This is a genomic window from Thermoanaerobacter brockii subsp. finnii Ako-1 (genome assembly GCF_000175295.2).
GTDB lineage: Bacteria > Bacillota > Thermoanaerobacteria > Thermoanaerobacterales > Thermoanaerobacteraceae > Thermoanaerobacter > Thermoanaerobacter pseudethanolicus.
On sequence record NC_014964.1, the window covers coordinates 956,544 to 1,014,214 of the forward strand.

38 protein-coding genes and 3 pseudogenes are annotated in these 57,671 nt (G+C 30.4%); 37 read left to right on the forward strand and 4 right to left on the reverse strand.

Features of this window, described 5'->3' with window-relative positions; all coding sequences use genetic code 11:
• Positions 1-10 precede the first annotated feature (10 nt).
• The gene (locus THEBR_RS04675) at positions 11-1,231 is read right to left on the reverse strand and encodes an IS110 family RNA-guided transposase (protein ID WP_003869923.1); all 1,221 of its coding nucleotides are present in this window, start codon (positions 1,229-1,231) and stop codon (positions 11-13) included.
• Between the two features lie 940 nt (positions 1,232-2,171).
• Between THEBR_RS04675 and THEBR_RS04680 the strand changes: the two genes are divergently transcribed.
• From THEBR_RS04680 to THEBR_RS04785, 22 genes are all read left to right on the forward strand, one after another.
• Positions 2,172-2,528, forward strand: coding sequence for a hypothetical protein (locus THEBR_RS04680; RefSeq protein ID WP_012269223.1), 357 nt, complete (start codon positions 2,172-2,174; stop codon positions 2,526-2,528).
• 306 nt (positions 2,529-2,834) lie between these two features.
• Positions 2,835-3,245 carry a CRISPR-associated protein Csx20 gene (csx20, locus tag THEBR_RS04685; protein ID WP_012269224.1) on the forward strand — a complete coding sequence of 137 codons (411 nt, stop codon included), beginning with the start codon at positions 2,835-2,837 and terminating at the stop codon, positions 3,243-3,245.
• Positions 3,246-3,247: 2 nt separating this feature from the next.
• A complete protein-coding gene (csx2, locus tag THEBR_RS04690; protein ID WP_012269225.1) occupies positions 3,248-4,537 on the forward strand; it encodes a TIGR02221 family CRISPR-associated protein in 1,290 nt (429 codons plus the stop codon).
• Positions 4,538-4,590: 53 nt separating this feature from the next.
• Complete coding sequence (locus THEBR_RS04695; RefSeq protein ID WP_012269226.1) at positions 4,591-5,904, forward strand: PDDEXK family nuclease; 1,314 nt, start codon at positions 4,591-4,593, stop codon at positions 5,902-5,904.
• Positions 5,901-7,433 (forward strand): Cas10/Cmr2 second palm domain-containing protein, encoded by a 1,533-nt coding sequence (locus tag THEBR_RS04700; RefSeq protein ID WP_012269227.1) that lies wholly within the window; start codon positions 5,901-5,903, stop codon positions 7,431-7,433. The genes THEBR_RS04695 and THEBR_RS04700 overlap by 4 nt, the downstream gene beginning before the upstream one ends.
• Positions 7,430-9,613, forward strand: a complete 2,184-nt coding sequence (locus tag THEBR_RS04705) for an RAMP superfamily CRISPR-associated protein (RefSeq protein ID WP_012269228.1) — start codon at positions 7,430-7,432, stop codon at positions 9,611-9,613. Before THEBR_RS04700 ends, THEBR_RS04705 begins: the two co-directional genes overlap by 4 nt.
• Positions 9,610-11,019 (forward strand): RAMP superfamily CRISPR-associated protein, encoded by a 1,410-nt coding sequence (locus THEBR_RS04710; protein WP_012269229.1) that lies wholly within the window; start codon positions 9,610-9,612, stop codon positions 11,017-11,019. The genes THEBR_RS04705 and THEBR_RS04710 overlap by 4 nt, the downstream gene beginning before the upstream one ends.
• Positions 11,009-11,593, forward strand: coding sequence for a type III-D CRISPR-associated protein Csx19 (gene csx19, locus THEBR_RS04715; protein WP_012269230.1), 585 nt, complete (start codon positions 11,009-11,011; stop codon positions 11,591-11,593). Before THEBR_RS04710 ends, csx19 begins: the two co-directional genes overlap by 11 nt.
• Before the next feature lie 18 nt (positions 11,594-11,611).
• Positions 11,612-13,786, forward strand: a complete 2,175-nt coding sequence (locus THEBR_RS04720) for a TIGR03986 family type III CRISPR-associated RAMP protein (RefSeq protein WP_012269231.1) — start codon at positions 11,612-11,614, stop codon at positions 13,784-13,786.
• Between the two features lie 346 nt (positions 13,787-14,132).
• Positions 14,133-17,390, forward strand: a complete 3,258-nt coding sequence (locus tag THEBR_RS04725) for a DEAD/DEAH box helicase (protein ID WP_012269232.1) — start codon at positions 14,133-14,135, stop codon at positions 17,388-17,390.
• Between the two features lie 162 nt (positions 17,391-17,552).
• A complete protein-coding gene (gene brxF / locus THEBR_RS04730) occupies positions 17,553-18,029 on the forward strand; it encodes a BREX-3 system P-loop-containing protein BrxF (RefSeq protein WP_003868387.1) in 477 nt (158 codons plus the stop codon).
• A gap of 1 nt (position 18,030) precedes the next feature.
• On the forward strand, positions 18,031-21,714 hold the full coding sequence (locus tag THEBR_RS04735) for a DUF6079 family protein (protein WP_012269233.1): 3,684 nt from the start codon (positions 18,031-18,033) through the stop codon (positions 21,712-21,714).
• A 15-nt stretch (positions 21,715-21,729) separates the two neighbouring features.
• Positions 21,730-24,267 carry a DNA methyltransferase gene (locus THEBR_RS04740; RefSeq protein ID WP_012269234.1) on the forward strand — a complete coding sequence of 846 codons (2,538 nt, stop codon included), beginning with the start codon at positions 21,730-21,732 and terminating at the stop codon, positions 24,265-24,267.
• Positions 24,260-26,953 carry a DEAD/DEAH box helicase gene (locus THEBR_RS04745; RefSeq protein ID WP_244261806.1) on the forward strand — a complete coding sequence of 898 codons (2,694 nt, stop codon included), beginning with the start codon at positions 24,260-24,262 and terminating at the stop codon, positions 26,951-26,953. Before THEBR_RS04740 ends, THEBR_RS04745 begins: the two co-directional genes overlap by 8 nt.
• A 6-nt stretch (positions 26,954-26,959) precedes the next feature.
• Positions 26,960-28,882 (forward strand): BREX-3 system phosphatase PglZ, encoded by a 1,923-nt coding sequence (gene pglZ, locus THEBR_RS04750; protein WP_012269236.1) that lies wholly within the window; start codon positions 26,960-26,962, stop codon positions 28,880-28,882.
• 18 nt (positions 28,883-28,900) lie between these two features.
• Positions 28,901-29,608 carry a hypothetical protein gene (locus THEBR_RS04755; RefSeq protein WP_012269237.1) on the forward strand — a complete coding sequence of 236 codons (708 nt, stop codon included), beginning with the start codon at positions 28,901-28,903 and terminating at the stop codon, positions 29,606-29,608.
• A gap of 17 nt (positions 29,609-29,625) precedes the next feature.
• Positions 29,626-30,996 (forward strand): McrB family protein, encoded by a 1,371-nt coding sequence (locus THEBR_RS04760; protein ID WP_012269238.1) that lies wholly within the window; start codon positions 29,626-29,628, stop codon positions 30,994-30,996.
• A gap of 74 nt (positions 30,997-31,070) precedes the next feature.
• A complete protein-coding gene (locus tag THEBR_RS04765; RefSeq protein WP_011025138.1) occupies positions 31,071-32,114 on the forward strand; it encodes an IS30 family transposase in 1,044 nt (347 codons plus the stop codon).
• A gap of 228 nt (positions 32,115-32,342) precedes the next feature.
• On the forward strand, positions 32,343-32,681 hold the full coding sequence (locus THEBR_RS04770) for a hypothetical protein (protein WP_012269239.1): 339 nt from the start codon (positions 32,343-32,345) through the stop codon (positions 32,679-32,681).
• Positions 32,656-33,378 carry a DUF2357 domain-containing protein gene (locus THEBR_RS04775; RefSeq protein WP_012269240.1) on the forward strand — a complete coding sequence of 241 codons (723 nt, stop codon included), beginning with the start codon at positions 32,656-32,658 and terminating at the stop codon, positions 33,376-33,378. The genes THEBR_RS04770 and THEBR_RS04775 overlap by 26 nt, the downstream gene beginning before the upstream one ends.
• Positions 33,379-33,489: 111 nt before the next feature.
• Positions 33,490-34,845, forward strand: a complete 1,356-nt coding sequence (locus THEBR_RS04780) for an IS1380-like element ISTps2 family transposase (protein WP_003867561.1) — start codon at positions 33,490-33,492, stop codon at positions 34,843-34,845.
• Between the two features lie 260 nt (positions 34,846-35,105).
• Positions 35,106-36,836, forward strand: coding sequence for an ABC transporter ATP-binding protein (locus THEBR_RS04785; RefSeq protein WP_012269241.1), 1,731 nt, complete (start codon positions 35,106-35,108; stop codon positions 36,834-36,836).
• A gap of 206 nt (positions 36,837-37,042) precedes the next feature.
• Here the strand turns inward: THEBR_RS04785 and THEBR_RS04790 are convergent, their stop codons facing one another.
• Positions 37,043-38,008 (reverse strand): helix-turn-helix domain-containing protein, encoded by a 966-nt coding sequence (locus tag THEBR_RS04790; RefSeq protein ID WP_012269242.1) that lies wholly within the window; start codon positions 38,006-38,008, stop codon positions 37,043-37,045.
• Between the two features lie 482 nt (positions 38,009-38,490).
• On the opposite strand from THEBR_RS04790, the gene THEBR_RS04795 reads away from it, so the two are divergent.
• The 5 genes from THEBR_RS04795 (at position 38,491) to THEBR_RS04820 (ending at position 42,343) form a co-directional block, all read left to right on the forward strand.
• Positions 38,491-38,928, forward strand: a complete 438-nt coding sequence (locus THEBR_RS04795; RefSeq protein WP_013570802.1) for a hypothetical protein — start codon at positions 38,491-38,493, stop codon at positions 38,926-38,928.
• Between the two features lie 130 nt (positions 38,929-39,058).
• The gene (locus THEBR_RS04800) at positions 39,059-40,123 is read left to right on the forward strand and encodes an ABC transporter permease family protein (protein ID WP_012269244.1); all 1,065 of its coding nucleotides are present in this window, start codon (positions 39,059-39,061) and stop codon (positions 40,121-40,123) included.
• Positions 40,107-41,234, forward strand: coding sequence for a hypothetical protein (locus THEBR_RS04805; protein ID WP_012269245.1), 1,128 nt, complete (start codon positions 40,107-40,109; stop codon positions 41,232-41,234). The genes THEBR_RS04800 and THEBR_RS04805 overlap by 17 nt, the downstream gene beginning before the upstream one ends.
• Positions 41,235-41,236: 2 nt before the next feature.
• Complete coding sequence (locus THEBR_RS04810; protein WP_012269246.1) at positions 41,237-41,914, forward strand: ABC transporter ATP-binding protein; 678 nt, start codon at positions 41,237-41,239, stop codon at positions 41,912-41,914.
• Positions 41,915-42,139: 225 nt separating this feature from the next.
• Positions 42,140-42,343, forward strand: a complete 204-nt coding sequence (locus THEBR_RS04820; protein ID WP_009052252.1) for a hypothetical protein — start codon at positions 42,140-42,142, stop codon at positions 42,341-42,343.
• A 96-nt stretch (positions 42,344-42,439) separates the two neighbouring features.
• Here THEBR_RS04820 and THEBR_RS04825 read toward each other — a convergent pair.
• Positions 42,440-42,628 (reverse strand): annotated as a pseudogene (locus tag THEBR_RS04825) (helix-turn-helix domain-containing protein); the annotation flags it as partial.
• A 101-nt stretch (positions 42,629-42,729) separates the two neighbouring features.
• Here THEBR_RS04825 and THEBR_RS12220 point away from each other — a divergent pair.
• From THEBR_RS12220 to THEBR_RS12380, 4 genes and pseudogenes are all read left to right on the forward strand, one after another.
• The gene (locus THEBR_RS12220; protein ID WP_013570803.1) at positions 42,730-42,879 is read left to right on the forward strand and encodes a hypothetical protein; all 150 of its coding nucleotides are present in this window, start codon (positions 42,730-42,732) and stop codon (positions 42,877-42,879) included.
• Between the two features lie 787 nt (positions 42,880-43,666).
• Positions 43,667-45,049, forward strand: coding sequence for a radical SAM/SPASM domain-containing protein (locus THEBR_RS04830; protein ID WP_012269247.1), 1,383 nt, complete (start codon positions 43,667-43,669; stop codon positions 45,047-45,049).
• A 19-nt stretch (positions 45,050-45,068) separates the two neighbouring features.
• Entirely contained in the window at positions 45,069-46,802 is a 1,734-nt protein-coding gene (locus THEBR_RS04835; protein ID WP_009052257.1) for an ABC transporter ATP-binding protein, read from the forward strand.
• A 33-nt stretch (positions 46,803-46,835) separates the two neighbouring features.
• Positions 46,836-47,654: pseudogene (locus THEBR_RS12380) on the forward strand (ABC transporter transmembrane domain-containing protein).
• A 478-nt stretch (positions 47,655-48,132) separates the two neighbouring features.
• Here THEBR_RS12380 and THEBR_RS04850 read toward each other — a convergent pair.
• Positions 48,133-49,489 (reverse strand): annotated as a pseudogene (locus THEBR_RS04850) (IS1380-like element ISTps2 family transposase).
• 770 nt (positions 49,490-50,259) lie between these two features.
• Between THEBR_RS04850 and THEBR_RS04855 the strand changes: the two are divergent.
• From THEBR_RS04855 to pcp, 6 genes are all read left to right on the forward strand, one after another.
• Positions 50,260-51,624 (forward strand): radical SAM/SPASM domain-containing protein, encoded by a 1,365-nt coding sequence (locus THEBR_RS04855; RefSeq protein ID WP_009052259.1) that lies wholly within the window; start codon positions 50,260-50,262, stop codon positions 51,622-51,624.
• Positions 51,625-51,640: 16 nt separating this feature from the next.
• Complete coding sequence (locus THEBR_RS04860; RefSeq protein ID WP_009052260.1) at positions 51,641-53,248, forward strand: ABC transporter ATP-binding protein; 1,608 nt, start codon at positions 51,641-51,643, stop codon at positions 53,246-53,248.
• Entirely contained in the window at positions 53,245-54,843 is a 1,599-nt protein-coding gene (locus tag THEBR_RS04865) for an ATP-binding cassette domain-containing protein (RefSeq protein WP_009052261.1), read from the forward strand. The genes THEBR_RS04860 and THEBR_RS04865 overlap by 4 nt, the downstream gene beginning before the upstream one ends.
• Before the next feature lie 329 nt (positions 54,844-55,172).
• On the forward strand, positions 55,173-55,865 hold the full coding sequence (locus tag THEBR_RS04870; protein WP_012269248.1) for a DUF969 domain-containing protein: 693 nt from the start codon (positions 55,173-55,175) through the stop codon (positions 55,863-55,865).
• Positions 55,866-55,890: 25 nt separating this feature from the next.
• A complete protein-coding gene (locus THEBR_RS04875; protein WP_012269249.1) occupies positions 55,891-56,847 on the forward strand; it encodes a DUF979 domain-containing protein in 957 nt (318 codons plus the stop codon).
• 26 nt (positions 56,848-56,873) lie between these two features.
• Positions 56,874-57,485 carry a pyroglutamyl-peptidase I gene (gene pcp / locus THEBR_RS04880; RefSeq protein WP_012268696.1) on the forward strand — a complete coding sequence of 204 codons (612 nt, stop codon included), beginning with the start codon at positions 56,874-56,876 and terminating at the stop codon, positions 57,483-57,485.
• Positions 57,486-57,671 lie beyond the last annotated feature (186 nt).

Genomic DNA, 57,671 nt, shown 5'->3' on the forward strand with positions numbered 1-57,671 from the left:
AAATTAAAAGTTAAGACACTGCAGATTCGACCGTGACCTTAAGGCCTAAAGACTCTAGCTTTTTTAAAGATTGACGAATAATCATATTACGCTTTTTCTCTTCATAATAAGTAGGACCTAATTCAATATATGGTTGCTTTTGCTTGAGAATATGATAAACTATAATTAAAATGCTATGTGCCACTGCAACTGCTGCACGGTTTGCTCCTCTTCGAGCAGCGATGCGGTGGTACTGACTTGAGAGATAAGTATCTTTTGCCCTTGAGGCAGCTCTGGCAGCTTCAATAAGAGAGCTTCGCAATTTTTGGTTACCTTTTCGAGTTCTTGCAGACTTTTGTTTACCAGCACTTTCATTATGACCTGGACACAACCCTGCCCAAGAACACAAATGGGCAGCAGAGGGGAACTGTTCCATATTCGTGCCGATTTCGGCTATTATTTGTTCTGCAGTTCTTCTTCCGACTCCAGGGATTGTATCCAGCAGTGCCAGGTCTTTTTCAAAAGGGAGCATTCGATTTTTAATTTCTTCGTCTAATTTTGCTATTTCTTCATCAAGGTAATCAATATGTCTAAGCTGTATTTCCAGAAGCATCCTTTGGTGATGATTGATCAAGCCTTTTAAAGCGCGTTTTAGTTCATCCATTTTATTTTTTAGCTTGCCTTGAGAAAGCTCAGCCAGGGTTTCGGGATTTTCTTCACCATTTATAATAGCCTCAAGTATAGAACGACTGGATGCCCCGTTGATATCAGAGACTACCGAAGACAGTTTGATATTAGCTCCTTCTAAAACCTTTTGTATGCGATTAAGTTCTCTTGATTTTTCTTCAATGAGGCTTTTTCTATAGCGTACAAGCTCGCGAAGTTCTCTTTGTTCACGATCTGGCACAAAGCTGCCTTGCAAAAGGCCATGTTGTAAGAGACTTGCTATCCACTCAGCATCTTTTACATCGGTTTTTCTACCAGGGACATTTTTAATATGCTTAGCATTGACGAGTAGGATTTTAATGCTCTCAAGCTCAAGTAGATTGTAAATAGGTTTCCAATAAGAGCCGGTACTTTCCATAGCAACAACAGAACAACCTTTAGCTTTAATAAATTCTTTTAATGCAATAAGGTCATCGGTCATAGTTGAAAAAGTGCGGATTTCTTTACCTTCTGGTGTTATTATACAAGCTACGACATTCTTTTTATGGACATCTAATCCGCAAACATGAGAATAAACTAAATCCATGAAAGAACCAACTCCTTTTTTAAAATTTGAACGATAGCGACTGTAAAATTGAAGAGCTGGTGCAACAACCATAAGGGGTTATTCTATCCTGCGTGCTTCCCGTAAAGGGAGCAACAATCTGTGGTGCACCTGGTCGTTGGAGTCTGTCTATGAGTCGGGCTCAAAGCACCAAGGTAAGAACGACCTTTCTTCACCAGCCGCTGTACTGATTATATCATCAAAAAAGGACATTTTCATCCTCTGCTGGTGCCGCATTTGCGGCATGGGAGTCTATAAGGAATTGAAACAGTTTAGACAAAGGTTTAACAGAAGACGAACTACTGGGTTTTTAGCCTACCTATAAGGAATTAAAGCCTATAATTAAGATATGAAGGTTATAGTATTTACTTAGACCTGTTTATAGGAAATAGGGAAAGAGGAAAAGGCACTGAAGCAATTTCAAAAGATTTATGTGGAGGACAGTTATTTTTGGGATATAGCTGAAATTTTCAATGATATGGAATTATAGAACTTTAAATATGGGTAAAAGGGAAATAGTTTAAAAATGTTTATGAATTTAAAAGACTAAGTGTGTTAGTAAGAAAATATATGGGTGTGTATAATGCCTTTAAATTAACAACGAAAAGCATTTAGAAGACAAATAAAAGAGTATGAAAAAGAAAAAAGATCAAAAGGTATAGAAGAACCATTAAGTTATGTCAATGAAAATTCTCGTCCTTGGAAATATGTCAAGACTTTATCTCTTGCAAGTATAATACCAATACTTATATTATTATGGAATACGTATGCACTTTCCACATGGATAAAGCCAGTACTATGGAAGTTAGGCTTTCCACAGGGGAATGTAAGGCCGGTAGGAAATACTTTTTCTATAAATACAAAGTCTAAACAAGCTCTGGTTAGTGAATATATCCAGAATTACGATAAAATACTTAATGAATTGATAGCTCTTCTTAATTTATGTAATTTTGAAACTCCAATTCAATCATTAGAAGAAATAAAAAATAATATAGAATTATTAGAAGAAAATGTTAATGATGCAAATTATGAAATTGTAAAACAATTACAAGAATTTGTAAATGGACAAATTGACCTTGGTGAAAAAATAGTTGATGCTTATATTGCTTTTAAAGAAAATAGGAATAATGCAAATGCACAAAGAATAAATGAGTTAATAAATCAATTTAATGAAAAAACCGCAAAAAAAAATAATATTATTGTAGAGATACTTAAGAAAGCAAATATGCCTTATACAATTGATGATAATGGAACGATACATTATCAATACATTCCTTAAAATATCTAATTTTAACTTTAATACCATAATCATTTAAATTTGTTTAAAACAGATTGGGCTACTAATGTTATTGCCCATCTGTTTTTTTGTTTTAGGAAATTTTAAAAAATTATACTATCGTTGAATTTTTCCTTATTTTATTATGGCATTCAACGACATTTTTCTATAAAAAATACAATTTTTTAGAAGGATTTTGAAAAGTTATATAGAATATTGATATATGAGAAAATATTTTACAATTAAAGCATAAAAATTGACACGAAAAATAAAATTTTTATAACTTTTAATAAAAAGAAGGTCGTGAAGATGAAACAAATAGATTTAAAAAAGATGTTTTTGGTATTTTCTCATCAACTTACAGATTTTCAAAAAGAAGATGCACGCTTAAATTTAGGTGTAAATGAGTTTATATATTTGCCAGATAATTTAAAGATTCAATGGTTAGATATTTCTCCATATGATGATAGCTTAACTTTTCATTTGCAAGATTTAATTAATTGGTTAAAGATTAATGCAAGAAAAGGCGATTATGTACTTGTACAAGGAGATTTTGGAGCTACTTTTTTAATTGTTGATTTTTGTTTGAAAAATGATTTGATTCCCGTTTATTCAACTACAAAAAGAGAAATTATTAGTGAGATTAAAAATGGTGAAAACATAAAAGTAAGTAGATTATTTACCCATGTAAGATTTAGAAAATATGAGAGGTGGATATAGAAATGGCTATTAAGTTTTTTTCATTTCTTGGCACAGGAGCTTATACTAAATGTAAATATAAATTTGATAATATTGAAAGTGACAGTAGTTGCTATGTACAGGAAGCTCTTATTGATAATCTATTAAAAAAAGGTGTTAACTTAGAAAGCGTATTTATATTTAAAACTGAAGAGGCTACTATTGCAAATTGGTCTAAAAATAAGAAATATCCAAGTGATCCTGGTTTAAAGCAGGTTTTAGACAAATATAATGGCAAACCAAGTATTAATTATGTTGATATACCCTCAGGACAAAATGAAAATGAACTTTGGGAAATATTTGATAAAGTTTTAGAACAAATAGATAAAGGAGATGAAATAATATTTGATATTACACATTCATTTCGGTCAATTCCAATGCTGGCACTAATTATCTTAAATTATGCTAAATTTATTAAAAAATGCGAAATAAGAGGTATATATTATGGAGCAATAGAAGCAGTTGGTAAAGAAATAAAAGATATTGAAGAATCAGATATAGCTCCTATATTTGACCTAACACCTTTTGTAAGACTACTTGATTGGACCGTAGGAATTGATCGGTTTATAGAAACAGGTGATGCTAGGTACATAAATTATTTAATGAAATTAGGCACTAAAGAGTTACACCTTAAAGGTATGAAAGATGAAAGAAATATATTAAGTAACTTTGCTCAAAAGTTAGAAAACTACACAAGAAATGTTGCTACATGTAGAGGCAAAGAAATTTCTAAGGGTGGATTAGAACTGAAGAATATACTTGGAGATGCTGTAAGCATAGCAGATAAGACATATATTAAGCCGATGAAACCAGTAATAGATAGGTTAAACGATAGATTTATAAACTTTAGTAATGATGAAAATAAAAACATGATTGAAATAGTCAAATGGTGCAGTGAACATAATCTTATACAGCAGGGCTTTACTATACTTGAAGAGGGAATTGTAAACTTTTTTTGTGAAAAATTTGGATTTGATAAAAATAATATAAAAGAACGCGAAATAATTGAAAATGCTACATATATTAAACATTATTCTTTACCAAAAGATAGATGGAAAAAAACAGCATTTGAAAACGAAGCTGTAATTTATAACCTTTTAAGTAAGCTTAATGAAGAAAATTATAAAAATTTGATTAAAGTATTATATGAAGAAATTAAACCTTTGCGTAATGATATTAACCATGCTGGGTATAAGGAAAATGATATGAAAGCTGAAAAGTTTGAAGATAAATTAAATGAATTAATAGATAAGGTAGAAAAATATATAGTTTAAATTTGAAGTTCTAAAAATTAAGATAATATTTTTGTTTAAGGGGGATTAAAACTATGAATGAGAAAGTCTTGGTATTAATTGTAGGGACAAATCCATTGCCTAATTATGTTGTGGGAAGTCATTTAAAAGAAAAGTATGATAAATTTGTATTAATTTACTCAGAAAAAAACGATAAAATTAATCAAAATAGTACATATGATTATGCTAAAAAATTAAAAGAACATTTAAATTTAAATGATAAATGTATTTTTCTTCCTCTTTCCGATGTATCTAATTCAGAAAAGATAATAAATGACTTAAGAGAGAAATTTCCAAGTGAAGACTTTGTTGAAGTTCATTTAAATTATACAGGTGGCACAAAAACAATGGTAGTGCATATTTATAATTTTTTAAAAGAAAAGTTTAAAAACAATAAAATCAAATTTGAGGGGTCTTATTTAGATGCAAGAGATTATAAACTTGTATATGATTATAGCGAAGAAGCTATAAGTCTAAAAGATACCATAAAAATAGATATAAATACACTTTTATCAATTCATTTATATGAAGATATTCATTTTGAATTTTATGATACATACAGTTATAAACAAAAATTCGTAGATAGCTTTGATAAAATATCACAGGAAATAGAAAAGGCTATTAAAGATGATAAAGGTGAAGATTTTGTAAAATGGTTGGAGGATCCTTTTAGAAAAATTTTCAAAGGGGAGAACAAACTTTTAGAAAAAACTGCAAAATTTAAAAAACATATAGAGAAACTCTTAAAAGATAATGATTCATCGCCGATAGTTAAATTCAATGAAAAAACTCCTCAATTCATATGGGATATTTTAAACGCTTTTCCTGAAGGGAAAAAATTAAATGATGGACAAAAATTATGGATACCAGATGATAAAATTACTAATGATAATTTATCTTCTCGAGTAAAAGATACTGTAGAATTTTTAAATGGAAAATGGTTTGAATGGTATGTATATAGTCAAATAAAAAGTGAATTATTGGATAGAAAATTAAAAGAAGGAGAACATTTCGGTATATCATTAAAAGCACAAAAGAAAGATTCACCTTATTTTGAGTTGGACATTTTCCTAATCAATGGGTATCAATTAATAGGAATATCACTAACTACTTCAAGTACGAGGGAACTTTGCAAATTAAAAGGGTTTGAAGTAATTCATAGAGTTAGACAGATTGGCGGTGATGAAAGTAAAGCAATTCTTATAACAGGTATGGATAAATCTAAAACAGAGGATTTACAGAAGGATTTAGCTTATGAAACTGGCTCTACACAAAAAAGGTTTGTTGTTTTTGGAATAGATGATTGGGCAGATATTGGTAGTAAAATTTGTGAGGAGGTATTTAAATGACATTAAGTGCAGTGTTAATTGATACAGTATCAATACAGGAATATATTTTTTTAAGCAATAAGCTAAAAGAAAATATTGGTGCATCGTATATAGTAAAAAAGATATATGAAGACGTTTTAGAAGAAACATTAAAAATAGCGTTTAAAGGGAGCAATGTTGATATAAAAGCATGGGAAAAAGAGACGAAAAAAATAAAAATAAATGATCCAAAAGAAAAATTTGAAATTGGATATATAGGGGGAGGAAATGCATTAATCTTATTTAAAGATAAGCATGAAGCAACAAAATTCATACAAAATTATACAAAGCTTCTTTTAAAGAAAACTCCTGGACTAAAAACTGCTTTTGGAATAATACATGACTTTAATTTAGGTGATTTTAAAAATTCTATGCAAAGATTACATGAAAGCTTAAGAGAGAACAAAAATAAATATTTCCCTAATGTAACATTACCTAAATATGGTTTTACACTTGATTGCCCAAGAACTAATGAAAGTGCAGAGCACTTTAAAGACGATGATGAAAAATTTATATCATCAGTAGCTTGGGCTAAATTAAAATTTTCAGACAAAGCAAGAGATGAAATGGTGGTAATTTTAGGTGATATATTGAAGGATAACTATACTTTAACAAATGATATTGAAAAATTAGGTCAAACAGAAGGTAAAGACTATATAGCAATTGTACATATAGACGGTAATAAAATGGGTGAGAAATTTGCAAAATGCACTAATCTCACAGAATATAGAAACTTGTCGATTAGTGTAAGGAATGCTACAGAAACAGCTTTTAAGAAAATGATTGAAATTCTAATTGAGAAGATTGAAAATGATAAAATTTTTGATTCAAAAAATGAAGAGTTTAAATTAAGAAAAGAAGAAGATAAAATTATATTACCTATAAGACCTATTATTTTAGGTGGAGATGACATAACTTTTATTTCTGATGGTAGGTTAGGAGTTTGGTTAGCAGAAACATTTATTAAAGAATTTATAAAACAAAGCATAAATAGTGAATCATTGTCTGCATGTGGAGGAGTAAGTATTGTAAAGACAAAATATCCTTTTTATAGAGCTTATATAGTAGCAGAAGATTTAACTGACAGAGCTAAACAGATATCAAGAAAAGAAAATGGTTCGTATATTGACTTTTTTATCTCTTCATCTGGTTGGAGTGGCAGTTTAGAAGATATTTTCAATAAACACTTATCTACTGTAAATGGCAAGCTCCATTTTGGACCCTATAGAATTGATTCAATAAATGATGAAAAAACAATAGAAAATTTGAAGAATATTATTAAAGAGTTTAAAAATATTCCTAAAAATAAAGTGATGAAATTAAGAGAAATACTATTCAAAGTTACAGATAAAGATAATGGAAAAATTTTTGTAGAAGAATTAAAAGTTAAAGGAATAAATCTACCACAGATAAAAGGAATGTATTATCATGAACAGATATGGCAAAACAGGGAGACACCATATTTTGATGCTATAGAGCTTATAGATTTTTATCCGGAGGGATTATTATGAAGATTAAAATAGACTTATTATCATATACGTTAACAGGTTCTGGGGAAGGTGCAGGAATAATTGATAGCGATGTAGTATTAGATGATTTTGGATTTCCCTATATTCCTTCAAGACGCATAAAAGGAGTATTGAGAGAGAGTGCTCAAGAAGTTTGTGATATTTTAGGTATAAATGATTATAAAATTGTTAACAGCATATTTGGGAAAGATGGTTTTACAGAAGGTAAGTTGCATATAGGTAATTTGTACATAAATGATTATAAGGAGATAAAAGAAGAAATTGAAAACTTAAAAAATGATAATGACAGTCTATATAAAAATTTTGTTAATTCGTTAAAAATTACATCTTATTATACAACTATAAGACAGCAAACTTCTATAGAAGAAGACAATGGAATTGCAAAGAAAGGCTCACTTAGGACATTTAGAGTTTTAAAACCTGGTCTCAAATTTGAAGGTGAACTATATGAAATAAACCCTTTAACTAAAAAAGAAAAAGCTATATTATACTTAGCAGTAATTAATCTAAAGAGAATTGGGACATCAAGAAATCGTGGTTTTGGGGAGATAAGATGCTCAATTGAAGGTATTGAATTTGACAACTTGGATAAAGCTATTCAAGATTTAAAAAATGGTATAGACAAAACAGAGGAGATTAAATACTCTGATTTAAAATTTCAAGGGAATAAAAGTAAAAATATAAAAATATTACCTTATAAGATAACTGCACTATCACCAATTTTAATAGCAAAAGAAATAGGTGAGCAAAACACTATATATACAGAAAAATATATACCTTCGACAACAATTAGAGGTTTATTTGCAAATAAATTTATAAATGAACTTGGTTTAGGTAAAATTGCACATAAGAATAACGATTTTTATAACATGTTCTTAAGAGGTGATATTATAGTAACTCCTGCTTATCCACTTAAAAATCATAGAATTTATTATCCAGCTCTATATTTGCATAAAGAAAAAGGAAAAGATTCCAATCCAGTATACAATATTTTAGAAGAAGTTCCTAACGATATAAAAACAAAACCATTGAATAGAATGATTTATTATATTGATGATAAAATATATACTTATGACATATCAACAACATTTTATTTTCACAATACAAGAGACAGAGTGAAAGGACATAGTACAGGAGAAGATATCTTTTATTATGAAGCAATAAATGAAGGAGAAGAATTTAAAGGATTTATTATAGGAGACGAGGGATATCTTGAAGGAATAAAAAATTTATTTAAAGAGAAATTTAATTCTTTTATTGGTAGGTCAAAAAGTGCCCAATATGGTTTAGTAAAAATAGAATTTGGCGATTTAAAAGATACAGATATGTTAGAAATTGAGGATAAAGAATTTATCATAGTAGCAATTTCTCCTATTATTTTACATAACGATTGGGGTTTTAGTGAGGTCTCTGAAAAGACATTAAAAAATTATCTAAAGAAACATTTTAATGATTGTGATATTATTGTAGAAAAAATTATTGCAAGAACTGAATATGTTGAAAACTTCGTAGGTATTTGGGGAATGAAAAATACTCGTGAATTAGCTTATTCACCCGGATCAGCTTTTAAAATTATAGTTAAAGGCTGTGATAACTTAGAAGAAAAACTAAATAATCTTTTAATATACGGATTTGGAGAGAAAACCGATTTAGGTTTTGGTAGAGTAAAAATATATTGGGATTTAAATGAAGAATATGACATGGATGGCGAAAAAGAAAAATTTAGGCATATATATCCTCAAAAGTCATATTTAATTATAAGTGATATTGTAAATAGAGAAATAAAGGAGTTTATAAAATATAAAGGCTTTGAAAGAGCAGGGAAGTTCAAAGATCAGAAAAAGATCTCTAACAATCTTATAGGGCGTATTGAAGGAATATTGTCAGAAACAAGTAATTTTGATGATTGGAGAAGAAAATTAAGCAAATTAGATAAAAAGCCTGCTGGTGAAACTTTAAAAGATACAAATTTATGGGATGATTTGTACGAATTAGATGTTTTTAATAATAAATCAAATAAAATTATATTTGATAATAGATTATCAGAGGTTATAAAAGATTTATCTCTGGATTTAGACCATTTTGAACTATCAAAAACATACTGGGTTAGTTTTTTAAGATATTTAAGACTGTTTAAAAAAACAGGAGGAGAAGAAAAATGATTGATAATTCTAAGCTTATAAGTACTATAATCATAAAAGGTGTTTTAGAAAATACTTCACCTTTTGTTATAGGAACAGGTAAAGGAGATATTATTGATATAGAAATTATAAAAGATGAGATTGGTAACCCTTATATTCCTGCGACTTCTTTTGTGGGGGCACTAAGACACCATATTTCGAAAAATTTTAAAGAAGAAGATAAAGAAATATGGGAGTATTTTTGGGGTTCTAAAAATAGAAATCAAGAGAATACTTTTGATGTTCAGAGCCATTTCATGGTTAGTGATTTAAAAATTATGGACAACCCCAAAGAGGACTTAATAACTGTCAGGGATGGTGTAGCAATAGATGAAAAAAAGGGAATTGCAAAAGAAAAAGCAAAATATGATTATGAAATAGTTAATAAAGATTTAGAATTTGAATTTAAAGCTGAAATTAAAATAAGAGAAAATTTTAAAGATAAGGAAATTGAGATTCTAAAAATATTAAAAACTATACTTACTGAGTTGGAAGCCGGGAAGGCTCAGTTTGGTGCATTTACCACTAAAGGATTTGGCAGGTTTAATTTAAAAAATGTTCGGATATTAAAATTTGATTTTCCAAAAGATGGAGTAAATTATTTGAAATTCTTGCAGCACGAGTATTTGCCAGAAGATAAACTTGATTTAAGCAAGATAGATATACTTCCTAAAAAAGATAATACTGATTGTATTATTAATGCGTATTTTTCCATAAAAAGCTCACTTATCATAAGTTCATATACAACAGATCCCGATGAGCCGGATAAAGTACATATAAAATACAATGGAAAAGAAGTTTTAACTGGAACTTCACTAAAAGGTGCGATAAGATCGAGAGCTTTTAAGATTGTAAACACATTATGTAAGAATAATCAAGAAGAAAATGATGATTTAAAAAAATTATTTGGCTGGGCTGATACAGAAAATAAAGAAAAGACTAAATACAAAAGTAGAATAATTATTGATGAAAGCAAAGTCAAGAATGTGATTGAAAAAGAGCAGACGAGAATAAAGATTGATAGATTTACAGGGGGGACAATATCTGGAGCTTTATTTCAATCTAAACCTCTTTGGCATAACGATGAAAATGTACAATTAAAAATAAAAATTAAAGATGCAAAAGACTGGGAAATTGGGCTTTTACTTTTAGTATTGAAAGACTTATGGAATGAAGATTTGCCTATTGGCGGAGAAAAAAATATAGGAAGAGGAATCTTAAAAGGTAAAAATATAGAAATTGAGTATAAAGGGAAAAAACATATTATTGGAAAATCTACCAATGATGACGAGACAAATAAAATAGTAGTTAATGATAGCGATAAACAGATATTAGAAGGTTTTGTCGAGGAATTTTCTAAAAAAGTGAGGGATTGGGATGTTAGATGATATATATAAAATTGAAGTAACATTCTCAAAAGTTAAAGCAAGGGATATGGATAATAATGATTTAAACTATGATGCATTTATTAAGGAAATAGGAGAAATACAAAATGGTTATGTTGTATGCTGGCTTGATTATGCAGTATTATTTGGAATAATACGAAATGGGGAAATAAAATTTTATAATAACGAATCACCTGATTTTAACAGATATCTTCAAAAATTGAGGATATTTAATGAAAATGAAGAACTATATATTTGGAGGTCAGGAAATAAATTTAAATTTAGATATAGAGAAGATCTAGATAGTAATAAAAATGGAGAGATGGTAGAATATATTGATGCAGATCAGGTAATGTATGGATCTAAATTTGAAATTAAAGATGAATTTATTGAAGTTTATGAAAAAAGAGGAATTAGATATATAGTACCGAAGGAATTTATAGGAAATAACTTAATTGATGATATAAACAATAATAAGAAAAGATTAGTTTTACATACGAGAAATTATATAGGATATAATGAAATTGGACAGGCTGGTTTTGTTGACAGTAGGTTTTTAAAAATATCAATTATTTAATATTTGGAGGTTATTATTATGGAAAAAGCTAAAATAAGTATACAGAAAACTAAAAAAGGGTATGATTATATATTAACTTTTGATGATGGAAAACCTTTAAAAGTGCATGGATTTAATTTGCCGCAAGATATTAATGGAAAAGAATGTGAAGTTGAAAGAATAAATGGATTACCCTCAAAAATTATAATTGATGGAATAGAATATACTAAAACAACTACTCAAAGTAATATACAAGAAAATAAGCAGACTGCTCAACAAAAAATAAAAAACGAGCCTAAACACAATAGTCAAATTAAGCTTTTTGCTAAAGCTCCTTATAATTTTATTCCATTAAATGAATGCGTAGTAAAAGCACAAGATATTCCAGAGTTTAATAAATATCATAAAGATAGATATTCAGGATATATAGATCTTTTCCTTACTACAAAAACGCCTATATATATAAGACGAGATAAAGAAGAAAGTGATTTTTTTTCTATAAAAAATGGGCTACCAATAATTCCTGGAAGTTCTTTGAGAGGAATGGTTAGAAATTTAGTAGAGATAGTTTCTTTTGGGAAATTCGAATTTTTTGATAAAGATAAAAGGTTATATTATAGAGACGTTGCTGGTAAGAAGTCTAATCTAAAAGATATATATTCTTCTAAAATTAGTAAAGACAGAATAAAAGCTGGCTATCTTATATATGACCAAAGAAAATATAAGATTATTCCGTCTGAATATGATAGATTTCAAGATACGTCTAAAGAATTTATGATAGAAAAATATAATAATGATTATAAAGTTTGGTCTGGGCGAATGCAGAAAAAAAGAAAAAATTGGATTATGAAATCTATCAGTAATTCAGGTGATTTTATAGAATTAACCGAAAATGACATAAAAGATTATAAAAGCGATATAAATAGAAATATACCAGAATACTATGATATTTTAAAAATGGCTAAAGATAAAAAAGTCACGTTGCCAAATAAAATAGTAGAATTACCTAATGGAGTTCCTGTATTTTATGTTGAGTATAACGATAAAAAAGGAAATAAAAAAATAGCATTTGGTCATACAGGATTCTTTAGATTACCATATGAATTAACTATAGGTGATCATGTACCTGAAAACTTGAAGTCAGATGATATAACAGATTTTGCTGAAGCAATATTTGGGAAAGAGAGTAAATGGGCAAGTAGAGTATTTTTTGAAGATGCTGTTTTAGATAAAGGTCAAGGTGATATATTTGTGGAAGAGGCCTCGCCTAAGATTCTTGCATCACCAAAACCTACAGCTTTTCAGCTTTACTTAGAGCAGCCTGATGGAGAAAATACTAAATTAACGGATATAAAACATTGGGACAATGAAGATACACTTATTAGAGGTTACAAACTTTACTGGCATAGGAATACACCAGATGGTGACAGTAAATATTCTTGGAAAGCATCCAAAATAGAAATAAATTATGATGATTTTATAAAGTTTTTAAAAAAGGCTAATATTAGCCTTGATAAATCGGTTATTTTAAATTCTAAAAATATAGTAAAAGATAACAAAAAGATAATTATAAATTGTTTATACGAAAAGTTAACTATTGAAGAAAAAAAAGAATTAAAAGAATATTTGTTATGGGAAAAAACTAAAGCACAATACACTATTATAAAACCTATCAAGAGAAATATCAAATTCAAATCTCGTATACGATTTGAAAATCTTACAAAGGAAGAATTAGGTGCATTACTATTTGTATTGGATTTACCAGAAAACCATTATCATAAGATCGGTATGGGTAAACCATTGGGTTTGGGAAGTATAGAAATAAAACCGAGTTTGTTTATAGTAGATAGAAAAAAGAGATATACATCATTATTTAATAATGATACATGGAACTTAGGAGATGAAGATAAAACAGGTGAAATAAATGACTTTAAAGAAGTATTTGAAAAATATATTTTAAGAAACATTTCTTATAATGATAAAGGCAATGCAAGTTCCCTTTGGGAAACTCCAAGGCTGAAACAGTTAAAAATAATGCTAAACTGGAATAATACTGAGATTACTGATTGGCTTAAGAAAACAAGATATTTAATGATAGAATGTCCACATAAAGATATAGATTATGACTGTATTTGTTCTGATTCAAATAAAGATGTGTGTAATGAATACAGAGACAGACCTGTTTTACCAAAACCGGAAAAGATGATACAATAAATATTACACAAAGTCTGGAAAAAAAGTTTTTATTAATTCTTATATAAAAAAAGGCTATACTTATGAATCTGCCATGAAAAAGTAAACTCATGTTTTTTACAATGAATTTCGAAGGGATATCAAATTTCCTGCAGAATTTGAATTTACTCAAAATATACCAAAAGTTCAGGAAGCAGGCTATTTTATAAATGTAGGCAGTAAAATTTCAAACTTTGAAGTAATTAGTTTGAATAAATATCAGCTAATTAAGGGTAAATTTGAAAAGATTGATTAGTTTTGTATAAAAAATATAATTGATTTAGTATGGTATCCATTTTTATATTTTAAATATTGAGAGGGTGCAATTATGGATATAACTAATATTGTTTTTGAAAAGTTATGTTCAGTTCTTGATAAATTGAAAAGAGAAAATAATAAAACTATAGTTTTTCTAAAAGGATTTCCAGCATTATATTATAAATTACTGAGAATGAATGGATATGAAGCTTTAGGAAGTAATAAATGGTTAAATGAAGAAGGCTATATAGATGTAAGGCAATTAGAAGCTGATAAAAACAATCTTTTAATTAAATTTTTGACTAAAGAATCTAATTTTCTTTGGGGTTTTTATGAAGAATTTATTGCCTTGTCAAATATGATAAACGATATTAAAACTCAATATAAAGGAACCATTATAATACTAGAAAATAATCTTTTTGATAAATATTATCCTTTGGATATAGAAAATGACATAATATCAAAATTAAGTAGCTATTTTAATAATGAAAGTTCAGATATTACTGATGATATTTTGGTGTATACAAATTATTATAGTAGTGTAGAGTTTTACCCAGAAGGTCAAGTAGGGCTAGCTTATATTAATAGGCATGAAGACGAAGACATAAAATCAATTTCTTTTTATGAGACCGAAGCTGATTTAAATGTTAATGAAAAATTTATGAGTAGCTATAAAATTACAGCTAGAGATCCGTATATATTTTGCTTAAAAAATTATTTACAAAGAGGAATACCAATAGGAAATATACAAATAATTATTGATGGCAAAATTGACGAAAAAGCTATTATGCCTTTTGTAAATCTTTTAACACTTACAAAAACCCAATTCCGTATTTGCCGAAATGAAAGATTTAAAGAATTAACAAAAGAAGACGGTGACAAATATACTAATATTTTACATAAATATTGGGAAAAAGGTAGTTCGTTTAGGAATTTGCTATTTTATAAAAATCCGGATATTTCAAATGAATTAGTAGAGATATCACAAGGGCATATTATAAGTGACATTATAAGTCAATGTGAGATTGCAATAAGTGGGTCAAATGGATATAGTGATATATTTATAACTTCTCCAACTGGCTCAGGCAAATCGCTTTTATTTCAAATTCCGGCTATTTATCTTTCTGAGAAATACAAAGCGGTAACAATTGTTATAACTCCATTAATTGCATTAATGGTAGATCAAGTAACTCAACTTACTGACTTAGGTCTTGAAAATGTGACCTTTGTAAATTCAGATATACCGTTTGACGAGAAAGAAAGAAGATTAAAGAAAATCAAAGAAGGAGAATATTCAATTGTATATCTGTCACCAGAATTATTTTTAGCAAACTCAATAGAAAGTCTTATAGGGGAGCGTAGGATAGGACTTTTAGTTATTGATGAGGCTCATCTTGTTACTACTTGGGGCAGAGATTTCCGTGCGGATTATTGGTATCTTGGTGAATATATTGAGAAGTTAAGAAAATTGAATCATGATAAATTTAATTTTCCTGTACTCTGCTTAACAGCTACAGCAGTTTATATGGGTACCGAGGATACTGTTAATGATACTATAGTAAGTCTTAGTTTGCGAAATCCCAAAATTTATTTAGGAAATGTAAAGAGAAATAATATACATTTTGAAATTAATAAAATTGATACAAAATCTATAACTGGAAGTTTGGAAAATTTCAAAATTGAGAAAACAAAAGAAAATATTATAAAATGCATTGATAATAACATTAAATGTATAGTTTATTGTCCATATACAACACAAGTTGAAGATGTATTTAACAGTCTCAACGAAAAATACAAAAAGCGTGTAGGGAAATATTATGGTTCTTTTGATAAATATGAGAAATCAGAAGCGCAATATAAATTTAAATATGGTGATTATACAGTAATGATATCTACAAAAGCTTTTGGCATGGGGGTCGATATTAAAGATATCGAAAAAGTTTATCATTTGGCACCTACAGGCAATCTCGCAGACTACGTTCAAGAGATAGGGAGAGCAGCACGGAATCAAGAAATAAAAGGAATTGCTGCAACTGATTTTACTTCAAATGATTTAAAATATGTGAGAATGCTTTATGGATTGTCTGGGATGAAACAATATCAATTAAAAGAAATGATAAGAAAGTTATATAATATATACAAAGAGAAGAAAAGTAGGAATTTACTTATATCGCCAGAAGCATTTTCGTATTTATTTGATGAGAACGATCTAGAAAATAAGGTTAAAAGTGGATTGTTATTATTATCAAAGGATTTTGAGAACAAATATGGATTTCCGGTTTTAGTGGTAAGGCCTAAAAGTTTATTTACAAAAAATTTTGTGAATGTCCCTTTTGCAATAGAAAAAGAATTTTTAAAAGAGTATGGAAGATATGCAAGATTAATTGAAGATGATTCAGTTCGGATAATCCCTTCTTTCAATTCTAATTTTGGAGATACTTATATTTATAATACTGGGCATATTTACGAAATTAATATGTCCGAATTATGGGAAAAGCATTTTAATTATTTAACATTTGCACAATTCAAGAAAAAATTTTTTGAAGGTGAATTATTTAAATTCAATAGCGACGAAAAATTGTCACCAAGATTAAATTTAAAAATAACTTATCATGAAGACTTTGAAATTGCTTGGGAAAAGCTAAAAAAATATAGTGAGAATTTGGTTAACTTATTCTCTGAGTTAAAATCAAAAAGGCAAGTATTTACTAAAAATAAATTCAAGGAAAAATTTAAAGAATATTTTGGTAATATAAAAAATAATGAAATACCTGGCATAGTCCTTGATATGTTTGTTGCTGATATTTCTCAAAATATAGGATTTAATCAAAATGCTGATAAATTTAAATTTATTCAGCAAAGAAGAGAAATGAATCAAGATGAAATTGTTTATAGAATAATGAATTCCAGCTATGTAATGCTGAAAAATTATTTATCAAGATTAATTTCTTCATGCAAACCGCAAGATAATTCAGATACATTTTCTACTTATATAGCAATTACTAATAACAGTAAAAGACCAGATTTAATATATTTGGCAGTATTATTAGAGCTATTTGGACTTGCTAGTTATGAAGTAATTGGTGGTAAAAATACAGAGATATTTGTAAGGATAAATGACCCTGTTAAATTAAGACGTTTTGCAAGCCAAAATTACTCTAATTCAATTTTAACTGAGATTGAAAGGAAAAGAAGAAGAAGCCAAGAAGTGCTGATAGGATTTATGAGTAGCGATTTATCTGATGAAGAAAGATGGAATGTAATTGAAAATTACTTTTTAGGAAGAGATGATGAAGTATCTCGACTCCTAAAATTAAAAGAGTCATAAAGTTAAAATTTATATTTTTCTTTCTTAATATATTTAAATTAAAGTATCCACTTCATAAGAGTTTGCCACAAAGACTGCAAACTCTTATGTTTTTCTTGACTTGCAGGAATTTGTAAACTTTTATCGAAATAAATATATATGTCCAAAGGGGGAAAGGGTAATATGTCCATTTATAAAGATATACAGGATGCTTTTATTTTGCTACCGTATAAATATTACAAGTTAATTTTATTAGTAGGACCAATTGGGAGTGGAAAAACGCAAATTCTCAAGAAAATTTCTTCTGATTATAACTATGATTACATAAACTTAAATTTGAAGCTGTCAGAAAAATTAATTAATATACCTTTTGAAGAACGTTGCTACTATGTAGATGATTTTATGGAAGAAATTTTGTTTCAAAGTAAAACAGATGTTACAATATTAGATAACATAGAGATTTTATTTTCTAATCATTTAAAGATAGACCCTTTAAAATTGCTTAAAAATATAAGCAGATACAGAAAAATAATTGCTTCATGGGGAGGTATTTATGTAAATGGTATATTGACATATGCTGAAATAGGGCATTCAGAGCATAGAAAATATAAAAAGAATGATTTGGATGTTATTGTTATAAGTATAGAAGGAGGAAGGTAGGATGAGGTATGGTGAGCTTATTCAGTATGAACCGATTGAAACTGTTATAAAACTTAAGGATGCAGACAAGATCGATGAGGCAAAAAGACTTGTCAAATCCTTTGTAGTATCAGAAGGGATGGCAGATAGTATTATTAATATTTGTATACCCCAATTACAGTTTGATGAAACAATTGACAATAAGGGTATATTTATAGTTGGCAATTATGGCACTGGTAAATCCCATTTAATGTCTGTAATTTCAGCAGTAGCAGAAAATAAGGAAATGTTAGATTATATTTCACATGAAGAGCTAAAAAAAGAGATGGGAAAGATTGCAGGGAAATTTAAAGTTTTAAGATTTGATATTGGGGCTGTAAATACACCTTTAAGAAATATAATTACGAAAGAGATAGAAAAAGACCTTGCCAGATATGGGATAGAGTTTTATTTTCCACCGATTGATAAGGTTACAAATAACAAAGAAGCTTTTATGGAAATGATGAGTAAATTTGAAGACAAATTTCCGGACAAAGGCTATCTCATAGTGGTTGATGAATTGTTAGATTTTCTAAAAGCAAGGAAAGAACAGGAATTGATTCGCGATTTAACTTTTTTAAGAGAAATAGGAGAAATAACAAAGTCTACAAGATTGAGATTTATGACGGGAGTACAGGAGACCCTGTTTGATAATCCGGCATTTAATGCTGTTGCACAAACTGTATTAAAGATGAAGGACAGATTTGAACAGTTAATAATTAAAAGGGAAGATATTTCCTACGTAGTATCTCAAAGATTATTAAAAAAGAATGACAGACAAAAAGCATGGATAAGGAGCCATTTAGAGAAATTCAGTCCGTTGTATAAAAGTATTTCCAGCAGAATCGAAGAATTTGTGGAATTATATCCTATACATCCTATGTTTATAGAAGTATTTGAAAAAATGTTTATTGTAGAGAAAAGAGAAGTTTTAAAAACAATATCACATCTTATGAGAGAACTGTTAGACAAAGATGTACCTGAAGATGAGCCTGGAATTATTTCTTATGATTCTTATTGGAAGTTTTTAAGAGACAATCCTTCATTAAGGGCAGAGCCAGATATAAAGAGAGTAGTTGATAAAAGCGTTGTTGTAGAAGATTTAATTGAACATTCCTTTACAAGACCTCAATATAAAGATGCTGCATTAAGAATTGTACATGCATTAAGTGTTCATAGGTTTACTACAGGAGATATACATACATCTGTTGGTATAACAGTTGAAAATATTAAAGATGATTTGTGTTTATATATAAAAATGCCAGAGATAGAAGAGGACTTTTTAATAACGACTATAGAAACAATAATGAAGGAAATAATGAAAACATTGAGCTGGCAATATATTTCATACAATCCAGACAATCAGCAGTATTATCTTGACATGGTAAGAGAAGGTATAAATTATGATGCAAAAATCCAGGAAAAGGCAGAATTATTATCAGATGATACTTTTAACAGATACTATTTTGATTTGCTTATAAAGGTTCTTGATTGGAATGCTACTTTAAAACAAAAAAATATGAGAATATGGGAATACAGTCTTATTTGGAATGAGAAAAATGTTAAAAGATATGGCTATCTTTTCATGGGATATCCCGATGAAAGGAGTACAGCTCAGCCTCCAAGAGATTTTTATATTTACTTTTTGCCTCCTTTTGTTGAAGCTAATTATAATAAAAAATATATTTTAAATGGAAAAGAAGATGAAGTGTTTTTTGAATTTATTAATGCAGATGAAGAAATAATAGAGAAAATTAAAAAATACGCTGCCGCTATGGAATTAAGTGAATTATCCTCCAGTGACCAGAAAAAAATTTATGAAGATAAAGCTAATGGTTTTCAAAAGGATATTACTAAATGGATAAGAGATAATGTGTCAAAATGTTTTAATGTTTCTTATAAAGGAGAAACACAAAGTATAATCTATTGGCTTAAAGGAAAAACAGCTAATTATGATACTATTAAAAGTTATATTGATGAGGCGGCTTCTTCTTGCTTATCATTGTATTTCAGTGAAAAATACAGTGAATATCCTACATTTTACACAAAAATCACAGAGGCAAATTTAAACGAAGTTTTTAAAAGTGCAATGAATTATTTAGCTGGCAAGAAGACAGAAACAGGCAAGAAAGTATTGCAGTCTTTTGATTTAATTTTAGGGGATGATATTGTACCCGAAAATTCAAAATATGCTAATTATTTTTTAAATGAATTATATAAACTTCCACCAGGGAAAGTTTTAAATAGAGAAGATATTATAGAGAATGTAAACGGTGAGGATATTGATAAAAGATTCAAATTAGAAGTGCAGTGGGTGGTCCTTTTGCTCTGTGCACTTGTGTACAGCGGAGATATAATCTTGAGGATAAAAAATAAAGTTTATGATGCAACTACAATTGATTCTCTTGCTAATATGAATGTCGGGGAGCTTGTAGATTTTGATAGTTTTGAGAGGCCCAGAGATATACCTGTCAGAGAATTAAAAACTCTATTTACTTTGTTAGGCTTGCCATCAGGGTTAGTAAATGCAAGTCTTAGCAAACCAGAAGAAGCTATAAGGCAAATGGTTTCAAGGAGTGAAGAACTGGCTAAAAAAGTTGTAACTGTTAATCAATTTGTTGTTTCAAATAAAACTATATGGAGCAAACCTGTATTTGATGAGTTTGAAATAAAAAATTATAAAGATTTGCTCAATAATTTTAGAGATTTTCTTGACAGTTTAAAAGCCTTTAATACCCCTGGGAAATTAAGAAACTTTAAGTATGCTGAAGAGGAGTTAAAGGAAAAATTCAAGACACTGGAGACAGTAAAGAAGATAGAAAAAATAATTGATTTTAAAAATGAAGTAGAAGAGCTTGTCAAATACTTGTCCTCTGCCGAACAGCAATTACCCGAAGAAATTGAATTAAAGCAGAATATAAATGCAATGAAAAATGAAGTAGAAAGATTTACAAAGGAAATTGATAATAAAGAAAGTGAAGATATAAAAAGGCTGACAAGGGAATTAGAAGAATTGAAAATAGAGTACATTGATTTGTACCTTGAGTATCATAAGAAACACAGGCTTGATTATAATGGAGATGAGCGTAAAAAGAAAATAATGGCAAGTGATCTGTTTAATAATCTTAAGAAGCTTAAAGATGTAGGAATATTTCCTGTTAACAAATTTGATGAGATTGAAAAGGTATTGGCTTCATTAAAAACCTGTTATAATTTTGGAAAAGAAAATATAAAAACAGAAGTGCTATGTCCTAATTGTGGATACAGTATAAAAAGTGGCGAAGTTCCTGTGTTTGGAAAATTGGATGAAATTGAAGACAAAATAGAAAATTTGTATAAGGAATGGACTAAAATTTTATTAGATAATATTGAAGATCCAATGATTCAAGAAAGAATGGAAATTTTGAATAAAGACCAACAAAAAGTTATACGTGACTTTTTGAATAAAAAAGAATTGCCGGAGAAAGTGGATAATCTGTTTGTATCAGCAGTAAAAGACTTAATTGCTGGTCTTGAAAAAGTAGAGATTGAAATAAATGAGTTTATTTCTGCGATAACCTATGATGGACCTGTAACAGTAGATGAGTTTAAAAAGAGATTTTTAGAAAATGTCGATTTTCTTATAAAAGGCAAAGATAAGGACAAAGTAAGAATTATTATAAAATAAACGGGGGAATGACTGGTGAAATTAACAAAAGAAATGCTTGATAAAGTAAGAGATATAGAGGGATTTCCTATTGGGAAAGATGAAGATATAATAGAACTTTCTGATCCGCCTTATTATACTGCATGCCCAAATCCTTTTATAAGTGAATTCATTGAAAAATACGGGAAACCTTATGTTGAAGAAAAGGATGATTACAATTGTGAACCCTATACGGCAGATGTATCTGAAGGGAAAAATGATCCTATATACAATGCCCATTCGTATCACACAAAGGTGCCTCACAAAGCGATCATGAGATATATACTTCATTATACAAAACCGGGAGATATCGTGTTTGATGGGTTTTGTGGAACTGGTATGACAGGGGTTGCTGCACAGATGTGTGGCAACCCTGACCCTGAGTTTAAGGCTAAAGTGGAAAATGAGTTTAAAAAAGAGGGTAAAAAGGTAGAATGGGGAGCAAGAAGAGCCATTCTTGGGGATTTATCTCCTGCTGCTACTTTTATAGCTTACAATTACAATACTCCTGTTGATGTAGAAGAATTTAAAAAAGAGGCAGAGAGAATACTGAAGGAAGTAGAAAAAGAATGTGGGTGGATGTATAAAACCATACATACTGTAGAAGGTGTACCACAACGGGATGTGGAAGGTAATGTTATAAAAGGAAAAATAAATTATACTGTGTGGTCAGATGTGTTTATATGTCCTAACTGCAGCAATGAAATAGTTTTTTGGGATGCTGCGGTAGACAAAGAGGATGGAAAAGTTCTGGATGAATTTAAATGTCCTCACTGTGGTGCAAAATTAACCAAAACAAGTCTTGAGAGGGCGTGGAGGACTGTTTATGATAAGGCTATTGGTGAAACAATAAAACAGGCAAAACAAGTACCTGTTCTTATTAATTATACAGTAGGTAAGCAGAGGTATGAAAAAGAGCCTGACAAATTTGATTTGGAACTTATACAGAAAATTGAAGAGATGGATATACCCTATTGGTATCCAACAGATAGAATGCCTGAAGGGGAGGAATCGAGAAGGAACGATAAAATTGGCATAACACATGTACATCATTTTTATACTAAGAGGAATTTATGGGTTTTGAGTGCGTTATATAATTACAAAATTATGCCTAAATTTTATTGGATTATAAATAGTGTACAAAATTATATTAACAAAAAGCAATCTTTTAAAGGAGGTGGCGGTGGTGTAACTGGTACTCTATACATACCATCTTTAGTAGAAGAAAAAAATGTATTAAATGTTTTGAAGAGAAAATTAGATAAAATTGGCTTAATACGTGGTATACTTGCTAATTTTAAAAATGTAAATTATATTACAACACAATCAACAGTTTCATTAAAACAGTTTAGTGATAATTCGATTGACTACATTTTCACAGACCCGCCTTTTGGTGATAATCTCATGTACAGTGAACTTAATTTTTTATGGGAGGCATGGCTTAAAGTATTTACAAACAATAAAACAGAAGCTATTATAAATAAAGTTCAGAGAAAAGGGCTTCATGAATATCAAGAGCTTATGGAGAAAGCTTTTTCAGAGATGTACAGGATATTAAAGCCGGGAAGATGGATGACTGTGGAATTTCACAATTCCAAAAATGCTGTATGGAATGCAATACAGGAGGCAATTTTAAAAGCTGGATTTGTCATAGCAAATGTTAGAACTTTAGATAAAAAGCAAGGAAGTTTTAAGCAAGTTACTACGACAACTGCTGTAAAACAAGACCTTATAATATCAGCTTACAAGCCTAAAGAAGGGTTTATAAAAAGGTTTTTGAAAGAAGCTGGAACGGAAGAGGGAGTATGGGATTTTATAAGACAGCATTTAGAAAAACTGCCTGTTGTTATAGAGACAAATGGAAAACTTGATATAATACCAGAAAGACAGGAATATTTACTTTATGATAGTATGATTGCATTTCATATACAAAAAGGAGCTTCTATTCCAATGAGCGCTGCTGAGTTTTATGAGGGGTTGAAAAAGAGGTTTATAGAGAGGGATGGAATGTACTTTTTACCGGATCAGGCGGCTATTTATGATACGAAAAGGCTCAAATTAGAACTTAATGAGCAGCTTGCCTTTATAATACAGGATGAAAAAACAGCAATACAGTGGTTGAAATATAAGCTTTTAAATAAACCTATGACATATCAGGAAATACAGCCTATGTTTTTAGAGGAGTTAAAGCAGCTAAGATATGAAAAATTGCCAGAGCTTTTGGATTTACTACAGGAAAACTTTTTGCAAGATGAGGCAGGCAGATGGTATGTGCCAGATGCAAATAAGCAGGCAGACCTTGAAAAACTGAGGGAAAAAAGATTACTTAAAGAATTTGAGGAATATAAAAATGTTACGGGGCGTCTTAAAGTTTTTAGGACAGAAGCTATAAGAGCTGGTTTCAAAAATTGCTGGAAAAACAAAGATTATGAAACGATTGTAAAAATAGGCGAAAAGCTACCTGAAAATGTGCTGCAAGAGGACCAAACTTTACTCATGTATTATGATAATGCAGTGACAAGGTTAGGTGGTTGATTTGTTCAAAGTTGGAGATTGGGTTTTTGATATTGATAAAAAAAGAGCAATGAAAATAATTGATGTATTTGAGCTGTGGGGTTATGTGTCTTACAGCATATATGACCCGATTGAAAAGGTGACCTATACTGTGTCAGATAAAAGGCTTGTAAGTACAGAAAAGAAAAATGACTTTGACTTAAATTATTTCAAATATGTAATCATAGCTTCGCGCATTTCAAATGAACTGGCTCAGGGTTTTTTGTCTTCGATAGGCGGCAGTATTATACCACTGCCGCATCAAATGTATGCGCTAAACAGGGCACTGTCAAAGAGTACAGTAAGATATCTTTTGGCGGATGAAGTTGGTTTGGGAAAAACAATTGAGGCAGGACTTATCATAAAAGAGCTTAAAGCAAGAGGGCTTGTGAAAAGAATTTTGATTATAAGTCCTAAAGGGCTTATAACTCAATGGCATGATGAGTTAGAATTAAAGTTTAATGAAGATTTTAAAATTATACTTCCTCAGGATTTTGAAGTTTTGAAGAGAATTTATGGAGAGGGAAATATATGGGATAAGTTTCCACAAGTTATAACTTCATTGGATTCAGTAAAACCTGTTGAAAAGAGACAGGGGTGGACGAAAGAGCGCATTAAAGAATTTAATAAAGAAAGAATGGAAAACCTCGTTATGGCTGGATGGGATATAATCGTTGTAGATGAAGCTCACCGCTTGGCAGGTTCGAGCAGCGATGTAGCAAGGCACAAACTTGGAATTGAGTTGTCGAAAGCGAGTCCTTATCTCTTATTATTGACAGCAACACCTCATCAAGGGAAAACAGATTCGTTTTTGAGGCTTATGAGACTTATTGATAAAGAAGCATTTCCTAATGAGAAAGCTATTGTAAGAGAGCAAGTTGCTCCATATATTATTCGTACGGAAAAAAGAGAAGCTGTTGATAGAGATGGCAATCCGCTTTTTAAGAAAAGGATAACGAAAACGGTGAATATATCATGGGAAATAAAGCATAGTTTACAAAGGGAACTTTATGAGAAAGTTACGAAGTATGTAGCTGAGGGATATAACAGAGCTAAAAAGGAAAAAAGATATTATATTGGGTTTTTGATGGTTCTTATGCAAAGGTTAGTCACAAGCAGTACCCATGCTATAAAAGTTAATTTAGAAAATAGGCTTGAGTTTTTAAAAAATGAGGTCGTAGGAGTAGAATCTATTGAAGAAGATATGTTTTTTGAATATGACGCACAAAAGGTATTAGATGAATTGCTAAAAATAAAATCTCTTGATATAAAAAAAGAAATAGATGAGTTAGAGGAACTTTTAAGATTGGCGAAGCAAGCTGAAAGTCAATATATTGATGCAAAAGCAGAGGTGCTTATAGATTTTATTGATCAGCTTTCAATGGAGTATAAAAATAGTCAAAAATTTATTGTTTTTACAGAATTTTTAGCTACACAGCAATATTTGAAGGATTTTCTTGAAAGTAAAGGATATAAAGTAGCTATATTAAATGGTTCTATGTCTATGGAAGAAAGAGATGCTTCATTGAAAGAGTTTAAAAATTACAAAGATGTTTTGATTTCGACTGATGCTGGTGGAGAGGGTTTAAATCTACAATTTTGCAATATTGTTATAAATTATGACTTGCCATGGAATCCTATGAAAATAGAACAGAGGATAGGTAGGGTTGATAGAATAGGGCAGGAACGAGATGTATTGGTTTTAAATTTTATGCTGAAGGATACGGTTGAGTTTAGAGTGAGGGAAGTTTTGGAAGAAAAATTAAGAGTGATTTATGAGCAGTTTGGTGTTGATAAGATGGGTGATATACTTGACTCTGTACAGTCAGAGATGGATTTTACGGAGCTTTATATGAGAAGCATTGAGATGCCTGAAGATATAGAGTATAACGTAAGTATTATGGAAGATAAAATAAAGGAAAAGGCAGAGCAAATAAATAGGATAAAAGGATTGTTGAGAGAAGAGAAGGAACTTGATTTAAATGTAGTAAGTAAAATTAGTGGGTTACCGATTAATGAGTGGATTAGGGATATGTATATAAATAAAATGGCTGCTGAAGGGGTAGAAATTTCTATTGATATGTTGGATGAAAATTTGATTTCGTTGAATAATGAAGAAATTAAAAATATGATAAAAAATTTGCCTGTATATATAAAAAGTAGCAAGATACCGATTTTATATTTAAAAGATGTTTCAAATGAAGAAGGATATTGGTCTTTATGGGAAATTAGCATTAATGGAGATTCTGAGAAGTTTAGACATGTCTTTCCCGTTTTTTTAAACAAGGATAAAAAAGTAAGAATTGCTTCTGCAAATCTGATGTGGGATATTTTTTTGAAGAATGAAAAAGAAGTAATTTTCAAGGGGTATAAATCAATTGATGAGAAAATGTATGATTTTATACATGATACTGCAAAAAATATAGCTTATGATTATTTTGAGAAAATAAAGAAGAATTATTTTGAGAATTTACTTAAGGAAAAAGAGCGATATGAATACGCTTTTAAGTTAAGAAAAGAAGCTATTTTAAGGATAGGGCTTGAGGCTGTAAGGCGTCGGAGACTTGTGGAATTAGAAAATGAGGAAAGAAGATGGAAAGAAGAAATTGAAAAGTCTATGGATATATTGCCCATGTTAAAGCCTTTGTACATTGTGTATTTGGAGTGAGTCTCTATGATTAAGGATTATATCAGAGATAAATTATCTTTAGAAGGTTCTAATCTTATATTGCTGGAGGATAAAGATGACATTTTAAATGAAGAAAGTATTATAGAGATGCTGCATAAGGATGAATATGAGGTATATAATTATCAGGAACCGGATAGTTTTAGGTTTTATTATGAATTAAATTATAGAAAATTTTATGATTCTTTTGTAGAACCTAATAAGAAATTTATACTTAAGTGTAAAGAAATAAATGAAATTCCTTATGATATACAGACAGTTTTTCATCATGTGTCCATATCATTGAAAGAAATTTTCCCAAAACTTGATTATGCTGTTTTAAAAGAATTGGGTACGGACTTTTTGGGGAAAATTTATGAGGCATATCAGTTATACGATGGAAATGTGTTGGGGGAAAATGGGACAAAAGATTATGTGATGAAGGCTGTTTTTGGAATTATTCCAGAACACATAAATAATTTAAATGAGCTTGTAAAGACATTTTTACGACTGTATTACAAAAATATGGAACTACCTAAGGTGCTTTCTGATTATTTGGAGTATAAATTAAAGCAGAAAGAGAATTTGAAAGATGTACCTTTAAATGAAATTTTATCAGGAAAGGATAGATTTTTTAGATTTGTAAGGGTACAATGGAAGAATTATATCAATGATTTAATAGAAGGGACGCATAATGCCAAAATTGATTTTAGTGACTATGACATTAGGGCATATCTTGATAATATTTTTTATGAAAAATATATTGAACCTATAGAAGTGGAAAATATTGAAAGGCTTCCCAAATGGACGTATGTTGGAATTTTGTATGATGAGAATGAAAGGTATTTGAAAGAATATAGAAAAATGATAGAAAAAATAAAGGAGTTGTTGAGTTTTAGTAAGTCGTATAGGGATTGGATGAATTTGTCTTCTTTATGGGCAGAGGTTTTGAACATTTTTTATAGTAAAAAACTTGCTTTAAATGAGAATGAATTTAATGAGATAAGTAAGTTGATTGAAAACAGTTTTATGGAATGGGTTGTTTTGAATTATAGCAATCTCACTTCAATTTCTTATGTAAATGGACCTGTAATGGTTCATCAAATTCCATGGTATTTGAATTATATTATGAAAAAACAAAAATATGATAGGATAGCACTTTTGGTTTTCGATGGTATGTCGGTAGATAATTGGTATTTGATAAGAAGATATTTGAATAAAAATGCTCTGTGGAATATTGAAGAGAAAAAGTCTTTTGCATGGATCCCAACTTTGACATCCATTTCAAGGCAGGCAATTTTCTCTGGTGATATACCTTTATATTTTAAAGATACGATTTTTTCTACAAATTACGAAGAAAAACGATGGAAAAAGTTTTGGATGAATCAAGGATATAAAGGTGATGATGTTTTTTACATAAAAAATGTTATGGAGTTCAATAAAAGAGAAATAAATGATATAATAAATAACCGTAATGCGAAGATAGTAGGTATTGTTGTCAATATTATAGATGAACTAATACATAGTGCGATTTTATCAATTGAAGGATTATATCAAAACATACAGTTATGGCTTGAAAAGAGTAGGATGGAGGATTTTTTAAAAAAATTGATTTCTAAAGGATATGAGATTTTTATAGCTTCAGATCACGGAAATATTGCATCAATAGGCAAAGGGAAATTAAATGAAGGGCTTCTTGTTGAAAAAGCTGGAGAAAGGGTAAGGATATATGAGAGTGGAATAGATTATGGGAGAAGTTTATATGATGATAAATCTTTTAAATGGATTGGTTTTGGTCTTCCTAAGGAATACAATTTTATAATATGTAAAGAAAATAATGCTTTTGGTGCTCAAGGAGAACAGATGATAAGTCACGGTGGTATTTCAATTGAAGAAGTTATAGTTCCATTTGTGCACATAAGTCATATTTAAGGAGAGGGAGAAAATAGGATGAAAAAAGTAGGTTTTGCTAGAAGAATAAAACTTGAATGGCTTGATAAAGTTGTAGAATTTTATAAAAATGAAAAAGATGTTAAAAAAATAAAGGACGAGTTAGATGCGTTTTTAGTGGATCAAGTAAAAAGTAAGGTAAATAGAGGAAAAAGTATAGATGTTTTAATAAGTAGTTGGGTAGATGTTCCGGAGGAATTTAAATATCTGAGAGACAAAGCAGTGGTATTATTTGATAAGGTGTCTGAAGGAGAAAAAAAGTTTATTCATTGGTTTATGCTTATATCAGCTTTTCCTTTATTTAGTGATATTAGCACTGTTATAGGTAAGTTATTGAGTATTCAAGAAGAGTTTAAGTTAGATACTGTAAGACAGAGAATATTTGAAATATGGGGAGAAAGAAGTACAGTTAAATTTAGTACGGATAAAATAATCTCTTCAATGGTAGAATGGGGAGTTTTATCAAAAGCACAAAAACCAGGTATATATAAGAAAGCTAACACGATTGAAATAAAGAATAAAGAATTGAAACTTTTATTTTTGGAAGTATATCTTAAGTCAAATAAGAAGTCATTCATAAGTTACGCTGAAATTGATAAATTGTATGTAATATTTCCATTTGAATTGTCTTTTGAGTTAGGGGATTTTTATGATTCACCGGTTTTAAATGTGAATAAAATGGGGGATAATACGGTAATTGTTATTTAGGATAGGAAGGGATGAATATGAGCGATATACACATTGTATTGAAATATAACGATAATCTATATAGAGTTGATACAATTAAAGAACATGAGGATGTTATTAAAGATAAAGGTAAAGTTATATGGGGTATAATAAAACCTAGCGATGGTAGTCCTGGAGTAGATAGAGGAAAAATTAAACTTATAAATGAACAAATAAAAAAAGGTATTGAAACTAAAGCCTTTTTTTATACACAAGGTCGAATAACGGCTGTAGGACTAATTACAAAAATGATAGATAGAGAAGAAATGAAAAACAGTATTTATCTTGATTTGATTCCGGAATATTATAGAAAAGATATAAATAGATGTGTTGCTGGTGTTGAATTAAGTTCAATGATTAAATTGGAAGATGATACTTTTGAAAGAGCTAACCTTTATCGCTTTGGTACAGAGTTTGGTAGTGTAAGCTATGCTAATCGTGTAAATCCAATGTATGTTTCAGAAAGGACTCCTCGATCATATTTTTTTAAAAATTATGAGAAAAATATAGTTAATTTGGAAGTAATAAATAAAGAAGTAGCTTATGATAAAGTAAATACTAATGAAATAGTGTATAACGTCAAAGATGAACTTGATTACATAAAAAGTTACATAAAAAATCATGGGTTTAGCTACAATGATAAGTTAATAGAAAATTTTTATTTATCTTTGAAGTCAAAGCCATTTTTAATTCTTGCTGGTATTTCAGGTACAGGGAAAAGCAAACTTGCAAGACTTTTTGCGGAGGCTATAGGTTGCAATACCAAGAATGGACGATTTATGTTGGTACCTGTAAGACCTGACTGGTCAGATTCTACGGAATTATTAGGTTACAAAGATATGCATAATAAATTTCATCCTGGAGTTTTAACAAATTTTATAAAAAGGGCTATAAACGATATAAATAGACCTTACTTTTTTGTATTGGATGAAATGAACCTTGCACGTGTAGAGCATTATTTCAGCGATATTCTTTCAATTATAGAGTCACGAAAAAAGGATGGCGATAGAATTGTTACAGATCCCCTTTTGAACAAAGAACTGTTAGATGAAGATTCTTTCCATGAATATGGCAATTTGTACATACCTGAAAATTTATATTTCATTGGCACTGTTAATATGGATGAGACTACGTTTCCCTTTAGCAAAAAAGTGCTTGATAGAGCAAATGTTATTGAGTTTTCTGATGTAAACCTCGATTATTTTGTTGGAGATATCGAAGAAATTACTGAAAAAGTATTAAACAATAGTTTTTTGAAGAGTGAATTTTTAACATTAAATGATTGTCTTGATTATAGGGAAATTATTGATGATGTGATTTTGGTTTTAAAAAAAATTAAGGTTAGTTGTATAATTAAATGCAACAGATAAAAGAATAGAAACCATAGTGAAAATCGTGTATGATATAGGTGTCAACTAAACATCATACAAGGAGGATTTTCACTATGGTTCATAATAATGATACCACAAAAAAGCGTTCTTTTAAACACTTAAGTAGCTATGAACGAGGAGAAATCTATGCATTACTCAAAGAAGGAAGAAGTATTCGGTATATTGCTAAAAAACTTAATCGATCTCCAAGCACTATAAGCCGTGAAATTAAACGTGGAACTACTACACAACTTAGAAGTGATTTATCTTCTTATACAAGCTATTTTCCTGAAACCGGTCAAGCTATCTACGAAAAAAATCGTTCAAATTGCGGAGCTAAATTTAAAGTAGCTAAAGCAGAAGATTTCTTGAAATATGCTGAAAATAAAATATTAAATGAAAAATGGTCACCAGATGCAGTTGTAGGTTATTGTAAAAAAGACCCAAGCTGGAATAATAAAACTATTGTTTGTACTAAAACACTGTACAACTATATAGATAGAGGATTATTAAAAGTTAAAAACATTGATTTACCTTTAAAACTACGTTTAAAACCAAGAAAGAAACAAAATCGTAAAAATAAACGTATTATGGGTAAAAGTATTGATTTTAGGCCTAAAGAAGTTGAAAGCCGTGAAGTTTTTGGGCATTGGGAAATAGATACGTTAATTGGCAAGAAATCTAATGACAAGGTCCTTTTAACATTAATAGAGCGTAAGACTCGCCATGAAATAATATTCTTATTAGATGCAAAAGACAATAAATCTGTTAAAGATGCATTATCAAAATTAAAAGATATGTTTGGTGACAATTTAAGCAAGGTCTTTAAAACAATAACATCTGATAATGGTACAGAGTTTAGTGATTTAGAAAGTGCTCTTTTAGAATATGGCGTAGAAGTATATTATACACATCCATATTCATCTTGGGAAAGAGCTACAAATGAACGACATAATGGTCTTATACGACGTTTCATCCCTAAAGGTAAAAGTATTAAAGATTTATCTATAGATACGATAAAGAGAGTAGAAAACTGGCTTAATAACCTTCCACGAAAATTGTTAAATTACAAAACGCCTAAGGAATACTTTTATGAAGAGCTGGCAAAAATCTGTTAAGCCCATCCATTATAAAGTTTAGAGCTCGTTCGTGATTTGTCAAGGGCAGGCTTCGCCTGACTTTAACCCTTGACAAATCACGACCTTCGCTCAACTTGTTAACTAAGATGGGCTTAAGGTTATATATGATTTGTTCCAAATCCTATATCTACATGATTTTCATTAGGTGTTGCATTTAATATTGCAATTTATATAAAAAAAATTAATGATGTTCTAAGAGAAGGAAATTTGCATTTTGGTTATAGGGTGAGAGATGAAATAAGTTTTTATATGATATACAATGAGTTAAATGGTTTAATGGATTTTGATGAAGCGATGGATTTAGAAATATTGCAAAAGATTTTGCCCAGGATACACGGAAGCAGTATCAGTATAAAGAAAATACTTGTCGAATTATTTAAAATATGTTCTGGCAATTATGAAGCCAAGTATGAATATGAGGATATGGATGTTAGTGATAAGATGCTTAAAGATATGGATAATTGTGTATATCCAAGGTCAGCAGAAAAAATTATTTATATGGTAAGGAGATATGAAGAAGATGGATTTACGTCATACTGGCTCTGATGTTGACCTGCTTTATATATCTACTCCGAAATTTGATTTTTCAATAAAAGGCAATCCCTATCATCCTAATGTTGGAGCTTTAAATATCAATGAAAACGTAAGGGCAAAAATATATATCTCGTGTACAGAATATACTGCTAAAATTTATTCGCCAATAGAGGATAAGTTGGTGTCATATACGGGGGATAGTTATCCTCTTTTTTATGAACAGCAAAATTATGAAATTGTGATTGAGAAAAAAACTGATGATGAGGTGTCATTTTGGCATGAGAATATAAATATTAGGAACAAAGTACGTTTTGTAGGTGCTTCCAAAAGAGTATTATCAGGTATTATTAATTTTAAAAATGATATTGGATATTCAGAGCTTATTATGCTAGTTAATAATCGAGAATATCTAAAGGTAACTATTGAGGTTTTTCCTTCTAAAATTGACTATCAAAAGGATTATTATGCTCTTTTACAAGATATTAACAATGAATTATACAATCTTATATTTGATTTTTATAAAAGGACATACTTTTATAGCATGACTAAAAACAAGGTAGGAAATAGTCTTACTGAATTTTTTGCGATTATAAATCAAGTGTTTGATAAGTTAAATAAATCGATCGTGATTGTGCTAAATATGCCCCATCATGTATTAAACTTGGATTCGGCAAGTGAATTTACGAAATGCCCAAATAGAGCCATTTGAGGGCTAAATTAAGTGAAAAATTTTTTACAAAAAATATATGGAGATTCCCCTTTTTCTGATAAAATTTAAGTGTCAAACAAAAACATTAACAGAAAGGAGAATCTCCATAATATGAGTTTAACACTTAATCTTACAAAAGAAAAGGGGTTTTCAAAATATATTTTGCCAGCAACTTTTGATAATTTTACAGTATCAAACAATGTAACTTTCACCTATATCCAAGCATTTAAAGAAAAAATCGGCTTTAATAAAATTCTTTCAAGCATATTATCCTTTAAAAAAGCACCAAATGCTGTTTTTCAACCAGCCGAGATTATTGACTTTATGATTGATTCTGTAATTCAAGGGAATACCCGCTTTCTTCACATGGACCAACTAAGATATGATAATGCATACACAGAAATTAAAGGGCATAAAGTTCCCAGCGAAAAAGTATGCAGAGACTTAATTAAAGCTTTGCCTGAAAGTTCTCTTGAAGAATTAAGACTTATTAACAAGACTTTGCTTTCCTTGCAATCTAAAGGAACGAAACGTGAAGTCATTATGAATTTTGATGATACAGTTTGTACTATATTTGGAGAGCAGGAAGGTGCTTCAGTAGGTTATAATCCAAGGTACCATGGTCGACCATCTTTCAAAGAGAAAATCGGCATTATTGCTAATACTGATGAACTTGTTAATGTTACTCTTGAAGAAGGTAAACATCACACAAATCATGGTTTCTTAGATTTTGTAAAATCTTGCGAAGAACAGCTTCCTGAAAATTGGATAATTAAGCGAGTACGCGTTGACCGTGGAGCATTTGACTACGATAATATGCTGTATTTTGAATCTAAAGGTTATGAATATGTAATGAAAGCTAAAAATCAGGCATGGATCAGATGCTTTATAGACTATGTCAATCAAAGAGAACACCTTTATCCTTGGACTGAAATAGATAAAACCTTTAGTGTAAATGAAATATATGCAAAAATGCCTAAATGGGATAAAGTACGCAGAATTGTGATTATACGCAAAAAACTGCCACAGCCCAAAACAGGGCAGATTTGTATGGATATAGACGAATTCAAATATGAATATCAAGCTATAGTAACAAATATTGAGTACATGACACCTGAAGAAATATTTCATGAATACAACCAACGCTGCGACATTGAAAACAAAATAGATGAACTAAAAGAAGGATTTGCTTTTTCAAAAAACAGTCAAAGAAACAAATTTTGCAACGAAATATTTTTGCTTATCAAAATGATCGCTTACAATCTCCATAATTGGTTCAAAAGGACTATCTTGCCAGAGTTTATGAGTCATCATGAGATAACCACAATAAGGCGAATATTATATAATGTACCTGGTAATCTTGTTGGGAAAGGACGTTATAGGCATATACGTTATCCTAATAATCCGTTTCTTAAAACTGTGATAACGTATATACGAAAAGCACTAATGGTATTTTGCTTAACATAGTAAACACATAGAATATACCAAAAAATATACCAAATGATAGAAACCGCCATATCAAGTAGACGGTTAGCTTTGCTATACCTTAAAAGAGTAAATTAACTGTAAAAAAGGATATAGCTTTTATTCTTTCAATGTAAATATGCAGTTATCAAAGTGCAAAACTTATAACAAAACACCGTTTTTTTTACATTCATGGAAATTGAATTTTTAATTTGCTTGCTACTTGCCGAATTCAAGTTTACTATTCCAAGGAGGTAATATGAATGAAGACGATAAAGAAGTATATCTTAAAGTACAAATTTTTGATTATAGTAAACGCTGTACTTGTAATTTTTGTATCAGCCCTTAAAGCCTTGCAGGCAATACTTTTTAAAACAATTGTTGATACTTCCGTTGGAAATTTAAGTTACAGCATTTCTACATTAATATGGTATTCGGTGGGGTTTTTGGTAGCTGTATTTACGGCTGAGACCTTATCAAAAGCAGCTTCTGCAGCTTTTAACAAAAAAGTGATGATAGACTACAAACAATCCATTATAGAAAGCTTTATCAATTCCAAGAGAAGAGGAAAAATTACAAGTTCTGAATTAATATCCTTGCTTAGCAATGACGTGAGAATGATAGAGAATAATTATCTCACAAGTTTGATTAGCATTATGGAGGATATTTTGCTATTTGTCGTGTCTTTATATCTATTATTGCGTATAAACGTTTATCTCACTATAATCATTTTTATTTTTGGATGGGTTCCAGTGATTATACCTCAACTTTTCACAAAGATAAATCAAGAGCTAAAAGCAGAGTACCTCAAAAAACTTGAGAGATTCACCAACAGGATAAAAGAGATGGCTCAAGGATTTGAAGTAATAAAAGCCTTCAACATAGAGGGTAAAATACTCGATATGGCATCAAAAGATAACAAAGAAGCAGAAATGGCAGGGTATAAATCTGATGCATTTCAAGGATTTCAAGGGGCATTGTCTATTGTTTCAGGATTTGCAATGTTTTTTGTGAATATTCTTCTAGCGACCTATTTAGTCATAAAAGGTTACATAACAGTAGGTTCTATGATTGCTGCTGTACAGCTTATGAACTATATAGTAAATCCTTTGATTTCCGCATCTGTATATGCAACAAAAATAAAGTCTGTTGAAAAAATAGCAGATAAGATTCAAAAAGAAATAATAGATGCCAGCAAAGAGGAAATTTCACAAGGGGATAAGCAGTTTGAATTCAAAAATTCCATAGAAATTAAAAGCTTAACCTATTCTTATGATGGAAAGAGGAATGCTCTATCAAACATAAATATCAAATTAGATAAAGGGAAAAAGTACACTCTAGTTGGAGAAAGCGGATGTGGGAAAACTACTTTACTAAAAGTCTTATTAAACCACATTACTGATTATGAGGGGCAAGTACTTATTGACGGAGTAGATATAAGGTCCTTTGACCCGGCCTCTTATTACAAAAAAGTTAGTATTATACAGCAAAAGGTTTTTATGTTTAAAGACACATTAAGGAATAATATTTGCCTGTACAGCGACTGTACGGAGGAAGAGCTAAATGAGGCATTAAGACAATCTGGTCTAGTTCAGGTTGTTGAAAAACTTCCAAATGGACTTAATACAGTAATAGGTGAAGGCGAAGTAGAATTATCCGGAGGGGAGATGCAGAGAATAGCTATTGCAAGAGCTCTTATCAAAAAAGCGGAACTATTGCTCATAGATGAGGCTACAGTAGCTTTAGACAAAGTTACAGCGAGTGATATAGAGAGGACGCTTATAAATTTAGATGCGACAGTACTTGCTGTAACCCATAAATTAGACCCGGATATACTGAAAAGGTATGATGAAATATTTGTGATGAAAGATGGAGAAATCATTGAAAGAGGTACATTAGATGAGCTATTAGAAAAGAGAGGATATTTCTATTATATGTATAATTATGGGATTGATGAAAAAGAGGAAATGGAGACCATAGAAGAAGCTGTATGAAATAATCAAGTTGAAGAGATAACTTCTCTTGTCTAAAAGAAAAAAGTCCTCCACAAAAAGGAGGGCTTTTTATCTATTGTCTGTTAAAAAATATTGTTTCACTGTTATCATAAACAGAAGTGTGAAAAGTTTTTGTAATTATAACTATATCTCCTCTTAGGATGCATGGAGATCGAAGAAAAGAAATATTTCTAAATATTCCAATTTCATTCACGACTTTTTATTACAAGCATATTGTTTTCCTTAGAAATTTCCAAATTATAAAACTTCCTGCAGGACTCCATAATCGTCTTTATAAGTTTTTCCTGACCAGTTATTTCGAGTAAATGTATAGATTTAGATAAAGAGTCTTTGTATTCTTCTCTGCCGAGATTGTACTCTGCAATTGCTTTTCTAAAATACAGAAGTCCCAGACCACTTAAAATATTATTTTTTACACAGGTTCCTATTCCAAGATTTGCATAATGTAAAGCTTCTTCGTCAAGCGAAAGAATGTGATAAGTATATGATATATTGTAATACAACCTTATTCTCGTTTCCCATTCTTCAGAAGAAAGATTATGTAAGCAGAATAAGAGGACTTCAAGGCTTTTTTCTGCACCTTCTATTTTTTTAAGGAGCAAAGCCATGTTCATTAGAATTCGAATTTCCATGTCACTGTAAACAAAATCCGCATAATTAGAAAGAGAGAAATTTGGGATAGTGATTTCCATCGCTTTTTGAAGCTTTTCCATAGCTTTTTCATAATTTTCATTGATTGTTTTTTCAAAGACAGACTCAGCAGTTAGTAAAAGTTGATTTAATAACTTAGAGTAATATAGGCTCATATCACCTTTTTCAAGCAATTTCTTTAACCTATCAATATCATCTCTCAAACTTTCAAAATCTCCGCTTTCGAGTTTCTTTTCTAGAGAGGATTTTATGTCAAAGAAGATAGAATAATCATTTAATCTGTATTTTAGGAGCAACTCATTTAAATCTTTTTTATAAAGGTGTGACAATAACTCTAGAGTTTCATGTTTGGGTATGACTTTACCGTTTTCAATTTTTCTAAGTGTATCTCTGCTGATGAAAGCTTGTTCAGCAACATCGCTTTGGGAAAGTCCCAGAGATTTGCGAATATTTTTAAGTTCTTCACCAAATGCTTCTAAATCGTAATAGAAACCATCCATTTTTTAACACCCCATGCCGATTCAAATCGGCTTGAAATTATCCTGGTTATTATCTATTATATAGTTAAAAGAAGGAAATGTAAAGGGCAGGTGAAGATGGAATGAAGAAGAAATTGCTGGTTATTTTCTTTATTGTTAATATCTTATTTACATTTTGTTTCTTGAGTTCCTTAGGAGATAGAGGGGTAGTACCATTAGGAGAAGAGGATGCAATAGACTTACATTATATAGTTTTTCATAATACAGTATAACTCCATGAAATGCGAATTTCAAAAAATTAGATGTTAATCTGTGAATCTGACAATTTTTAAAATTTTACACAATTTTGTTCAATATATACACAAAAAAGGAAGAGGACTATCAAAAGGTATAGACCAAATAAAAAATTGTGATAAATGTGTATAACTCATAATTTAAATTCGTGATTAGTTCATTAAAAGCCCCCCTGAATTTTATAATATTTCAGAAGGAGATGAATGGTGATGAACAAGAAAATAACAAGCCTGTTTGTAATTCTTTTGATAGTTACTTTTACTACTTCTGCATATGCGGCAATTACTACGATTGTATATCAGTCAGGTCCAAATCTAGTTAAGTCTACGGAGTACTATCAATACAAATACGTTGGTTACATTCAATTGACCTCAGCTTATAATGATAATGGTTGGAGTAGATTACGAGGCTATATAAGGTATTATATTCCTAATACAGATAAAGATACTGGTAGATGTTATACTGACTGGTCACTAAATGGAGAACTCGTCAGTAGAGAGATTACTTTTTATGATACCTTAAATCCGTTTGCTGAAAAAGTACGGTTTGAATATGGATTTGACTCTGTACCATATGGTAGCGGAATTTTACCATTTACTATATCTACACCAATGGTGGAAGTTTTTGAAATAAAAATTGGTAAATAAGACAAACCACTTGTTTATTACACTTGGCAGATAAGAGTGTTTTAAAAGGGGGCTTTTTATAGGGCTTTCCGGTTCGGAGAAGACAACATTGTATATGTTGTAGTTCATATAATGAGAGGAGAATTAAAAAATGAAAAACAAATTTATACTTTTCACACTGACTTTTATTTTTTCTGTAGCACTTCTCATTTTTTCTTTGTTTACATATTTCAGAGCAGATACGATTTTAAAAAATCCTTTGGGACTTAGTGAGAATTTTGTCGAGCTTCAAATTTCCCCTCCTTTTGATCCTCAACTAGCCTTAGACGTTGAAACAGCCCATAAAGTTAGAGAGGAAATGTATAAAATTGTTAAAAATAAAAATATTGTAATGGTATATTGGGACATAGAGGATGTTGGACTTGGTTTATATGACCCAATAAACTTTTACAAGTCAAACTTATTAAAAGAAGGGGATATGTTTTCTGCTGTGTCTGATAAAGACATAATCATAAAGGAAGATTCTTATTCTTATGATTACAATGTAAAAAGATTAGGTAGAAATTATATTGAAGACAATGCAGAAGGTAAAAGACTAAACATAGTAGGAGTATACGATTCAAGACATCCCCTCTATGACAAAACTCATGAATATATATACAACTATTTTAGCAAGGCTAATAATATTTTTGGATTTTATTATTTTGATTCTAATTCAAAAGAAGAGGTAGGTCAAATTGTTAGTGATATTCAAAAGATGCTGCAAAAATACGGGTATTTATATGACATTACTGATGAAGGCTTTTACAAGGGTAATCTTACAAATATTATCTCTTCAATACTGCTTTCTAAAATTTATTTGCCTCTATTTATAGCCTTTTTTTTCGTATGTGTAAACTTGTATTTTTTCTATTATATACTTTTGCATAATCAGAAAAAAGTTATGATTATACATTCAATATTTGGAGCAACAAATGTAAAGCTTTTGCTAAGGTATACAAGAGAAATATTGAAGTACTTATTTTTAAGCTCTGTGCTAGTCACAATTTTTTACAAACTATTTTTTGCCAGCAGTATTTATGATGTTTCGATTAAAACACTATCAATTGTCGTATTGGCAAATGTCTTATTGGGATATGCAATATGGTTTTTGGCGTTTTTAACTGTAGACTACAGGTTAAACCGAAAGGGTGAAGTATATGATTACGCAGTTTAAATTAGCTTTTAAAGATATTAGAAAAAACAAATGGAAAATTCTTTTATTTATTTTCCAAATGGCAATTTTTTTGTTTTTTACAATTATAATTTTAGAACAGTTTGTACAGATGAGTTACCACAGCAAAACACTAAAGATTGTAAAAAATAACAATATAATCTTTTTTAAAGATTACATAAACCAGTGGGAACGTCCTTTTATTGACAAGGAGATATATTATTTTTTTGAAAATCTTTTTGACAGGAGTGGTAATGCGTACTCCGTAATGGAAAATGCAGGTACTACAGAATTTTCACAAGAACATCCCGATGCGAAAATAGTTATAGGGGTGGGGAATTTTGATAAAATTTTTGGCATTGATAAATACAAAGATACAGAAAAACCCTCATACGTTTTTATAGGTTCTGATGTAAAAAGCATCAAGATTGGAGATGAAATTAAATTGGGAATTTTTAATAGGCAAACGTACAAGGTTGATGGAAGATTAGAAAAGGGAGAGGGTTATATAAATAAAGGCAGATACAGAAGTTTAGACGACAAAGTACTGGTTTTGACTTCATCAAGAGAAGTAGCAACATTGTACCAAACAGGAGGGTTTCTTGAGTTAATACAAAATATTCATATTACAAAATCGGAGGAAGACGAGATTGACAAAATTGTAGAAATGGCAAATAAGACTAAAAAAGTTACTTTAATTCCTGAAAAATTGGATTTAAAAAGTATAATTGAAAAGGACTATAATGAGGACTTCATGAATTTTATATTTTTTTCAAGCTTTCTTATAAACATGGGGATATTCATAATAGTTGGATTGGTTTCTTTCCTTTATGTAATGATAGAGCGCAACTTTACAGAATATGTTGTTCATCAAATATACGGGGCTACTAAAAAAGATTTATATTTGCGCATAACTATTTTTGTGGTTTTAGTTGTCATTTTGCCATTAGCTATATTTTTAGCTATACCTAATATGCTTTTATTGCCAAGCACCAAGTGGGTATGGTGGTTTGTCTTTACGTTTTATTTTATAACAATATTATTTGTATCCATTTTGTCTGTTGGGAGATTGAACAAAAAAGACTTAACAGCATTTTTAAGGAGGGATAATTAAGCATGCTCATAAAAACAGAAAATGTAAAAAAAGAATACATGAGTGGAAAGAAGAAGAATCTGGTTTTAAAGGGAGTAAACTTAGAAATAAATGCGGGAGAAAAGATTGCTATAGTAGGACCTTCAGGCTCTGGCAAAACAACACTTCTTAATATAATAGGATTATTACTTCCCGCAACAGAAGGGGAGGTTTACTTAGCTGGGAAAAGAGCATCAACTTTAAAGGAAAAAGAAAGGGCAAAACTCAGAAATAAATTTTTTGGTTATGTATTCCAGGAATTTCTTTTGGTAGAAGAAGACACGGTATTTCAAAATATAGAAATACCTCTTTTGTACTCTTTGACAAAGAAAACAAAATCGGAGAAAAGAAAAATGGTTGAAGAAGTTTTGGAAAAAGTGGGTTTGGAAGTTAAAATAAACGAAAAGGTCAGGAACTTATCAGGAGGAGAAAGGCAAAGGGTGGCAATAGCAAGAGCTATAATAAATGACCCTGAGGTAATCCTTGCAGATGAACCGACAGGTTCGTTAGATGCAGAAAACGGGGAAAAAATCATGGACATTCTGGAAAGTTTGGTAGACAAGGGTAAAACTTTATTGATTGTAACACATAATGAAGCTATTGCAAAAAGATGTGACAGGATATTCAGAATAAAGGATGGATATGTGGAGATAGAAGAGTAACACAGTTTTGGTTATTTTTAATACCCATGCCAATTCAAATCGGCTTGTAATTGTTTCCTTTACCATGTATTATATAGATAAGGAAAGGAAAAGTAAAGCTACTTTTATATTCATATTTTCGGATGTTTCTTTTTTATCAATAGATAAAAATGGTTTAAGAGAAAAAACAGTTTTATTATTTAAAGGGTATCGAAGTTAGATTCAATAAGAGGAAGATTTAAATAAATGCAAAATTTAAAGGGTAATATACAATTTTTCTTGGCAGTACCATTATTTTCAAATCTTTTTACCTCTTTAATGGCGCCTTTTTGGGTAGTATATTTTAACAGAATTAATTTGGATTTTGCACAAATTTCACTGCTCATAATTATAAATCATGTAGCGGTTACATTATTTGAAATACCAACTGGTGCTCTTGCTGATACATAATCAAACAGGAGGGACGGTTCCTTCTGTTTGATTTTTTCAGATAAAAGGAACCGTCCCCCTTGTTTGACTGTGGGAAGAAGATGCAATTGACTTGCACTCATAGAGATGGGACAAAAGATCTAAAGTTTCCTGTTTGGGTATGACTTTACCGTTTTCAAATTTTCTAAGTGTATCCCTGCTGATGAAAACTTGTTCAGTAACATCGCTTTGGGAAAGCCCCAGAGATTTGCGAATATTTTTAAGTTCTTCACCAAATGCTTCTAAATCGGAATAGAAACCATCCATTTTTTAACACCCCATGCCGATTCAAATCGGCTTGAAATTATGTTGGTTATTATCTATTATATAGTTAAAAGAAGGAAATGTAAAGAGCAGGTGAAGATGGAATGAAGAAGAAGATATTAATTATGTTCTTTGTTGTAAACATTTTATTTACATCTTGCTTTTTTAGTCCATTAGGAGAAGGGAAAGTAGTTCCACTGTGGGAAGAAGATGCAATTGACTTGCACTCCTATGACTCCATTGGGATGAAATGATGGGGTGAATCGATTTAGTTTTCTTTTTAAAGTACATAAAACGCCAGAGACAAATGCAGGTGACAGTTCCTTTTATCCGATTTCTAGATTCCAAACAAAAAGAACCGCCTTCTTTGTTTGGATTATTTGTGTTAAAGTCCAAATTTTCGGATAATTTATTTTAAAAATCCCTTTTCAAATCTTATACCACTGTATTTTACTCTCTTAGAAGCCATTTTACAAATTTAGCCTATTGTAACTTACAGTTACAAAATTAAAAATTTTCACTGGTGATATAGTTTTTTTACTTGGAATATTGACGTACATTAGTGTAACTCCAGCTTATGTGAATGATAAAAAAGAGGTGCTCCAATATCTAGTAGCAGAAGAAAGAGAACCAAGGATACATGGAGATATAAATAATCCATGGGGTGGATAGAAGCTTAGAAATTGAAAAGTATTTTTCATATCCAATGCTTACTATCGTAGAAGATACTATTATAAATAGAAAAGATGCAAAGCAAAAGTAGATTTCAGGCAGGTTGAATGCACATCTTAGAACTGTGATATAAATACAAATAAAAAGTTTTAAGATGTGCTCAGCATAAAAATTGTTTAGGGGGAGGTGTCAATGGTGAGAAAGATAAATTTCGACCCCATCGTTAATCCAGCATTTTGTGGTTTAGCGAAAATATGCGGCGTTGAAATTAAGTAAAAATTAGGTGAGATGTGTAGTTTGAAAGACTACATATCTCACCCTCCTTTTTTCCTTGATCATAATTGGATTATAAGAAGGAGCGTGTTTTCGATGTATTATGAAAAGGCTAATGTTTATATTACTAATGACAAGAAAATATTATTTGATTTGAATAAATATGATATATACGAGATTGATGATGAAACTTTCAACTTATTTGAAGAAATATATTTTGAGGTAGAAAAAGGAGTTTTATTTGATGAAAACATTAATGAAAGCACTCCTAAAAAGAAAGAAATATATGAACTGTTGTTTAGATTTCGGAATTATAACAGTAGTGGAGAAAGAGAGACTACCCAGATAAGGATCCACACGAGCAATGAGTGTAACCTTAAGTGCAAGTACTGTTATGCAAACCATGGGGACTATAACCAAGGGCAAGCTATAATGACAGAAGAAATAGCGGAAAAAGTAGCTGATTTTATAAAGTTAAATTTTCCAAAAGTTAAAGTTATAGTATTTTTTGGAGGAGAACCTTTACTTGGATTTAAAGCTATAGGAAAGATATGTGAAAAAATGGGAAAAGAAACACATTACATTGTTTACACTAATCTTACGATTTTAAATGAAGAAATAATAAAACTAATTAACGAGTATAGTATAAATGTTACAGGAAGCATAGATGGTCCAAAGGAAATACATGATCTTAATAGGGTATATAAAAGGAACGGAAGAGGAAGCTTTGATATTGTTAGGCACAATGCTAGGAAACTTATGGAGGAAACAGAATATTTCGATACGGTGGATGCCGTATATACTCTTCCAGCTCAAAAAAAGTATTCTAAACATCAGATCGCAGAGTACCTTTACAAAGAATTTAAAGTAAAATATATTGCTATTGGCGATGTGATTACAGAAGATGAAACGCTTAAAGTAGAAAAGGAAAAGGTCCAAGATATAGAAAAAGAAGTTGAATATGTGTTTGACAATATAATCGCTGATAGGTTTATTTATCTAAATGAATACTCTCTTCCATTAATATCATTTTTCTCCAAATCATATAATGATAATTTTTGTACTACAGGTATCTCAAATATTACGATAACAGCCAGCGGGGATATATGGCCATGCCAATTGTTCATTGGGAGAAATGAATATCATATGGGGAAAATAGATTTTAACGACATTACAAACTTCGATTTTAAAAAATTCAATAAGGTGTCAGATAATTTTTACAAAATAAAGAAATCTAGATTTTCAGAATGTCAGAAATGTATTGCTAGATATTGGTGTGTAAAGTGCTTGGGAGCTATACAAAAAAATAACTTAGAAGAAAATATCATAACAAGTGAGTGTATAAATATACGGAAAATAACAGAAATAGTCTTAGAAAAATTAGGATATTACATTTTAAATGGCAATTTTGAAAAACTATACGGCAACCTAAGGAAAACAACAAAAGGAATTGAGGATAAATTTTTAAATGTTGTGTGAAAAGGAGTGAAAGACCTGTATGAGAGAATTTCTATTCAAGTATAAAAAAGAGTTTGTGCTTGCAGTATTTTTCTTAGTAGCTTCTGTATTGATAAATATTTACTTTGCTTTTATTTATAAAAAACTCATAGATGTAGCAACTACACGTGATTTGGTGAAATTTTATTCTGTTGTCAAATTCGCAGTAATGTTTACCATATTGGAAGCAGTAGTTGGATGGTTAAATAGAACAACTCGATTTCATTACATGAAAAAAACTTTGATATACCTAAAAGACAGGTTATTTAGAGCAATCATTAAAAAGGATGTGGAACATTTTAATGAAGTTAATACAGGTAAGTACATTTCAATTATTTCAAATGATGTAAAGATTGTAGAAGAGGATTATTTTAACAATTTCTTTAGGCTTTTAGGCAGTGCAGTAGGATTTGTGGCTGCATTAATTTCTCTATTTATATTAAGTTACAAAATAACTGTGATGATAATACTCATGGCAATTCTTAGTGTAATAATTCCTCGCATTTTTGATGATAAGATTGCTAAAATGAGAAACGATTATTCTGAGAGCTTAGAACTTTTTACTATAGAATCTAAAGATACTCTTACAGGACTTGAAGTGATAAAGAGCTTCGGGATAGAGGATAAAGTACATGAGAAGTTTTCAAAAGTTAATGAAGATGTGGAAGATAAAAAGCTTAAATACAGCGTGCTTTTAAATACCTCTGACACCATGTCAGAAATTTTAAGTAGCTTTATTTTCCTCTCTGTATTTGCAGTAGGTTTATACTTTAATATAAAAGGAGAGATGACTTTAGGAACGATGATTGCCTGTGTACAGCTTACCAATAACATAATTATGCCAATATACAGTATGGGTCAAAATCTCAACAGGATACTCTCATTAAAGAGCATATCACAGAAGATAAATGAAGTATTACAGGAAAAGGAAGAGAGGAATGATTATATACCAGTAAAATCTTTTAACGACTCAATAGAATTTAAAAACGTATCTTTTAGCTACACAGGGGAGACAAAAGCTTTGGATAATATAAACTTTACAATCAAAAAAGGAGGAAAGTACGCATTAGTAGGGACAAGTGGAGCAGGGAAATCCACAATACTCAAGTTATTGTTAAAACAATATGAAAACTATGAAGGAGAAATAAAATTAGATGGGATAGAATTAAGAAGAATAGACAAGAAAGACTTATTCAAGATAATAACCCTATTACATCAGAATGTATTCATATTTGACGGGACAGTAAAAGACAACATAACCCTATTTAATGACAGATACACGGATGAAGAAGTAGTAAGAGCGGCGAAGATAGCAGGATTAGGGCCGTTATTAGAGAAATTGCCAGAGGGGATATTAAGTGATGTAGGAGAAGGGGGAAAACTTTTATCGGGAGGGGAGAGGCAGAGGATAGCGATAGCTAGGTCAATAATAACAAATGCGTCAATACTGGCACTGGATGAAGCGACAGCGGCGTTAGACAATGAGACGGCGTATATGATAGAGAAGACGATACTAGATATGGACATAACAGCGATAGTTGTAACACACAGGTTGTGGAGTGAGCTACTCAAAAGGTATGACGAGATAATAGTATTAAGGGATGGAAGGATTGTGGAGAAAGGAAGGTTTGATGATTTAATGAAGATGAAAGGGTATTTTTACAGTTTGTTTAATATAGAGAAGCTGGATAAAGTAGAGGAGCGTATAGAAGAAGAGGGAATATATGTGGTGTAAGGTAAAGTGTTTTATAGAGGAGGATGAGCCAAAGTGAAGGCATTTTTGTTAAAATATAAAAAAGAATTTGTAATTGTAGTATTTTTTGCAATTCTTGCTGCTCTGATGAATGTTTTTGTAGCATTTATCTTAAAAATGTTTTTTGATGTAGCTACAATAGGCAGATTAGAGAATTTTTATACTGCCGTTGAAATAGCATTGGTTTTTGTGATTTTCAACAGCCTTGTACTCTGGTTGGCTCAAATATCTAAATTCGACTATATCAAAAAGAGCTTAATACATTTAAAAAATGTACTCTTTGAGAAAATTATAGGAAAAGATTTAAATCAATTTGATGAAGTAAATACCGGTAAATATATTTCAATTGTTTCCAACGATATAAACATGATAGAAGAAAATTATTTCAACAACTTTTTTGAACTGGTAAGCAGTGGAGTGGGATTTTTAGCAGCACTAATTGTTTTATTCATACTTAGTTATAAAATTACCTTTATAATAATTGGTTTGACAGTTTTAAGCATGTTAATACCGAGAGTTCTGGATAGAAAGATAAGCGATTTAAGATGAATTTTCTCACACAGTTTAGAAGAATATACGAGTATGGCAAAAGATATCCTCGCGGGGTTTGAGGTAATAAAAAGCTTTGGCATAGAAGGAAAGGCAAAAGAGAATTTTGAAAATGTAAATGAAGAAGTAGAGAAAAATAAGCTCAAATTCAATTTAGTACTGAATATGGCAGATGTAATTGGGTATTTTTTAGCTTTGGGTTTAATGTTAGTAGTGTTTAGATTAGGTATGTGGGAAGAAGATGCAATAGAACTACACTCCTATAATTCCATTGGGATGAAGTAATGAGTGAATCGATTTAGTTTCCTCTTTAAAGTACATCAAACGCCGGGGATGGTTCCTTTTGTCCGATTTTTAGGTTTCAAACAAAGAGAACCGTCCCCTTTGTTTGGATGATTTATGTTAAAATCCAAATTTTCAGATAATTTATTTTAAAAATCCCTTTTTAAATCCTGTACCACTGTATTTCACTGTTTTTGAAGCCATTTTACAAATTTAACCTGTTGTAACTTACAGTTACAAAATTAAACTTGAATTCGGCAAGTAGCAAGCAAATTAAAAATTCAATTTCCATGAATGTAAAAAAAACGGTGTTTTGTTATAAGTTTTGCACTTTGATAACTGCATATTTACATTGAAAGAATAAAAGCTATATCCTTTTTTACAGTTAATTTACTCTTTTAAGGTATAGCAAAGCTAACCGTCTACTTGATATGGCGGTTTCTATCATTTGGTATATTTTTTGGTATATTCTATGTGTTTACTATGTTAAGCAAAATACCATTAGTGCTTTTCGTATATACGTTATCACAGTTTTAAGAAACGGATTATTAGGATAACGTATATGCCTATAACGTCCTTTCCCAACAAGATTACCAGGTACATTATATAATATTCGCCTTATTGTGGTTATCTCATGATGACTCATAAACTCTGGCAAGATAGTCCTTTTGAACCAATTATGGAGATTGTAAGCGATCATTTTGATAAGCAAAAATATTTCGTTGCAAAATTTGTTTCTTTGACTGTTTTTTTGAAAAAGCAAATCCTTCTTTTAGTTCATCTATTTTGTTTTCAATGTCGCAGCGTTGGTTGTATTCATGAAATATTTCTTCAGGTGTCATGTACTCAATATTTGTTACTATAGCTTGATATTCATATTTGAATTCGTCTATATCCATACAAATCTGCCCTGTTTTGGGCTGTGGCAGTTTTTTGCGTATAATCACAATTCTGCGTACTTTATCCCATTTAGGCATTTTTGCATATATTTCATTTACACTAAAGGTTTTATCTATTTCAGTCCAAGGATAAAGGTGTTCTCTTTGATTGACATAGTCTATAAAGCATCTGATCCATGCCTGATTTTTAGCTTTCATTACATATTCATAACCTTTAGATTCAAAATACAGCATATTATCGTAGTCAAATGCTCCACGGTCAACGCGTACTCGCTTAATTATCCAATTTTCAGGAAGCTGTTCTTCGCAAGATTTTACAAAATCTAAGAAACCATGATTTGTGTGATGTTTACCTTCTTCAAGAGTAACATTAACAAGTTCATCAGTATTAGCAATAATGCCGATTTTCTCTTTGAAAGATGGTCGACCATGGTACCTTGGATTATAACCTACTGAAGCACCTTCCTGCTCTCCAAATATAGTACAAACTGTATCATCAAAATTCATAATGACTTCACGTTTCGTTCCTTTAGATTGCAAGGAAAGCAAAGTCTTGTTAATAAGTCTTAATTCTTCAAGAGAACTTTCAGGCAAAGCTTTAATTAAGTCTCTGCATACTTTTTCGCTGGGAACTTTATGCCCTTTAATTTCTGTGTATGCATTATCATATCTTAGTTGGTCCATGTGAAGAAAGCGGGTATTCCCTTGAATTACAGAATCAATCATAAAGTCAATAATCTCGGCTGGTTGAAAAACAGCATTTGGTGCTTTTTTAAAGGATAATATGCTTGAAAGAATTTTATTAAAGCCGATTTTTTCTTTAAATGCTTGGATATAGGTGAAAGTTACATTGTTTGATACTGTAAAATTATCAAAAGTTGCTGGCAAAATATATTTTGAAAACCCCTTTTCTTTTGTAAGATTAAGTGTTAAACTCATATTATGGAGATTCTCCTTTCTGTTAATGTTTTTGTTTGACACTTAAATTTTATCAGAAAAAGGGGAATCTCCATATATTTTTTGTAAAAAATTTTTCACTTAATTTAGCCCTCAAATGGCTCTATTTGGGCATTTCGTAAATTCACTTGCCGAATCCAAGTTTAAATTTAAATAATTAGGGTATATTCAAAAGTAGCTAAAAAGGTAGGTTTTCTTCTTTCTTAAAAATATTTCTATGTTGTATATAAAAGAATAATTCGACAAATATGAGGGGAAATTCTACATAAAAGATAAAGAATTCAAGAGTGATAGGAAAAAGTATGTCTCCAGAATCGCTTAAATGAAGGCTTTTGAATTTTGCACAAGTCTATTTCAAAAAGCAAGGAGGTGAAAAATAAATGAAGGTACTTTCACCAGCAAAGTTAGAACAAAATGGATTAAAGGTAATTCCACCACTTTGTGGACCTTGTTCCCATTTGGGTGGATGTAGAAGTATTGAGATATACTAAAATAAAAGATACAAACTATTCTTGAATAAAAAATGCTGTGCTCATAAGAGAGTAACCAATATGTGCCTTATGAGCACAGCAAGGATTTCTTTTTTGTGGGTTTTGGTTTTGATAATTACTGCTTTTGACACGAAGCAAGAAGCTTTCTCTTTTCTCAAATCCTTCTCTATAATCTTTTCCCTACCAAGTATTGTAAGGTTTAATATACCTCAAAATTAGAGGTTTATCTGACATAATTTATAGACTTTAGGGGTGTGAAAAATGAAATTTACAAAATTTTACTCTTTTTTAGATGTAAACCAACATCATTATTTGTTAAATACCATAAATTCTGCGTTGATAGAGCTGGATGATGAACACTACGAGAAACTTAAAAAAGCTTTTTATCTAAATAATCCAGATGTCATTGAAACCGATGAAAAAAATGTACTAGCAGACAATGGTTTTTTAATTGAAGACACAATAGATGAGTACTTGAGTATTCGAAACAAGTATCTTTTCTCTAAGTATAACGTTTCTTATAATTTGAAGTTAGATATTGCTGTTACTAATAAATGTAATTTTTCTTGTGTATATTGTTACGAAAATTTTTCTGATAGTAAGATGTCATTTGAACTTAATGATGAAATAAAAAGCAAATTCTGTAATAATTTGAGAAAATATTTAAATCATATGATAATGAATTATAAAGTAAAATCGCTTCAAGTAACTTGGTATGGTGGTGAACCTTCACTTGAATGGTCCTTAATCTTTACATTAAATAATGAGTTTATAAAATTAGGAAATGAACATCATATACGATATAAAAATGTGATTGTTACTAACGGTTTTTTAATTGACGAAAGTATAGCTACTAAATTATCGCAACAAAACACAGAATATGTACAAATAACTGTTGATGGACCCGAAATAATTCATGATAAGAGAAGATATCTTGCTAATAAAAAAGGGACCTATTCAAAGATTTTAGATGGGATATACAATCTTCTGAAAAACGGAGTAAATACAGTTGTAAGAGTAAATATTGATAAAGGTAATATAGATTATATTGAGATATTAATAGAGGAATTATATAGTAGATTTCAAACGTTTGTAGGAAAAGGTTTGCTTTCACTTGATTTAGCAAGAGTATTTGGGCATCGAGATTCTTTTTCACTTTCGGAGTTTTATAGCAAACGTAAAATTATTATGAAAAAAGCAGTAAAATTAGGATTTATTAACCCATCACTTGAAAGTGGTGGTGTAAGAGCATATTGTAATGCAGAAACTGATGTACTTAGTAATCTTACTATTGATGTTTTTGGGAATATATACAAATGTTGGAATTATGTTTTTGTCAAGGATTCTAGCTATTGTACTTTAGATGAGCTTATTGAAAATAATTTTGAAATATTACCTCAAAACAAAAATAGATTGGATTACGTGGAAAAAGTGTCACTTCTAAATGCTAACAATGGGCAATGCTTAAAATGTAAATATATTACATACTGTGCTGGTCTATGTCCAGATGTGAGAAAAAAAATAGCAAACGGAGAAGAAGAAAATATTTATAAAAATGAAAAATGCAAATCAATAGTAGAAGATTTAATAAAAGAGCAGATTAAATTAATTTATAATACAGACTAAATAAAGGGGTTTTATTATGGAAGCAATAAAAAAGTTTAAAGTTTTGTGGGAGATAATTCCTAAAAAAGATAAAATTTATTATATTGCTTACACCATAATTTCAATAATTCATTCATTATTGTTTGTTCTTTTGCCTTTCTTGTATAGAGATATTATAAACGCAGTTACTACAAGAGTTTATCCTGAAGAAAAAGTGTTTTTTTACATCGCTCTCACGATACTTGGGTATGCATCAATAAGATTGTGGAGTTTGATGAATGTATACATAAAAGAAAAAATGACTAAAAATCTTTTAGATAAGCTTTTTTCCTCTATACTTAAGATGGATTTAAAATTTTTTATAAGAAAAGATGCAGGTTACTGGGCGAGTATATTTTCAAATGATGTGAGATTTGCCTCACAGCTTTACAGCGATTTTCTTTACACTCTTCCGGCAGAATTTATCGTGTTTATTGCTATACTGGCAATTTTATTTGTCTACTGCAAACCGCTTTTAATTATAGTTACTGTTATTCTTTTTGCAGTAACCCTTATAAGTTTATTGAGAGAAAAATATGTAATTCCTCATTATGACAGAGCGCAAGAGAATTTAAGGATAACAAGTGACCATATAAATGCGTACTTAAAGGGGATAGAGGACCTCATACACTACAGAGGGGAGTCTTTTTTGAAGAAGAAATTTTTAGAGGATTTCAGCTCTTATATTGACAATATCAAAAACTATCTCTTAAGAGATTTTCTAAATGGATATTCTATAAACCTTTTTAATGAATTTGGGAAACTTGCAGCTATAGGTATGTCTTTACTGTTTTTTGTAAGGGGAGACTTTAGTTTTGGCACAGCAGTAATGCTAATAACGTTTTCTACAATGTCTTATGATAAAGCTAATTATATTGTTGAAAACTTGAAATGGCTTCAGAATTTTCCACCTCATATAGAAAAAATACAAGAGGCAATTGAATTACCGGAAGTAGAGATGGAAGATAAAGGCACAGGTAATTTTGAAGAATTGATTTTAAATAATGTTAGTTTTAGCTATGATGGAAAGCTTGTTTTAAAAAACTTTAGTATGCAGGTGAAAAAAGGTGAGATAGTTGCTTTAATTGGCAGGAGCGGGATAGGAAAATCGACTGTTTTAAAGATTATAACGGGATTTTTAAAACCTCAAAAGGGAGAAGTGATTTTTTTACAGGGGAAGCCTAAAATAGGCATGTTATTTCAAGGAGGGCGATTATTTAACCGCACTCTTAGAGAAAACTTGCTTATAGCAAAACCAAATGCCTCTGAAGAAGAATTGGTAGAAGCCTTGAAAAAGGCAGGACTGTTGGAGTGGTTTGAGAAACTGCCAAAAGGGTTTGATACACAAATAGGACAGACAGGAAAGCTTATTTCAGGAGGAGAACGGTCGAGATTGTCACTAGCAAGGACGATTTTGTTTGATCCGGAAATTCTTTTACTTGATGAGCCTTTGGTAGGTGTAGACCAAGATAGAAAAGAAGAAATACTTGATACACTAAAAGAACTGCTAAAAGGCAAAACCTGCATTTTAGTTACTCATGATAAGAGTTTATTGAGAATTGCTGACAGGACAATATATATAATGGAAGAGGAAGATGCAGTATGACTAATATAAAATGGGTGTTTCGTTCAATAAATAAAACTCTTTTGATAAGCTTTTTTGCTGTTTTTTCCGTATATTTGCTATCTGAAACAGGACTTTTAATATTGCCATTACTTTATGGGCAGATTTTAAATACAGTTGAAAGCACAAGGATTTTTCCATTACATCTTTTTATGATGCTCTTAGGCTTTACTGTTTTGCTTCTGACACTTAGGTCTTATACAAGTTTTATAAACAGCAGGCAGCAGGCTAAAATTCACGAAAACCTCTGTTTAGTTGCAATCAAAAAAATATTTAATCTTCCTCCTTCCAAAGTTGCGGAAAAAGGGTCAAAATATTATACAGACACGGTTTTGGAAAGGACGAGAGAGGTTTCTACTCTTTTTGACATTAAAGCTATGACAGGAATTATTAATCTCATAAAGCTTTTTGTAATAACAGTAATAATATTTTTTATAGATAAAATTGTGGGAGTTGTCTCAGTTGTCCTTATCCTCATATCTATCTGCATCTATAAATATGGAAATGAATATTTTATGAAACACAATAAAGAATTGATAGAGAAGAAAATGGAGTATCTGAGCAACGTAGAAGACACTATAAAAAACAAAGAGGAGATACATGTATTGAATGCTTTTTCCTATGAGTTAAAAAGAAATGATATTTTTACAGAAGAATTAAGGAAAATGGCGTCTAAAATTTTTGCTAGAGATTTTATTCACTTTTTTATAGAGCTTGATTTTGTAAGGATTTTTTATGAACTATTGGTCTTTACATGGGGCCTTTATCAGGTGTACATTGGAAGCTATCAAATAGGTGCAGGAATAGTGCTTATTGGGTACAGTACAATGATTACAGGGCCAATCGTATATTTAAATTCAATTCTTTTAAATATAAAAAACAGCCTAAATGCAGTTGATATTCTAAAGGAATTAGAGGTAAAAGAAGAAGGGGTAATTGTACCTGAAGGAGAAATTGAAGAAATCATTTTTGACAAAGTTAACTATACAGTAAATGGTAGAGATATTTTTAAAGATTTTTCTTTTAGTATTAAAAAAGGTGAAAGGATTGCCATTTTAGGACCTTCTGGTAAAGGGAAAAGCACGCTTGTTACACTTATTTTAAAAGACATCAAGCCTACATCAGGTAAGATACTCATAAATGGGAAGGACATAAACTTTATTTCTAAGGACTGGCTCTATCAGCAGATTGCAGTGCTTTCTCAGAATTCTACTTTGTTTCCGGCAACAATTGAAGAAAATATAAAATTAGGGGAGGACTTTTACAGGAGGGAGGAGTTAGAGGGGATTTTAAGAATAGTGAAACTTCCTTTTGATTTGGATTATACAATTGAAGAAAATGTTTCAAATGTTTCTCAAGGTGAAAAAGAGAGAATTTTACTGGCAAGGCTTATAGCTCACGACAAAAACTTTATTATTCTTGATGAACCTCTTGAGGGAGTGGACATTGAGACTAAAAAAGAAATCATAAGCTTTTTAAAGGAGTATCTTAAAGATAGGACAGCTTTAGTGATAACACATAGAGATGAAATTGCACAAAACCTATGTGAGAGGGAAGTAAGGATAGATGAGAGATAATAGCAATTTTTTTATTGTCTAAACCTTATAAAAAATGGCATTCACAAGGTCGGGGGTTCAAGTACCCTTGGCTCCACCAAAAAAGTACTGAAAAATGGGAGCACTTAGGGTTCATTTGCCTAAGTGCTTTTCTTTTTTACTACAAAATTGTTGTAATGGCCTAAAAAGATATAAAAGTTTATGCATAAGTGTCATGGTAAAAATAGGATTTGCAGGATTTATAAATAATTATGACTAAAAATTTATAAAATTGTAGCCGTGGCCACAGTTTTATTTATGTATTGTGATATAATTACAAAAAATAAATCCATTTTAAAGGGGGATAGTTTATGATTAAGTTAATTGGTATTTTAATCATTATTGTGGGATTTGTCTTGAAGCTCGATACTTTAGCAGTGGTTTTAATTGCTGGTATTGTGACTGGCCTGGTGGCAGGGGTACCTTTTCATAAAATTGTAGAAATTTTAGGAAAAGCTTTTGTAGACAATAGATATATGTCTATATTTATTATCTCATTGCCTGTAATTGGAATACTTGAAAGGTATGGTCTCCGTGAAAGGGCTGCATATGTAATAGGAAAGATAAAAGCAGCTACAGTGGGAAAAGTAACTTCTTTATATTTAGCACTTAGGACATTGGCAGCGATGTTCGGCTTAAGGCTTGGCGGACATGTACAATTTATACGACCTTTGATATTACCTATGGCAGAAGGGGCAGCAATGAATAGATATGGCGAAATAAAAAGCGAAGACCATGAAACAATTAAGGGGTTAGAAGCTGCAGTAGAAAACTATGGTAATTTCTTTGGGCAGAATGCTTTTGTTGCAGCAGGAGGTGTTTTGTTAATTGTTGGTGTATTAAAAGAATTAAACTATACCGTAGAAGCTTTAGATATCGCAAAAGCGTCAATACCTATCGCGTTAATAATAATGGTAGTTGGTACTTTGCAGTTTTTCTATTATGACAGAAAATTTGACCAAAAGTATAGGATAAGAACGAGGTCCAAAAAAGAAAATAGGTAAAATGCTTAGGAAGGAGGAGTATTGAATGCTTAAGGATTCTTTAACTGAAATCCTATACATTATGATGGGCATAGTTTCTTTTTACTCAGCGTATGCTACACTAAAAGAAAAAAATCATCCTTCAAAAATCCCTACTGCTTTATTTTGGGGGTTATTAGGAATAATTTTTACATTTAGTCGAATAGGCTTATTGTGGGGTAATAAAAACATTTATATACCTGATATATATACAGGATACATGGTTATTGTATTGACTCTATTATCTGCATTTCGATTAGTCAAAATTGGAAAATTTGACGAATCAACCTCAGAATTTAAAGAACAAATGTCACAAAAAATTGGCAATCTAATTTTTGTTCCAGCTTTGGCTCTTGGCATAGTTACATTTATTGTTGCTCAAGTATGGACAAAACAACTTGGTTCTCTTGTTGCATTTTGGATATCAACTGTAGTTGCAGCAATTTTAGCATTGGTGATTACAAAAGGGAAAGTTAAAGAAATGGCTGATGATGGTAGAAGATTGCTTGAAGTAGTAGGACCTATAAGCATTTTACCGCAACTTCTTGCTGCTTTAGGAGCTGTTTTTACAGTTGCAGGTGTAGGTGAAGTAATAGCAAGTGGGATAAAGACAATTATTCCTCAGGGTAATATACTTTTAGGGGTAATTGCTTATTGCTTAGGAATGGCTTTATTTACCATGATAATGGGCAATGCTTTTGCAGCATTTGCGGTTATTACAGCAGGAATTGGAATTCCTTTTGTAATAGCTCAAGGAGGGAATCCGGTGATAGTAGCGGCTTTAGGTATGACAGCAGGATATTGTGGAACTTTAATGACACCAATGGCGGCGAATTTTAATATAGTTCCGACTGCAATATTGGAAATGGAAGATAAGAAATATGGAGTTATAAAATATCAAGTTCCTGTAGCTATTGCCATGCTCATTATTCACATAGTACTAATGTATTTTTGGGCATTTTAATATTTTTATGAAAGGGTGATATGATAATGAAAATACTAGTAACAGCTTTTGATCCTTTTGGGGGGGAAAATATTAACCCTTCTTATGAAGTATTAAAAAACTTGAAAGATAATATAGAAGGTGCGGAGATAATTAAGATTCAGGTTCCTACTGTTTTTTATCTTTCTGTTGAGAAAGTAATAGAAAAAATAAAGGAAGTTAAGCCGGATGCAGTTCTAAGTATTGGACAGGCTGGCGGGCGATATGATATAACTGTTGAAAGAATAGCGATTAATATTGATGATGCTAGAATTCCAGATAATATAGGGCAACAACCAATTGATACCCCGATTGACCCTGAAGGTGCTCCAGCTTATTTTGCTACTATTCCCATAAAAGAGATAGTAGAAGAGATAAAAAAAGAAAATATACCGGCATCAATTTCTAATACAGCAGGTACGTTTGTGTGCAATCATTTAATGTATGGAATTCTCAATTATGTTCACAAAAACGGATTAAATATTAAAGCAGGCTTTATTCACATACCTTATTTGCCAGTGCAAGTTTTGAATAAGCCTTATACTCCTTCCATGTCTTTAGGGGATATGGTTAAAGCTATAGAAACTGCTATAAAAGTAATTGCAAAAAAAAGTAGATAGCAGTTATTTAGGAGAAACAAAAAAATTATTTGTATATGGGGAGAGATTATTACTTTCTATGATGATGGCAGCGTTTTGCCAAGTATTGATGAATTAGAGTTGTATTTTGGAGATAATCATGAAATTATGTATCTGAGAGAAAAAAGATAAGTGTTTTATGAGGATGGCAAGAAAGAATATGTAGAT

Bases quoted from the DNA above. Each gene is read 5' to 3' on its own strand.
- THEBR_RS12220 (WP_013570803.1), top strand. From the start codon at position 42,730: ATGAAGAAGAAGATATTAATTATGTTCTTTGTTGTAAACATTTTATTT.
- THEBR_RS04785 (WP_012269241.1), top strand. From the start codon at position 35,106: ATGAAGACGATAAAGAAGTATATCTTAAAGTACAAATTTTTGATTATA.
- THEBR_RS04765 (WP_011025138.1), top strand. From the start codon at position 31,071: ATGGTTCATAATAATGATACCACAAAAAAGCGTTCTTTTAAACACTTA.
- csx2 (WP_012269225.1), top strand. From the start codon at position 3,248: ATGGCTATTAAGTTTTTTTCATTTCTTGGCACAGGAGCTTATACTAAA.
- brxF (WP_003868387.1), top strand. From the start codon at position 17,553: ATGTCCATTTATAAAGATATACAGGATGCTTTTATTTTGCTACCGTAT.
- THEBR_RS04725 (WP_012269232.1), top strand. From the start codon at position 14,133: ATGGATATAACTAATATTGTTTTTGAAAAGTTATGTTCAGTTCTTGAT.
- pglZ (WP_012269236.1), top strand. From the start codon at position 26,960: ATGATTAAGGATTATATCAGAGATAAATTATCTTTAGAAGGTTCTAAT.
- csx20 (WP_012269224.1), top strand. From the start codon at position 2,835: ATGAAACAAATAGATTTAAAAAAGATGTTTTTGGTATTTTCTCATCAA.
- THEBR_RS04735 (WP_012269233.1), top strand. From the start codon at position 18,031: ATGAGGTATGGTGAGCTTATTCAGTATGAACCGATTGAAACTGTTATA.
- THEBR_RS04835 (WP_009052257.1), top strand. From the start codon at position 45,069: ATGAGAGAATTTCTATTCAAGTATAAAAAAGAGTTTGTGCTTGCAGTA.
- THEBR_RS04805 (WP_012269245.1), top strand. From the start codon at position 40,107: ATGATTACGCAGTTTAAATTAGCTTTTAAAGATATTAGAAAAAACAAA.
- THEBR_RS04790 (WP_012269242.1), bottom strand. From the start codon at position 38,008: ATGGATGGTTTCTATTACGATTTAGAAGCATTTGGTGAAGAACTTAAA.
- THEBR_RS04775 (WP_012269240.1), top strand. From the start codon at position 32,656: ATGGATTTACGTCATACTGGCTCTGATGTTGACCTGCTTTATATATCT.
- THEBR_RS04830 (WP_012269247.1), top strand. From the start codon at position 43,667: ATGTATTATGAAAAGGCTAATGTTTATATTACTAATGACAAGAAAATA.
- THEBR_RS04780 (WP_003867561.1), top strand. From the start codon at position 33,490: ATGAGTTTAACACTTAATCTTACAAAAGAAAAGGGGTTTTCAAAATAT.
- THEBR_RS04720 (WP_012269231.1), top strand. From the start codon at position 11,612: ATGGAAAAAGCTAAAATAAGTATACAGAAAACTAAAAAAGGGTATGAT.
- THEBR_RS04695 (WP_012269226.1), top strand. From the start codon at position 4,591: ATGAATGAGAAAGTCTTGGTATTAATTGTAGGGACAAATCCATTGCCT.
- pcp (WP_012268696.1), top strand. From the start codon at position 56,874: ATGAAAATACTAGTAACAGCTTTTGATCCTTTTGGGGGGGAAAATATT.
- THEBR_RS04875 (WP_012269249.1), top strand. From the start codon at position 55,891: ATGCTTAAGGATTCTTTAACTGAAATCCTATACATTATGATGGGCATA.
- THEBR_RS04710 (WP_012269229.1), top strand. From the start codon at position 9,610: ATGATTGATAATTCTAAGCTTATAAGTACTATAATCATAAAAGGTGTT.
- THEBR_RS04855 (WP_009052259.1), top strand. From the start codon at position 50,260: ATGAAATTTACAAAATTTTACTCTTTTTTAGATGTAAACCAACATCAT.
- THEBR_RS04820 (WP_009052252.1), top strand. From the start codon at position 42,140: ATGCAAAATTTAAAGGGTAATATACAATTTTTCTTGGCAGTACCATTA.
- THEBR_RS04860 (WP_009052260.1), top strand. From the start codon at position 51,641: ATGGAAGCAATAAAAAAGTTTAAAGTTTTGTGGGAGATAATTCCTAAA.
- THEBR_RS04705 (WP_012269228.1), top strand. From the start codon at position 7,430: ATGAAGATTAAAATAGACTTATTATCATATACGTTAACAGGTTCTGGG.
- THEBR_RS04760 (WP_012269238.1), top strand. From the start codon at position 29,626: ATGAGCGATATACACATTGTATTGAAATATAACGATAATCTATATAGA.
- csx19 (WP_012269230.1), top strand. From the start codon at position 11,009: ATGTTAGATGATATATATAAAATTGAAGTAACATTCTCAAAAGTTAAA.
- THEBR_RS04810 (WP_012269246.1), top strand. From the start codon at position 41,237: ATGCTCATAAAAACAGAAAATGTAAAAAAAGAATACATGAGTGGAAAG.
- THEBR_RS04800 (WP_012269244.1), top strand. From the start codon at position 39,059: ATGAAAAACAAATTTATACTTTTCACACTGACTTTTATTTTTTCTGTA.
- THEBR_RS04870 (WP_012269248.1), top strand. From the start codon at position 55,173: ATGATTAAGTTAATTGGTATTTTAATCATTATTGTGGGATTTGTCTTG.
- THEBR_RS04795 (WP_013570802.1), top strand. From the start codon at position 38,491: ATGAACAAGAAAATAACAAGCCTGTTTGTAATTCTTTTGATAGTTACT.
- THEBR_RS04865 (WP_009052261.1), top strand. From the start codon at position 53,245: ATGACTAATATAAAATGGGTGTTTCGTTCAATAAATAAAACTCTTTTG.
- THEBR_RS04700 (WP_012269227.1), top strand. From the start codon at position 5,901: ATGACATTAAGTGCAGTGTTAATTGATACAGTATCAATACAGGAATAT.
- THEBR_RS04755 (WP_012269237.1), top strand. From the start codon at position 28,901: ATGAAAAAAGTAGGTTTTGCTAGAAGAATAAAACTTGAATGGCTTGAT.
- THEBR_RS04675 (WP_003869923.1), bottom strand. From the start codon at position 1,231: ATGGATTTAGTTTATTCTCATGTTTGCGGATTAGATGTCCATAAAAAG.